At 52.0% G+C, this 57,671-nt stretch carries 45 protein-coding genes and 1 tRNA gene (2 of these 46 cut by a window edge); 20 read left to right on the top strand and 26 right to left on the bottom strand.

Annotation, left to right across the window (positions count from 1 at the left end; all coding sequences use genetic code 11):
• Both HND56_08005 and HND56_08010 read right to left on the bottom strand, forming a co-directional pair.
• Positions 1-47 (bottom strand) — tRNA-Leu (locus tag HND56_08005) (it extends 41 nt beyond the left edge of the window).
• A gap of 115 nt (positions 48-162) precedes the next feature.
• Positions 163-1,284: a glutamine synthetase gene (locus tag HND56_08010; protein ID QKK05633.1), complete on the bottom strand. Its 1,122-nt coding sequence runs from the start codon at positions 1,282-1,284 to the stop codon at positions 163-165.
• Positions 1,285-1,475: 191 nt separating this feature from the next.
• Between HND56_08010 and HND56_08015 the strand changes: the two genes are divergently transcribed.
• Positions 1,476-4,388, top strand: a complete 2,913-nt coding sequence (locus HND56_08015; GenBank protein ID QKK05634.1) for an ATP-dependent DNA helicase — start codon at positions 1,476-1,478, stop codon at positions 4,386-4,388.
• Complete coding sequence (locus HND56_08020) at positions 4,378-5,244, top strand: 4-(cytidine 5'-diphospho)-2-C-methyl-D-erythritol kinase (GenBank protein QKK05635.1); 867 nt, start codon at positions 4,378-4,380, stop codon at positions 5,242-5,244. Before HND56_08015 ends, HND56_08020 begins: the two co-directional genes overlap by 11 nt.
• Before the next feature lie 7 nt (positions 5,245-5,251).
• Here HND56_08020 and HND56_08025 read toward each other — a convergent pair whose 3' ends face one another.
• Positions 5,252-5,581 carry a septum formation initiator family protein gene (locus tag HND56_08025; protein ID QKK05636.1) on the bottom strand — a complete coding sequence of 110 codons (330 nt, stop codon included), beginning with the start codon at positions 5,579-5,581 and terminating at the stop codon, positions 5,252-5,254.
• A 156-nt stretch (positions 5,582-5,737) separates the two neighbouring features.
• Between HND56_08025 and HND56_08030 the strand changes: the two genes are divergently transcribed.
• Complete coding sequence (locus tag HND56_08030) at positions 5,738-6,538, top strand: hypothetical protein (GenBank protein QKK05637.1); 801 nt, start codon at positions 5,738-5,740, stop codon at positions 6,536-6,538.
• A gap of 113 nt (positions 6,539-6,651) precedes the next feature.
• Here HND56_08030 and dnaE read toward each other — a convergent pair whose 3' ends face one another.
• From dnaE to add, 3 genes are read right to left on the bottom strand one after another with little or no spacing between them, the layout of a single operon-like run.
• Complete coding sequence (dnaE, locus tag HND56_08035; protein ID QKK05638.1) at positions 6,652-10,125, bottom strand: DNA polymerase III subunit alpha; 3,474 nt, start codon at positions 10,123-10,125, stop codon at positions 6,652-6,654.
• 38 nt (positions 10,126-10,163) lie between these two features.
• Positions 10,164-10,655, bottom strand: coding sequence for a hypothetical protein (locus HND56_08040; GenBank protein QKK05639.1), 492 nt, complete (start codon positions 10,653-10,655; stop codon positions 10,164-10,166).
• Positions 10,652-11,740: an adenosine deaminase gene (add, locus tag HND56_08045; GenBank protein QKK05640.1), complete on the bottom strand. Its 1,089-nt coding sequence runs from the start codon at positions 11,738-11,740 to the stop codon at positions 10,652-10,654. Before add ends, HND56_08040 begins: the two co-directional genes overlap by 4 nt.
• A gap of 73 nt (positions 11,741-11,813) precedes the next feature.
• On the opposite strand from add, the gene HND56_08050 reads away from it, so the two are divergent.
• Positions 11,814-12,443: a TetR/AcrR family transcriptional regulator gene (locus HND56_08050; protein ID QKK05641.1), complete on the top strand. Its 630-nt coding sequence runs from the start codon at positions 11,814-11,816 to the stop codon at positions 12,441-12,443.
• A 104-nt stretch (positions 12,444-12,547) separates the two neighbouring features.
• Positions 12,548-12,706 carry a hypothetical protein gene (locus HND56_08055; GenBank protein ID QKK05642.1) on the top strand — a complete coding sequence of 53 codons (159 nt, stop codon included), beginning with the start codon at positions 12,548-12,550 and terminating at the stop codon, positions 12,704-12,706.
• 6 nt (positions 12,707-12,712) lie between these two features.
• On the opposite strand, the gene mgtE is transcribed toward HND56_08055, so the two are convergent.
• The gene (gene mgtE, locus HND56_08060; protein ID QKK06597.1) at positions 12,713-13,978 is read right to left on the bottom strand and encodes a magnesium transporter; all 1,266 of its coding nucleotides are present in this window, start codon (positions 13,976-13,978) and stop codon (positions 12,713-12,715) included.
• Positions 13,979-14,270: 292 nt separating this feature from the next.
• On the opposite strand from mgtE, the gene HND56_08065 reads away from it, so the two are divergent.
• Positions 14,271-15,605, top strand: a complete 1,335-nt coding sequence (locus HND56_08065; protein ID QKK05643.1) for an FAD-binding oxidoreductase — start codon at positions 14,271-14,273, stop codon at positions 15,603-15,605.
• Here the strand turns inward: HND56_08065 and HND56_08070 are convergent.
• Together HND56_08070 and HND56_08075 are read right to left on the bottom strand one after the other, a co-directional pair.
• Positions 15,586-17,325 (bottom strand): hypothetical protein, encoded by a 1,740-nt coding sequence (locus tag HND56_08070; protein QKK05644.1) that lies wholly within the window; start codon positions 17,323-17,325, stop codon positions 15,586-15,588. The genes HND56_08065 and HND56_08070 overlap by 20 nt on opposite strands.
• Positions 17,326-17,366: 41 nt before the next feature.
• Positions 17,367-18,425, bottom strand: coding sequence for an alkene reductase (locus HND56_08075; protein ID QKK05645.1), 1,059 nt, complete (start codon positions 18,423-18,425; stop codon positions 17,367-17,369).
• A 91-nt stretch (positions 18,426-18,516) separates the two neighbouring features.
• Here HND56_08075 and HND56_08080 point away from each other — a divergent pair, with 91 nt between their 5' ends.
• The 4 genes from HND56_08080 (at position 18,517) to HND56_08095 (ending at position 21,026) form a co-directional block, all read left to right on the top strand.
• Positions 18,517-18,969, top strand: a complete 453-nt coding sequence (locus tag HND56_08080) for a DUF4442 domain-containing protein (protein ID QKK05646.1) — start codon at positions 18,517-18,519, stop codon at positions 18,967-18,969.
• Positions 18,969-19,235 (top strand): GIY-YIG nuclease family protein, encoded by a 267-nt coding sequence (locus tag HND56_08085; protein ID QKK05647.1) that lies wholly within the window; start codon positions 18,969-18,971, stop codon positions 19,233-19,235. Before HND56_08080 ends, HND56_08085 begins: the two co-directional genes overlap by 1 nt.
• A 13-nt stretch (positions 19,236-19,248) precedes the next feature.
• Positions 19,249-20,430: an NAD(P)/FAD-dependent oxidoreductase gene (locus tag HND56_08090; protein QKK06598.1), complete on the top strand. Its 1,182-nt coding sequence runs from the start codon at positions 19,249-19,251 to the stop codon at positions 20,428-20,430.
• A 140-nt stretch (positions 20,431-20,570) separates the two neighbouring features.
• Positions 20,571-21,026 carry a helix-turn-helix transcriptional regulator gene (locus HND56_08095; GenBank protein QKK05648.1) on the top strand — a complete coding sequence of 152 codons (456 nt, stop codon included), beginning with the start codon at positions 20,571-20,573 and terminating at the stop codon, positions 21,024-21,026.
• Between the two features lie 94 nt (positions 21,027-21,120).
• On the opposite strand, the gene HND56_08100 is transcribed toward HND56_08095, so the two are convergent.
• Together HND56_08100 and HND56_08105 are read right to left on the bottom strand one after the other, a co-directional pair.
• The gene (locus HND56_08100) at positions 21,121-22,224 is read right to left on the bottom strand and encodes an App1 family protein (GenBank protein QKK05649.1); all 1,104 of its coding nucleotides are present in this window, start codon (positions 22,222-22,224) and stop codon (positions 21,121-21,123) included.
• On the bottom strand, positions 22,205-22,732 hold the full coding sequence (locus tag HND56_08105) for a rhodanese-like domain-containing protein (GenBank protein ID QKK05650.1): 528 nt from the start codon (positions 22,730-22,732) through the stop codon (positions 22,205-22,207). The genes HND56_08100 and HND56_08105 overlap by 20 nt, the downstream gene beginning before the upstream one ends.
• Before the next feature lie 136 nt (positions 22,733-22,868).
• Here HND56_08105 and HND56_08110 point away from each other — a divergent pair, with 136 nt between their 5' ends.
• From HND56_08110 to HND56_08125, 4 genes are all read left to right on the top strand, one after another.
• Positions 22,869-23,213, top strand: a complete 345-nt coding sequence (locus HND56_08110) for an alkylphosphonate utilization protein (protein ID QKK05651.1) — start codon at positions 22,869-22,871, stop codon at positions 23,211-23,213.
• A gap of 153 nt (positions 23,214-23,366) precedes the next feature.
• Positions 23,367-24,041 carry a hypothetical protein gene (locus tag HND56_08115; protein ID QKK05652.1) on the top strand — a complete coding sequence of 225 codons (675 nt, stop codon included), beginning with the start codon at positions 23,367-23,369 and terminating at the stop codon, positions 24,039-24,041.
• On the top strand, positions 24,016-24,531 hold the full coding sequence (locus tag HND56_08120; GenBank protein ID QKK05653.1) for a hypothetical protein: 516 nt from the start codon (positions 24,016-24,018) through the stop codon (positions 24,529-24,531). Before HND56_08115 ends, HND56_08120 begins: the two co-directional genes overlap by 26 nt.
• 87 nt (positions 24,532-24,618) lie before the next feature.
• Complete coding sequence (locus tag HND56_08125; GenBank protein ID QKK05654.1) at positions 24,619-25,740, top strand: beta-ketoacyl-ACP synthase III; 1,122 nt, start codon at positions 24,619-24,621, stop codon at positions 25,738-25,740.
• Positions 25,741-25,753: 13 nt separating this feature from the next.
• Here HND56_08125 and HND56_08130 read toward each other — a convergent pair whose 3' ends face one another.
• Both HND56_08130 and HND56_08135 read right to left on the bottom strand, forming a co-directional pair.
• Complete coding sequence (locus HND56_08130; GenBank protein ID QKK05655.1) at positions 25,754-25,948, bottom strand: Flp family type IVb pilin; 195 nt, start codon at positions 25,946-25,948, stop codon at positions 25,754-25,756.
• Positions 25,908-26,063: a hypothetical protein gene (locus tag HND56_08135; GenBank protein ID QKK05656.1), complete on the bottom strand. Its 156-nt coding sequence runs from the start codon at positions 26,061-26,063 to the stop codon at positions 25,908-25,910. The genes HND56_08130 and HND56_08135 overlap by 41 nt, the downstream gene beginning before the upstream one ends.
• 63 nt (positions 26,064-26,126) lie before the next feature.
• On the opposite strand from HND56_08135, the gene HND56_08140 reads away from it, so the two are divergent.
• Complete coding sequence (locus tag HND56_08140) at positions 26,127-26,453, top strand: hypothetical protein (protein ID QKK05657.1); 327 nt, start codon at positions 26,127-26,129, stop codon at positions 26,451-26,453.
• Positions 26,454-26,466: 13 nt separating this feature from the next.
• Here HND56_08140 and HND56_08145 read toward each other — a convergent pair whose 3' ends face one another.
• Entirely contained in the window at positions 26,467-26,991 is a 525-nt protein-coding gene (locus HND56_08145) for a hypothetical protein (protein QKK05658.1), read from the bottom strand.
• 182 nt (positions 26,992-27,173) lie between these two features.
• Between HND56_08145 and HND56_08150 the strand changes: the two genes are divergently transcribed.
• Complete coding sequence (locus HND56_08150) at positions 27,174-27,647, top strand: GNAT family N-acetyltransferase (GenBank protein ID QKK05659.1); 474 nt, start codon at positions 27,174-27,176, stop codon at positions 27,645-27,647.
• The gene (locus tag HND56_08155) at positions 27,644-29,131 is read left to right on the top strand and encodes a RimK family protein (GenBank protein ID QKK05660.1); all 1,488 of its coding nucleotides are present in this window, start codon (positions 27,644-27,646) and stop codon (positions 29,129-29,131) included. The genes HND56_08150 and HND56_08155 overlap by 4 nt, the downstream gene beginning before the upstream one ends.
• Before the next feature lie 8 nt (positions 29,132-29,139).
• Here the strand turns inward: HND56_08155 and HND56_08160 are convergent, their stop codons facing one another.
• Both HND56_08160 and HND56_08165 read right to left on the bottom strand, forming a co-directional pair.
• Positions 29,140-29,844 carry a hypothetical protein gene (locus tag HND56_08160; protein ID QKK05661.1) on the bottom strand — a complete coding sequence of 235 codons (705 nt, stop codon included), beginning with the start codon at positions 29,842-29,844 and terminating at the stop codon, positions 29,140-29,142.
• A 50-nt stretch (positions 29,845-29,894) separates the two neighbouring features.
• Positions 29,895-30,740: a LysR family transcriptional regulator gene (locus tag HND56_08165; protein ID QKK05662.1), complete on the bottom strand. Its 846-nt coding sequence runs from the start codon at positions 30,738-30,740 to the stop codon at positions 29,895-29,897.
• Positions 30,741-30,865: 125 nt separating this feature from the next.
• Between HND56_08165 and HND56_08170 the strand changes: the two genes are divergently transcribed.
• Both HND56_08170 and HND56_08175 read left to right on the top strand, forming a co-directional pair.
• A complete protein-coding gene (locus HND56_08170; GenBank protein ID QKK05663.1) occupies positions 30,866-31,297 on the top strand; it encodes a 4,5-dioxygenase in 432 nt (143 codons plus the stop codon).
• 122 nt (positions 31,298-31,419) lie between these two features.
• A complete protein-coding gene (locus HND56_08175) occupies positions 31,420-32,424 on the top strand; it encodes a TIGR00341 family protein (protein QKK05664.1) in 1,005 nt (334 codons plus the stop codon).
• A gap of 17 nt (positions 32,425-32,441) precedes the next feature.
• Here the strand turns inward: HND56_08175 and HND56_08180 are convergent, their stop codons facing one another.
• From HND56_08180 to HND56_08210, 7 genes are all read right to left on the bottom strand, one after another.
• A complete protein-coding gene (locus tag HND56_08180) occupies positions 32,442-35,912 on the bottom strand; it encodes a hypothetical protein (protein QKK05665.1) in 3,471 nt (1,156 codons plus the stop codon).
• 97 nt (positions 35,913-36,009) lie between these two features.
• Positions 36,010-38,136, bottom strand: a complete 2,127-nt coding sequence (locus HND56_08185) for a biotin/lipoyl-binding protein (protein QKK05666.1) — start codon at positions 38,134-38,136, stop codon at positions 36,010-36,012.
• A gap of 3 nt (positions 38,137-38,139) precedes the next feature.
• Positions 38,140-39,477 carry a biotin/lipoyl-binding protein gene (locus tag HND56_08190; protein ID QKK05667.1) on the bottom strand — a complete coding sequence of 446 codons (1,338 nt, stop codon included), beginning with the start codon at positions 39,475-39,477 and terminating at the stop codon, positions 38,140-38,142.
• Positions 39,470-40,900 (bottom strand): efflux RND transporter periplasmic adaptor subunit, encoded by a 1,431-nt coding sequence (locus HND56_08195; protein QKK05668.1) that lies wholly within the window; start codon positions 40,898-40,900, stop codon positions 39,470-39,472. Before HND56_08195 ends, HND56_08190 begins: the two co-directional genes overlap by 8 nt.
• A 38-nt stretch (positions 40,901-40,938) precedes the next feature.
• Positions 40,939-42,402, bottom strand: coding sequence for a TolC family protein (locus tag HND56_08200; protein ID QKK05669.1), 1,464 nt, complete (start codon positions 42,400-42,402; stop codon positions 40,939-40,941).
• A 274-nt stretch (positions 42,403-42,676) separates the two neighbouring features.
• Positions 42,677-42,925, bottom strand: a complete 249-nt coding sequence (locus tag HND56_08205) for a DUF465 domain-containing protein (GenBank protein ID QKK05670.1) — start codon at positions 42,923-42,925, stop codon at positions 42,677-42,679.
• Positions 42,926-43,005: 80 nt separating this feature from the next.
• Positions 43,006-44,262 (bottom strand): Hsp70 family protein, encoded by a 1,257-nt coding sequence (locus tag HND56_08210; GenBank protein QKK05671.1) that lies wholly within the window; start codon positions 44,260-44,262, stop codon positions 43,006-43,008.
• 173 nt (positions 44,263-44,435) lie between these two features.
• Here HND56_08210 and HND56_08215 point away from each other — a divergent pair, with 173 nt between their 5' ends.
• Positions 44,436-45,071: a thermonuclease family protein gene (locus HND56_08215; protein ID QKK05672.1), complete on the top strand. Its 636-nt coding sequence runs from the start codon at positions 44,436-44,438 to the stop codon at positions 45,069-45,071.
• Between the two features lie 9 nt (positions 45,072-45,080).
• Here the strand turns inward: HND56_08215 and HND56_08220 are convergent, their stop codons facing one another.
• The 3 genes from HND56_08220 to HND56_08230 form a co-directional block, all read right to left on the bottom strand.
• Positions 45,081-49,232, bottom strand: coding sequence for an OmpA family protein (locus tag HND56_08220; GenBank protein QKK05673.1), 4,152 nt, complete (start codon positions 49,230-49,232; stop codon positions 45,081-45,083).
• Entirely contained in the window at positions 49,229-56,992 is a 7,764-nt protein-coding gene (locus HND56_08225; protein QKK05674.1) for a DUF11 domain-containing protein, read from the bottom strand. The genes HND56_08220 and HND56_08225 overlap by 4 nt, the downstream gene beginning before the upstream one ends.
• Positions 56,993-57,126: 134 nt before the next feature.
• Positions 57,127-57,671 carry the final stretch of a phosphoenolpyruvate carboxylase gene (locus tag HND56_08230; GenBank protein QKK05675.1) on the bottom strand. It continues 2,368 nt past the right edge of the window, so only the last 545 of its 2,913 coding nucleotides appear in the window; its start codon lies beyond the right edge, outside the window; the stop codon is at positions 57,127-57,129.

The following is a 57,671-nucleotide window of genomic DNA, read 5'->3' on the forward strand; positions in this document are numbered from 1 at the left end:
CCGACGGATTTTAAGTCCGTTGCGTCTACCTATTCCGCCACGCTCGCTTGAAGACTTTTTTAATTTATTCCGCACAGCCGCCGCTGGCAAGTAAAAAGGAAACAGACCGCCTTCGAAAAAGCGGCCTGTCTCTGAAAAAATATAATACTGCAGGACAGCGGCTTAAACCGCAGCAACCGCAGCAGGTTTTTTCGCATCTTCGCGCGGCCATGCCGTAAACTGCATTACCGCTTCGTCAACACCGCAAACCGTTGTGCACAGACGTGCCGCAACCAGATACGGGTCAGCATTTGCACCCGGACGGCGGTCTTCAAAATAACCGTAGCCCTTATCGGCAACCTGACGCGGAATACGGATAGAGGCACCGCGGTCGGCATCACCTGCACGGAAAGTGTTGATGTCACAGGTTTCATGATGACCGGTCAGACGACGCTCCAGACCATGACCATAGAGCTTGATATGTTCTTTATGCTTTTTCTCAAGCGCTTTCACCGCTTTTTCAATTGCCGCTTTGCCTGTTTTTGTATCACGAATCTCCTTTGTCGAGAAGTTCGTGTGCATACCTGCCCCGTTCCAGTCGCCGGAGACCGGCTTGTTATGTGTGGAAACGACAATGCCGTATTGTTCGCCAACGCGGTACAACAAGTAACGTGCAAGCCAGAGGTGATCGGACACGGTCAGCACATCATTGGCTTCGCCGGCATCACCGCGGTAACCGATCTGGAATTCCCACTGGCCGGGCATGACTTCGGCATTAATGCCGTAGAACAGCAGACCGGCATCAAGACACATCGCCGCATGTTCTTCAACCATCTCGCGGCCATAAACTTCATCCGCGCCCACGCCGCAGTAATACGGCCCCTGCGGTCCGGGGAAGCCGCTTTCCGGCCAACCCAGCGGCGTACGGCCGTCAAACAGCGTATATTCCTGTTCAAAGCCTGCCCAGGGCTCATGTGCGGCGGCTCCGGCATCCAGAATGGCGCGCAACTGTGCGCGGGAGTTACTTTCATGCACATCGCCATTCGGCGCGTAAACTTCCGTCATCACCAGATAGCTGCCCGGACCGCGGAACGGATCGGGAACAAAAGCCACCGGCTTCAGGATACAATCGGAATCATGCCCTTCAGCCTGACGCGTTGAAGACCCGTCAAAGCTCCACTCGGGAAAATCTTCGAGTGACGGCTCAAGGCCGAGTTTGACAACACGCGTTTTCGAACGCAGATAGCGCGTCGGCAACGCACCGTCAATCCAGATATATTCAGCAAAACCAAATTCAGCAGACATGGTAAAAACCCTCTCTTTATTTAAATAGACACACAGTTACATGACGATATTCTGATATTCAATTCAAAGATAAAACCATCTGTAGAAAATCTCAACCGAAATTTTGCACCGCAACAAAGAAAAGAACACAGGGAAAGCATGGTATTTCGCAGGCGAATCCTGTATTCTAATTCTCCAGACAGAAAGAAAAAATGACAAGCGAAGCATTACCTCATACCCTATCTGCGGATTCAAACCCCGCCGAAGAGCTGACGGAACATATCCCCGCTCCGGTGCCTGCCCCTGTGCGGCGCGGCGATATTGTCATGACCGCGCCCGTACTGACCCTGCGCAAACGCAAGGCTCATTATCTAACAGCGGATGGGGAGGCGCTGACACCGAAACCTGCGGAACTCGGCCGCCTGCTTTCGGGGCAGATGCCGCTGGTCTGCCATGCCCCGTCCATTGCGCAGCAGCTGAATATCGCGCCCTTTGCCGCTTATGATGTGCTGGAGCTGTTTGCTTTTGTTTATCCCGCCCGTTTCTGTCTGCCGACAACTGCCGGACTTGTGGCAGAGCTCGGCCTGTCCGCACCTGTTACCACAGCAGAGGAGGAATGCGTCGCCCTGCTGGATATTGCCCAGCATCTGCTGGCAGCCCTGACCGAAACCGGACGCAACGAAACATCTGACCCCGCCGCCATGGCATGGATGATGGGGCCGGGATTATCGGCAAACGGTGACAGCGGCGCAGCAGGATGGCCATGGGCTGATCTTGTTTTAAAAACGCTCGGCAAAACAGAAGAATTCGCGGATGAACGCACATTGCGCAACGCCGTCAAAGTCTGGAACCGCCTGCAGGAATGGGCGGAAGAAGCCCCGCCCCCGCCGCCCGGACATCAGCCCGTTTCCACGGAAGAGGCCGAACAGGCTTTGGCGCGCCTGCTTGACGCACGCGGCGGCGACACACGCCCGCGCCCATCACAACAGCAATATGCCGCCGGGATCATTCCCGCCTTTAACCCGCGCAACCGTGAAAATCTTCCCAATACCGTCATTGCCGAAGCCGGTACGGGTACGGGAAAGACACTTGGTTACCTTGCCCCTGCGGGTGAATGGGCGGAAAAGAATGAAGGCTGTGTCTGGGTATCAACCTATACCAAAAACTTGCAAAGGCAGGTCGATGAAGAACTCTCGGCGCTTTATGCCGATGACAGTGAAAAAAGGCGCAAAGTCGTGATCCGCAAAGGCCGCGAAAACTACCTTTGCCTGCTCAATCTGGAAGAAGCCCTCGGCAGCCTTGCCGCCCGCAACAATCCGCGCTATGCCACCGCACTGGGGCTTGTCGCCCGCTGGACGGCGGCCTCCCGCGACGGCGATCTGCATGGCGGCGATATGCCGGGCTGGCTGCCCGGTCTGGTCGGCTGGAAAGCAACACACGGGCTGGCAGACCGCCGCGGCGAATGTATTTTCAGCGCCTGTCAGCATTACCACCGCTGTTTTGTCGAAAAAAGCCAGCGCCTGTCACAGCGCGCCCGTATTGTCGTTGCCAATCACGCGCTTGTCATGCACCGCACCGCTCTCTCACATCCGCATGATGTTTTACCAAACCGCTATGTTTTCGATGAGGGCCATCACCTTTTTGACGCCGCTGACAGCGCCTTTGCCCTGCATCTGTCAGGACGTGAAGCGGCCGAATTACGGCGCTGGCTGCTGGGTACCGAAACGGAGAACGGCGGTCAATCGCCCGGCCGCAGTCGCAGCCGCGGCCTGCAGCGCCGCGTGGAAGAACTGGTTGCCGGCGATGAAAAAGCCCGGCATGCGCTGGATGATGTGCTGGAAGCCGCCCGCACGCTGCCGGGTTACGGCTGGGCGCGCCGCGTACAATCCGGCCAACCGAAAGGGCTTAGCGAAAACTTCCTGCATCTGGTGCGGGAACAGGTCTATGCCCGCAATACCGGCGGGCAGGACATGCTTTACTCTCTGGAAGCCGATGCATTGCCGCCGATTGACGGCTTGTTTGAAGCCGCCTACGCTCTGTCCTGCCGTCTGCGCGATTTGAACCGCCCGCTGCAAACGCTGATCAATCTGCTGCAAAAACAGCTGGAAGAAGGCGCGGACACACTGACATCGGACACCAAACGCCGCATTGAATCCGTCTGCCACAGCCTACATTTCCGCGCCAATCTGGTTATCGCCGGCTGGGTGGATATGCTGGGCTGCCTGCAAAGCCAGACGAGTCACGATGCCTTTGTCGACTGGTTTCAAGTTGAGCGTATCGAAGGCCGCGAATATGATATCGGCATGTATCGTCACTGGGTTGACCCGACGCGCCCCTTTGCCGCCAATCTGAAGCCGCATGCGCATGGCGTGGTTGTCACATCGGCCAGCCTGCTGGATACGGTCACCGAAAGTGATGACGGCTGGAATCATGTTGCACAACAGACAGGGGTTGTACACCTGACCGAAGATGCGGGTGCCTCGGCAGCCCGTGTAGAGCTACCCTCCCCTTACGACTATGCTGCGCAGTCACGTATTCTGGTTGTGACGGATGTGCCGCGTGAGAAAAATACACAGATCGCCATGGCCTATGCCGCACTGTTCAAAGCTGCGGGCGGCGGTGCACTCGGATTATTCACCGCCATTCAGCGGCTGAAAAATATTCATGCGCGGCTGTTGCCCGAACTTGAGGAAAGCGATTTGAAGCTTTACGCCCAGCATCTGGACGGGCTGGATCCGACAACGCTGACAGCCATGTTCCGCATGGAAGAAAATTCCTGCATGCTGGGAACAGATGCCACCCGTGACGGCATGGATGTACCGGGACGCTCCCTGCGGCTGATCGTGTTTGACCGCGTGCCCTGGCCGCGCCCGACGATTTTGCACAAGGCAAGACGCAAATATTTCGGGCAGGGTTATGATGACCGCGTCACCCGTTTTCGCCTGAAACAGGCTTATGGCCGCCTGATCCGGCATGAACAGGATCAAGGTATTTTCGTGATGCTGGACAGCCGCTTGCCGACGCGTCTGACTGCCGCCTTCCCGAAAGATGTGCCGATTGAGCGCGTTGGTCTTGCCGAAGCCGTCGATATCATCAAAAACTTTTTGCCCGCAGATGACATTTGAGCCTTTTTCCATCACCGCCCCCGCCAAGATCAATCTGTTCCTGCATATCACAGGGCGGCGTGCGGACGGATATCATCTGCTCAACACTCTGATTGACTTCGCCGATAGCGGCAGCCTCGCCTGCGACCGTCTGGATTTTGCTCCGGCAGAAGAATTCTCCCTGCATATCACAGGTGATTTTGCTGCAGCATTACGAGAAGAAGACCCGCAGCAAAATCTGATCACCCGCGCGGCAAAGACGCTCTGCGGCAGCCTGCCGCCCGTTGCGGTTAGGCTTGTCAAAAACCTGCCCGTCGCAGCAGGTATCGGCGGCGGCAGCGCCGATGCCGCCGCCTGTTTGAAAGGATTGTCCCGACTGTTGGAAAAACACCTTCCGCTTGATGATGCCGCAACACTCGGCGCTGATATTCCCGCCTGCCTTGCGGGCAAGCCTGTCCTCGCCCGCGGCATCGGTGAAGAGCTGCATCCCGTTGCCTTACCCCGTTACGCCTTATTGCTGGTTAATCCGAGAAAAACGCTTTCAACACCGGATGTCTTCCGCCGCTATGCCGCCTCTGATCCTGCTTTTCACACCGGCGACAGCTTGGCGGACGCCTTCTCTTTGGAAGAACTCATTGCCTGCGTCACCAACAGCCGCAATGACCTGCAAAGTGCTGCTGCGGCCTTAATGCCGGAGATTGGTGATGTTCTGCATGAGCTTGAAGATCAACATACCTGCCTTGCCGCCCGCATGTCCGGCAGCGGCGCAACCTGCTTTGGTATATTCGCCGATGATAAGGCGGCGCAAAGCGCGGAACAGGCGATCAAAACAGCGCATCCGGACTGGTGGTGCGCTATTGCAAAAACATTCTCTTAGAAAAAAATCAGTACAGGCTGCCGGAAAGCGGCAGAACATGCTCATCAGGATGCAGATAGCCGAGTTTTGTGCGCACCTGTTCATCCAGCATATCTTCATCAATTGCAGGCGGGCGCAGTAATTCGACGCGGTGCTGCAATTGCTGTTTTTCAGCATCCAGCGCCGCATATGCGGCAGCGGCGGCGCTTTTCTCCGCACGCAGATTTTTCAGCGCCGTATAGCCGCGCTCCCCCTGCACCAGATGCAGCGTGAAATAGGAAAACAGTAGAAAACCGAGGAACGACCAGAAGGATCGTTTAAAAGCTTTGCCGGTTGGAAAGAAACTATTGGGGGGCATATTTAAAAACTCCGCTCTTATTACAGAATCATATGCGCCGCCCTGCGTCAATCATTTATCGAAAAACCCGCCCGTTTTTATTGACATAATCATATACTCATGTTATAAAATACCAGCAAAACACTTTAAATAAACGATCATTCAAAGGGAATAGTCATGGCCAGCGCAGGCGAATGGATCAAATACCATGTGATGAACACATTGGAGCACAGCTTTGATAAAGACGGCAAACTGGTTGCCGCGATTGTCGTTGCCGCCGCCGCCAGCGGCGGGTTCTTTATTTCCGATGCCGTGCAGGATTATAACACGGCCATGGATAATCAGGGTATTGAAGCGGTCGAAACCGCCTCCTATGAAGCACTTTCCTCCCAAATTGTCGATTTTCAGCGCAATGCGCAAGCCCTTGATGTCATGCAGCAAAAACTGGATTATTACGATGATTTAAGCCGCGACGAAAAAACGCCGCAGACGATTGATGAGGAAGCCGCCCTGCAAACGCAATTTGCCGATCTTCAGCGTGATCTGAATACGCAGGTGAAAGAGATTTCCGTCGCCGCCTTTACCAGCGGCAATACAACAGACGGTGTTGCCATCGGCGAAGAATCCCTCAGCAGTTTGTGGAAACAGCTGGATCATACATCACCTAACCTGCAAACCTTGAACACGACCTATGACATCACAAAGTTTCCGGCCCCTTCCTTCGCTTATCTGGATGAGGCCCGCGCGGAAACGGAAGTCAATAAGAATGCCCCGCTTGATGTTCAATTCAATGCCGCCACGGAAATCGCCAATGACTCCAGCGGTAGCGCATTGGGCAACGGCTTTGGCGCCTTTTTCATGATCTTACTGGCAACCGCCGGCGTCGGTCTTGGCGGCGGGCTGGTAAACAGTAACCGCAAGCGGCAATTCGGTCGTAACGGACATCGGCCAAAGCCGAAAAAACCGGGCGCACATTAAAACATCATATTAAAACGCATAGCGTGCCGTATGGGTTAGGCACAAGGAGCGAGGTGTACGGGAAAGTACATGAGCGACGATGTAACGCAGCCTATACGGCACGATAGATGTTTTTACATTTCAAGAACATCGGCAACACCGTTGATCTGCCGCAAGCGATGGCGCATTTGTTGCGAGACAGCCCATTTCTCGGGCAGCAATATCAGCGCCTCCTGATGAGAATCATACAGCTTGGCCAGTATTTCGACACTTTTATGACCGTCTTCTTCCGCATCGGCATTATCCAGAATGTTATGTATTTCAGCCGCCGCCCCCTCTTTATCAATGACAATGCGCACGGTCTGCGTTGCCTCTTCGACATGCGGCGTCAAAAGCTCGACCTTCTGCGCCAGAAAACGCACTTCGTCTTCACTCTGTTTATCAACATCGACCGACATGAGAAGCGACTCCCCGGCGACAAGAATATCGCGGGAGGATGCCAGCACATCCGAAAACATCATCACTTCATAAACGCCGCCGCCGTCAGAAACTTGCATAAAGGCAAAACGGTTGCCCTTTGCAGAGACGCGTTCGCGCTTTTTCAAAACAATCCCCGCCATTTTAAAGCGCGTTGTCGGTGATTCTTCAATCTTCTGCAAAACTTCACCTGATGAAACCACCCGCAACCGCCTCAATTGCTGTTCCATTGTATCCAGCGGGTGTGCCGACAGATAAAAACCGACGGCACCGAATTCTTTCTGTAAGGATTCCAGCGGGTCCCATTGTTCAACATCGGGCAGCGGCGGCAGCGCCAATGAACTTTCTTCCGCGCTGCCGAACAGGCTTTCCTGTCCGCTTTCTTTTTCTTCGGCAACGCTGGTCGCGTAACGCAGCAACATTTCCGCCGCCGCATGCGCTTGCGCCCGGTTCGCGACAAGACTGTCAAAAGCCCCCGCAGCAGCCAGTGCCTCCATCTGGCGGCGGTTCATATTGCGATAGCCCGCACGGCGCATCAGATCATAAATATCCTTGAATGCGCCATTGGCACGGCGTTCCTCGACCAGCTGCTGCATCGCCTGTTCGCCAACACCTTTCAGCGCCGCCAGCGCATAACGAATAACTTTCTCGCCCGTTTCCTCCACGGTTTCGACACAGAAATTGACCTCGGATTTATTGATGTCCGGCGGCAGCAGCGTGATCTTCATATCCCGCAGCACCTGACGAAATTCACCGAGTTTATCAGTGTTACCGCGATCAAAGCACAGTGTCGCCGCCATAAATTCAACGGGGTAATTCGCTTTCAGATAGGCGGTCTGATAAGCGATAAAGGCATAGGCAGCCGAGTGCGCACGGTTAAAACCATAACCCGCAAATTTTGCGACCTGATCAAAAATCACGCCGGCATTGTCACCATCCACATCATTTTTGACCGCACCTTCAACAAAAATTTCGCGCTGACGATCCATCTCCTCCTTAATCTTTTTACCCATCGCCTTACGGAGAAGGTCAGCTGCGCCAAGACTGTAACCCGACAAAGTCTGCGCCACCTGCATAACCTGTTCCTGATAGATCATCACGCCATAGGTCTCGGCCAAAATCGGCTCCAGCGACGGGTGCATGAAATCCTGCTCCTCCTGCCCGTGCAGACAGGCAAGATAACGCGGTATATTTTCCATCGGACCCGGACGGTACAGTGCCACGGCAGCAGCAATCTGCATGAATTTGCTCATCCGCATCTGGCGGCATAGATCACGGAAGCCCTGACTCTCCAGCTGGAAGACGGCACTGGTATCGCCTTTGGCCAGCATCGCAAAAGTTTTCTCGTCATCCAGCGGGAACTCCAGCGGATCAAGCTTCTCGCCTGTCTCTTCCTCAATAATATCAATCGCCCGCTTCACAACCGAGATGGTTTTCAATCCCAGAAAATCGAATTTAACCAACCCCGCCTGCTCGACATATTTCATGTTGAACTGCGTCACCGGCATATCAGAGCGCGGATCGCGGTAAAGCGGCACAAGCTCGTCCAGCGGACGGTCACCGATCACCACGCCCGCTGCATGGGTGGAGGCATGGCGGTACAGCCCTTCCAGATCAAGGGCAATTTCAATCAGCCGGGCGACATTTTCATCACTGTCACGCGCAGCGCTTAAATCAGGCTCACTATCCAGTGCCTCCTGCAATGTTACCGGATTGGCGGGATTGCTGGGAATCAGCTTGGCAATTCTATCGACCTGACCATAAGGCATTTGCAGCACGCGTCCGACATCACGCACCACAGCCCGCGCCTGCAATTTACCGAAGGTGATAATCTGCGCCACGCGGTCACGCCCGTAACGTTCCTGCACATAATGGATGACCTCGTCACGGCGCTCCTGACAGAAATCGATATCAAAATCCGGCATGGAGATACGTTCAGGATTCAGGAACCGCTCGAACAGCAGATTCATATCAATCGGGTCAAGGTCAGTGATTTTCATTGCCCAGGCAACAACCGACCCCGCTCCCGAACCACGACCCGGTCCGACAGGAATGTCGTGGTCTTTCGCCCATTGGATAAAATCGGCAACGATCAGAAAATATCCGGCAAAGCCCATCTTGCACAAAATATCCAATTCGAAATCGCGGCGGTCATAATAGATTTTGCGCTGCGCGTCTTTGTCCGCTTCGCTCATATCATCGGTAAAGACATATTTTTCAAGACGCCAGTCCAGCCCTTCGGCGGTTTCACGGCGCAGGGTTTCTTCCTCTGACGTATCTTCAGCATCCGTAAAACGCGGCAGGATCGGATCAATCGGTTTCAGCAAAAAACTGCAGCGCTGCGCGATCCGCACGGTATTTTCCACCGCTTCGGGAAGGTCGGAGAATAGCTCGACCATTTCCGTTTGCGATTTAAAATAATGCTCTTCCGTGACGCGGCGGCGGCTTTCCTGCGAGACATAAGCGCCCTGCGCAATACACAGCAATGCATCATGCGACAGATGCATGCGGCGTTCGGGGAAATAGCAGTCATTGCTCGCCACCAGCGGAATATTGTGCTTATAGGCCAGATCAAGAAAACCCTCTTCCGTGGCCGCTTCATCCGCTGTGCCGTGACGCATTAATTCGATATACAGCCTATCCTGAAAAGCGGCTTTCAGCATCAGCAGGAATTCTTCAGCCTCTTCCAGTTGCCGTTTTTGCAGGAACTGCCCGACGGGACCGCCCGACCCGCCTGTCAGACAAATCAGCCCTTCGTGATGTTCCACAAGCGTTTCCGGCAGAATATGTGACGGTTCAGCTTCATCCGTTTCAAGGAACGCCTTACTGCTAAGCTTCAACAGATTGCGGTATCCGGCATCATTCTGCACCAGCAGAACAACCGGTACCGGCATATCGCTCGCTTCACATTTAACGGCCAGCTGGCAACCTATGATCGGCTGCACACCTTTCCCTGCCGCCGCAATGGAAAATTCCAGCGCCCCGAACAAATTATTCGTATCGGTTACCGCCACAGCGGGCATATCGTCATGGATACATTGTTTGACCAGTTCGGGAATACGGTTTGCCCCTTCCGCCAATGAATAGGCGGAATGCACGCGCAAGTGAATGAATCGGGGCTTTTCGGACATTATTTTTTATAGCCCAAAAGACCTGACTGTTCCACAGCTCATTTGGAAAGAAGCGGTTTGATATGGCCGAAAGGGTCATCCGCCGCCGCAAGGCCGGTAATTTTTATCTGCTGCAGCTTCAGTCCGCCGATTTGCAGCGGCGTGTCAAAGATAATAATAACATTCACAAAGCCTGCGGCGCGGTCTTTCTCCGAAATTTTCTCATCCGCAATAAAATCCCGGATATTGTCGTAGGAAACGGACCAGATTTCCCGCGCGCCTCTGGAAAGCGCCAGAGAGGACTTATAAGCTTTTAGAGATGCCCCTGTCTGCTTGGCCAACAAAGGCGGCAGCACAATCGACCAGAATACATCTAAAGCCGCCACCCCCAGCACAAGGTAGAAAATCAACGGCTCCACATCCATCAGCAGTTTGATGACCAGTGCCGCAATCCCCAGAAACAAAGCCCCCAGATAAAGGAATATGCGGATCAGCGTAATTTGGGATTTCAATATGGATGTCGTGAAAATATAAAGCGGTTCTTCCGTCACCGTCTGTTCTCCCTATTCCCCGGCTGTGCGGCGTTTCCCGCAGAGGGGACGGCTTTCATATCTGCGGCATAATCATCAATTTTTTTCAGCAACTTTTCGCGGGTCGCCTCGTCAACGAAAGCCGCCTCAACCGCATTCCGCGTCACTTGCAACAGCTCTTCCGCCGTAAAGCCGAATTCCTCTGCCGCTATTTTGTATTCCTGACCGATCGTGGTTTTAAAGAAAGGCGGGTCATCGCTGCCGAGCGTCACCTTAAAGCCTTCATCAAATAATTTGCGCAAAGGGTGCGACGCATAATCCTGAAACACATTCATAACCAGATTGCTGGAAACGCAAACTTCCGGCACTGCACCGAATTTTTGCATCTCTTTCATCAAATCCTCATCTTCGATAATGCGCACCATATGCCCGTAACGGATACAGCCAAGCTGTTCCTTTACATCGCGAATACTCTCCGGTCCGGCTGCCTCCCCCGCATGGGCGCTCGTCGCCAGCCCCGCATCCGATGCGATTTTAAAAGCAGGCGCAAAATCCGTGACCGTATGCGCGTTTTCATCTCCTGCCATATGAAAGGCCGTCACCAATTCATGCGGGTAATCAACGGTTTGCTGCGCCACTTTCACGGCATTGTCAGGCCCGTAATGGCGGACACAGGCAGACAGCAATCGCGCCTCTATTCCCGTTTCCTCCCGTGCCTGGTAAACGCCTGCGGCAATCGCATCCACCATCTCCTGATAACTCAGCCCGACGGATGCGCCGTGATCGGCGGAGATAATCAGCTCTTCATAAATCGCCCCCTCCGCCGCGCAGCGTTTCAGATAGTCACAGGTAATGTCACGGTAATCATCTGCGGTTTTAATCAGCGCTGCGACCTTATCATAAGCTTTCAGAAAACCGACCAGATCTCCCGCCGCCGTACCGTCACTGTCCCAGCGGTATCCTGTACCGTCATCAGTGAACAGATCATCGGGTAGATCAATGCCGTTTTTTTTGGCCAGTTTCTTTGCCATCGCGGGCGCAATCGTGCCTTCCAGATGTGCGTGCAGTTCCGCTTTCGGCAGTTTTGCGATTTCCGGTTTTGCCATGTCGAATTAATCCTTTCGCCTGAATCCCGTATCCGATAGAATATACAGTAAATCATCATGGAAGGGGAGAGCCATGTCAAACACCATCGTACTCAAAAGACACAAGCATCATAAACAGCAGGATCAATACCATCACGGCGATTTGCGCCGTGCGCTGATCGAAGCAGGACTGCAAATGCTGGATTTCTACGGCACGGAAGGGTTAAGCCTGCGCCGCATTGCCAAATCGCTCAATGTCAGCCAGACCGCGATTTACAGCCATTTCAAAGACAAAACGGATTTGCTGGCCGCTTTGGCAGAGGTCGGTTTTCAGCAACTGGCACTGACCATGCTGCATAATGTGAAAGACCCCGCCAATGCGAAAAGACGCATTTTCGATCTGGCCGAAGGTTATATCGGCTTCGCACTGAAAAACAAGGCGGTGTTCAGCCTGATGTTCGGACGTGAACTGGCGGAGATCAAAAACTATCCGACGCTTGCCCTGACCGCAGGCAAAAGCTACGCATTGCTTTCCGCCGCCGTTGCCGACGGGCTGAAAAACAATCCGGCGGCCCCCAAACCTGTCGCGACAAACGCTTTGTGGAGTCTTGTCCACGGCACGGCTGTTCTGCTGGTGGATGGAAAACTGAAACTCGCGGAAACGGGGGATCTGTCCGGTTTCGTTGCAGACCAGCTGTCACCCATGATGGATATTTTTTCTTAGACCGCCCCTTCTTTTCAGTGCGGTGCTTTCCCATCCTTGAAAATTTACATATTTTACTGTAGATTGTCTTCTCTTACAATCAACTTGATGATGGAGACAGGATAATGGCAAAACAACCTTCCCTGATGGAGCGCTTTTTTGAACAGGCGCGCTATGCCCTCAAAAAAATGGGGGACGGCTTTGAGGCCGCGAATAAAGCGGAACACCCCTATACAAGACAGCTTCCCGCGCCCACACCGCCCAAGCGAAAATACCCGCATTAAAGACAATCAAACCGGAAAATTTAAAACAGCACTGGCAATTCCCAGATAGACGATGACACCTGTCACATCGGCAATGGATGTCACAAGCGGTGTGCTTGCCGTTGCCGGGTCAATTTCCAGCTTTGCCAGCAGGAAAGGCAGTGACAGACCGATCAAACTGCCGATCACGACAATCATGCACATGCTTAAGGCCACGACCAGCGCAATTTCCCAACCGCCTTTATAGTAACCGATCATCGCAACCGTTGCCGCCATTGTCAGGCCGATTGCCAGCGAAACCAGCACTTCGCGCAGGACAAGCATACCCCAGTCTTTCATTTCAACATCACCTGTTGCCATCGCACGGATCATCAATGTCGCAGACTGCGCCCCGGCATTCCCCGCGCTGCCGATCAGCATCGGCAGGAAGAAGACCAAAGGCAAATAGGCGGCAATCACATCTTCAAAATAATCAATCCCCGCACCCGTGAAAATATTGACGAAAATCAGCAATAACAGCCATGTAACACGCTGGCGGTACAGTACGCTGATGGCGGCATCCCGCACTCCCGTGGCAAGCTTACCGATATGGGCCATTTTGTGAAAGTCTTCGGTTGCCTCTTCCTCGACAACATCCATCGCGTCATCATAGGTAACAATCCCGACCAGACGGTCGTTTTCATCCAGAACAGGCAAAGCCAGCGTATCATATTTCGCCACCTGCCGCGCCGCATCCTCCTGCGTGTCAAGAATACTCAGAGACGGGCTGCTGGTATCCATGATCTCTTCGATTTTTTCATCGGGATCAGCAATAATCAGGCTTTTCAGGCTGACGGCTCCCAGCAGTTTACGCTGCTTATCCACGACATAGGAACGGTAAATCGTTTCTTTATCAGGTGCCTCCAGACGCAGCTTATTCAACGCTTCTTCGGCGGTCCAGTCCGGGGACAGCACCGCATAATCCGATGTCATGATCGCCCCTGCCGTGCCTTCGGGATAGGAAGAAAGGCGGCGGATATCTTCACGCTCGGCCTGACTCAAAGCCGGCATCAATGTGCGTTGCTCTTCCGGTGACAGCTTGTTAAACAAATCCGCACGGTCATCGCCTGACATTTCCGTGATAATCCGTGCCAGTTCGCTGCGTTTCAGATAACGCGCCAGCGTCACCTGCGCACTGATATCCAGATGTTCGAAAACCGTCGCCTGACGGTCAATGGGCAACAGCGACAAAATACGCCAGGCATCGCGGACGGGAACATCGCGCAAAATATCGACCAAATCGGCGGCGTGCATATCCTCAACATGATCGCGCAACCTCTCCCTCCCCGCGCATCGCGAGGATATTGAAAGGCTCTTTTTTTAAATTTTTTCGCGCCATAGTAACCTCAACACCTTTTTGAAGGTTTCTCTCTTTCCTTCTGTTTTTATTTGATTTTTGCCCCGATGAAGCGCGCCCAGACTACCTTATTTTCGCCGTCAACTCAACAAAAAAACCCGCGATGAATTTTGCACAAGCTTGTCCATACAAAGCAAAAGGACGTATAATAAAATGCCTTTCGCAAATCTCCGACCCCGGTAAAAACTTATGCGCCCTTATTTTATTCATCAAAGCGTTTATGACGATGTTTTTACCTCGGACAAAAACTATTACCGCAAAACCACGAAACGTCTGCAATTTCCGAAACTGACCGGTGAAAAGGATTACGACGTCATCATCGTCGGCGGCGGGTTGTCAGGTCTGGCCACAGCCTATTACCTTACGCAGAAACATGACCTAAAGACCGCCCTGTTTGAGCGCCATTTTATCGGATGGGGGGCATCAGGGCGGAATGGCGGACAAATCCTGCCCGGCTATATGGCGCCTGCGACGCGTATGGTCCGGCGTTTCGGTTTTGAGAAAACAAGAAAGCTCTGGGAGATTTCCGTCACCGGCGTCAACAATATCCTGCGCCTGATCGACAGGCACAAAATTGACTGCGATCTCGCCCCCGGTGCCGTAACGCCGATCCGCCCTGTTCATTACCATCTTCCTTCCATCGAAAAAGAAATGAAGCTGATGGAACGTCTTGGCAAACCGCTGGAGCTTTATGATGCCGTCCGCACACAAGAGGCGCTGTCGAATACGGAGGATTACTACAGCGCAGCACTGGTCGATAAACACAACGCATGGCATTTCCATCCGCTGAAATATGCCAACGGGCTGGCAAAAATTATCGCGGAAAATGCCGATATTTATGAAGATACCTCTGTCATCGGTATTGATAATTCCAGCGGCAAAGTCACTGTTTTTACGCCGGAAGGGCGTGCAACGGCAAGCAATGTCGTGTTATGCGGCGATTCATATCTGGGGCAATTGGTGCCAAAACTGCGGCGCAAATATGTGCTGATCCGCAACGCCATGATCGCCACTGATAAGCTGCCTGCCAAGACAAATTTCATGCCTGAAAATCTGTGCGCCAGCGAATATGGCGGTGACCTTCTCTTCTACCGGAAAACCGCAGATAACCGCTTGATGATCGGTGGCGGCGATGCCGTACAGCCGAATGCGCATATGATTACTTCGGAACAGAAAATCATTGATGTCCTCAAAGACAGCATGAAAACCATTTTCCCGCAGATTGGTGATATCGGCATTCCCTATGTCTGGGGCGGTTATATCGGCGTCACGACAAGCTATTTACCCTATACCGGCTGCATTGACGGCAATATCTATTATATGGGCGGTTATTCGGGGCATGGTGTGAATTTAACCCATGCTTTCGGACGCATTTTTGCTGAAGCCATTGTCGAAAACCGCGACACCACCGATACGGCGCTGGATCTGATCCGCAACATGTCTCTGCCCGGCAAGGGAGATTTTGATGTTTACCTTGCCCGTCTCGGCATGTTTCTGGAATCCGTCAAGCAGCGTTTTGATTAACCGCTTCATCTTCGTTGCGGAAATCCTCAATGATTTTATAAACCGCATCCGGCGGCATATTCAGACAATCCAGCAAGCGCCCTCCCATTTGTAGCGAGGCTTCCGTCACTTCCGGATAAACCGCCGTCGCCCCCGCCTGCGTCAATTGCTTTGCATGGGCGGCATTATGTGCCCGCGCAATAATCGGCACAGCAGGAAGGCATTTATGGATGGACTGCACAATTTTTAAACAGGCTTTTTTGTCATGCACCGTTACCACAGCGGCCCGCGCACGCTCGATGCCGATCAAGTCCAGCACCTGCTTTCTCTGCGCATCGCCAAAGAAGACCGGATGCCCCTTTCTATAAGCATCCCGCGCCACCGCACTATCGGAATCAACGGCAATATAAGGGATTTTCGCCTTATCCAGCATTTCTCCGAGGGTGCTGCCGACGCGGCCGTAACCGGCCAGCAACACATGGCCGCCGAATTCGCGCGTAATCTGGTCAGGAGACGGGGCATCTGTTTTATCTTTGTCCCGCAAATAGGCACCGGCCTTATAAGCCAGGCCATGCATCAACGGCGTGACCAAAATCGAAAATCCTGCAACAATCATCATAAATTGCGCAACGCCTGCTTCCAGCAAAGACAGCTGCTCCGCCAGCCCCAAGGTGATGAAGGCAAACTCCCCTGCCTGCCCCAGCATCAGACCGGCGGTGACGGCAGCGTAAAGCGGCAATCTGAAAATTTTACACAAGACGGTAATAATAACAGCCTTGATCGTGAACAGCCCCGCAACACTGACAAGCAGCCAGAAAAACGTGTCCTGCACTGCTGCGAAATTCAGCCCCATACCGACAGACATAAAGAACAGCCCCATCAAAAGCCCTTTGAACGGTTCGATATCCGCCTCTATCTGGTGACGGAATTCGGTTTCCGTCAAGGACAAGCCGGCCAAAAAGGCGCCGAGAGACAAAGTCAGCCCAGCAGCATGGGTCACATAAGAAGCGCCCAGCACGACAAGCAGAACAAGAGCGATAAACAACTCGGAAGATTTCGTCTTGCTCACAAATCCGAATAACGGCTGCAATGCGTATTTTCCGGCTATAAATATCGCGACAATAACCAGCCCGGCCTTTCCAAGGGAGAAAAACAGCGTTTCCCCCAGCGCTGCGCCATCGCCGGTCTGCGCCAGAAAACTGACCATCAAAATCAGCGGCACAACAGCCAGATCCTGCATCAGCAAGATCATAAAACCCGTTTGCCCGGGCAGTCCGGTAAATTGCTGCCTATCCGTCAAAAGCTTCATCACAACCGCAGTAGAAGATAAAGCCAGCGATGCCCCGATAATCAAGGAAACTGCCGGGCTATTCCCCCACAACAGCGCTACGCCCGTAATGGCGACAGCCGTTATAATAATCTGCAATGTGCCCAGACCAAACATCAACCGCCGCATCGACCAAAGCCGTTCCACAGAAAATTCAAGTCCGATAGAGAACAGCAGAAAGACGATGCCGAACTCGGCAAGCCCGTGGACGATGGCAGGGTTATCAATGGTGAAGGCTGATAAAAGCGGATATCCTTCCGCAAAAGCGCCGATACCGTAAGGGCCGATCAATGCGCCGATAATGAGGTACCCGAGTACCGGATCAAGGCGGATTCTACCGAATGCGGGAATCAATAAAGCCGACGCCCCCAGAAAAACCAGCACTTCGCGTAAAAAAGGAATATGAGCTTCCATGACGGTCATTCTGTACGCGAAACCACCGCGCGGTCAAGTCTTTACGCCGCGATTGCAGGATAATCCGTATAGCCTTCCGCACCGCTGGCGTAGAACGTCTCCGGATTGGGTGCATTCAATGGCGTCTCCGCCGCGAAACGCTCCGCCAGATCGGGATTGGCGATATAGAGTTTGCCAAAAGCAATCGCATCCGCATCACCCTTTGCCAACAATGCCTCCGCGCTGTCCTTTGTGAAGCCCTCATTGGAAATGAAGACGCCGCCGAATTCTTTTTTCAGCACAGGTGAGATACTGTCCTCTGCCGCATATTCGCGGGTACAGATAAAAGCGATGTTCCGTTTTCCCAATGCGCGTGCAACATAAGAGAATGTTTCCAGTCTTGTGCTGTCGCCCATATCATGTGCATCCATACGCGGTGCAAGATGCATGCCGACGCGGTTTTTATCCCAAACTTCCAATACGGCATCCGTCACCTCCAGCATCAGGCGGGCACGGTTTTCAATGCTGCCGCCATAGCGGTCTTCCCGTTTATTGGTACTGTCCTGCAAAAACTGATCCAGCAGATAGCCGTTGGCACCGTGAATTTCCACACCGTCAAAACCGGCCGCTTTGGCATTTTCCGCCCCTTTTTTATAGGCGGCGACAATCGCCGGAATTTCATCAAGCTCCAATGCCCGCGGCGTTTCAAATTCCGTTTTCGGTCGTATCAGACTGACATGCCCTGCGGGTTTGACGGCACTGGGTGCAACGGGCAAAGCGCCATCCAGATAAGAGGAATGCGACACCCGTCCGACATGCCAAAGCTGCAGAAAAATACGCCCGCCTTTCGCATGCACGGCTGATGTGATCTTTTTCCAGCCTTCCACCTGTGCCTCTGACCATATTCCCGGCGTATCGGGATAACCGACGCCCATCGGGTCAACCGATGTTGCTTCACTGATAATCAGCCCCGCCCCTGCGCGCTGCGCATAATATTCCGCCATCAAATCATTCGGCACACGGCTGCCGTGATCGGCGCGGCAACGCGTCAAAGGCGACATGATAACGCGGTTCGGCAATTGCAAGTCACCCAATAGCAGCGGCTCCAGTAATTTTGACATTCCCCCTCCTCCTTCTATAAATTTTATTGCATCATAACCGGCTGGCAGTATATGGTATGTCACCTCATAAATATAACCTGCCGGACGGATAATGAAACCGAATATGTTTCGCAAATTGATGAATCTGTGGCCGCCCTTTCTGGGAGCGGGCATCAAAGTCAAAAATATTGACCCTGATTTCACAACCATTGATGTCGAGTTGAAACAGCGTTTTTACAATAAAAACTATGTCGGCACACATTACGGCGGCAGTCTGTTCTCGATGACCGACCCGTTTTACATGCTGATTTTGATGAAACAGCTGGGCAAAGATTATATTGTCTGGGACAAAAGCGCCAAAATTGATTTTAAAAAGCCCGGCAAGGGTAAACTGACCGCGCATTTCAATATCACGCAGAAGCAAGTTAAAGATATTAAAGATCAGGCCGACAAACAGAAAAAAGTCGAACCGAAATTCACCGTACAGGTTCTGGATGAAAAAGGTGATGTCGTTGCCGAAATCGAGAAAACCCTCCATGTCCGCAGAAAAAGCCCGAAACCGTGATGAGCTGGACGGTCTATATTCTTCAATGCGCGGATAACAGCCTCTACACCGGTATCACGAATGATCTGGATAGCCGCATTGCCGCCCATGAAGACGGCAGCGGTGCAAAATATACCAGAGGGCGCGGTCCCTTCCGCCTTGTTTACAGGGAAGATTGCGCCGACCGTAGCCACGCCTCGAAACGCGAGCGAGACATCAAAAGCCTCAGCCGCGATGAAAAACTGCAATTGCTGCACAGCATGGATGGCAAATCAATCCGGCTGTGATATAAGCATGGCTATGAATTCCGATTATGATGTCATTATTATCGGCGCAGGTGCGGCAGGCATGATGTGCGCGATTGAAGCAGGCAAACGCGGACGGCGCGTCTGGCTGATCGACCATGCCAAAAAAATCGGCGAAAAAATCCGTATTTCCGGCGGCGGGCGCTGTAACTTTACCAATATCCATACCCGTCCTGACAATTTTTTGTCTGACAATCCGCATTTTTGCAAATCCGCCCTGACACAATATACCCAAAATGATTTTCTTCGCCTTGTGCAAAAACACGGCATTGCCTTCCATGAAAAAAAACTGGGGCAGTTGTTCTGCGATGACCGTGCACAGCAAATCATTGATATGCTGCTGACGGAATGTCGCGATGCCGGTGTAACCGTTGAAAAATCGACAAATGTGGAGAAAATTGAAAAAACCGAGACCGGATATCTTCTGGCAACCGATCACGGCAAAAAATCCTGCACATCGCTTGTGATTGCAACGGGCGGGTTGTCGATTCCCAAAATAGGCGCTACGAAATTCGGCTATGATGTCGCAAAGCAATTCGGGCTGAATGTTATCCCGACGCGTGCCGCGCTGGTTCCGCTGACCTTTCAGGCCGATTTGCTGGAAAAATGCAAATCCTTAAGCGGCCTCTCCGTTGATGCCACTGTCACCTGCGGTAAAATCTCGTTTTCCGAAGGGTTGTTATTTACCCATCGCGGCTTAAGCGGCCCATCCATCCTGCAAATTTCCTCCTATTGGCGGGAAGGCGAAGACATCACCATCAATCTCGCCCCGGCTGCGGATAGTTACAAATTGCTAAAAGACGCAAAGCAAAACCAGCCGCGTCAGGATGTACAGACAATCCTGTCAGGTATTGTACCCGCCCGTCTGGCCGCTGCCATTTGCACGGAAAACAACATCACCGGGCGCATTGCCGAGCTATCAGACAAAAAACTGGAACAGCTAAGTGCCGCCATACATGACTGGCGCATCAAACCAAGCGGCACGGAAGGCTACCGCACTGCCGAGGTCACGGCAGGCGGTGTGGATACAAATGAATTATCATCCAAAACCATGGAGGCAAAAAAGCAGCCGGGACTGTTTTTTATCGGTGAGGTTATTGATGTCATCGGCCATCTGGGCGGCTTTAATTTTCAATGGGCCTGGTCTTCAGGCTATGTTGCCGGACAGTATGTCTAAGTGACATGCCGCCATAGCTTATCTTTTGCATTCTCTCTGATATCCGCGTAAGATGGCTGCAGGAAAAAACATAAATGATTGCATAACGCAATTAATGATGCTTTCAAAGAAAAACAATTCCAATAAGCAAGTATCATTCCATGGTCAAAAGAAATGAACATTCGAATCTGTCGCAGTGCCCTTTGGCCTGCGCGCTGGACATCCTTGGCGATCATTGGACATTGCTGATTATCAGGAATCTGATGCTGTTCGGCTGCCATGAATATAAAGACATGCTCGCCATGCCAGAATCGATTTCCTCCAACATTCTGTCAAACCGCCTTAAAAAGCTGGAAAGTGTCGCCATTATTGCGTCGGCGCCGCATCCGGACAGCAAACGCCGGAAATTATATTACCTGACGGACAAAGGCAAAGATCTTGTTCACGCCATTCTGGAGCTTGCCCGCTGGGCCAATCAACATATCGGTGACCGTACCTGCATTCCCGCAGCAGCACTACCGATCTTCGCGGCCTCCCGTGACGACGCCGCCCGCATGGTGCTGGAGAATCTCGCCGCCTGGGAGAGACAGAATCTTCCGCAAACAGAGAAGATCTAAATTACAATATCTGCCGCGAATGTAATGAAGATGCCGCCAAAACAGCGCAGGCAATCAGTATGCGTACAGCACGAGACTTCTTGTTTTCTGTATGTCATTTTTCCGTAGCTGCATTCATATTCTGAAACGCAATCATCTTCGGATCAGTGAAGTACTGCCAATGGCATTGCTTTGCACATTCTTTAAACAAATCCGCCATACGCGCATCAATCGCCGTTTTATCCGCCCTGACATCACGGATATATATTGCCAGAATTCTGTCAGGGTATTTCTTTAAAACAGCCGCATAGACCTCCGGATCTTTTTCCCCCGAATCCCCGACAAGGATAAATTTTTTCGCAGGTGCCTGTGCGATAATCGCTTCAATCGCGCCCATTTTATAGGCCAGAGGATCGGAAAACAAATTCAGAAAACTGCGATCTTTCATGCGGAAGTTTTTTAAATAAAACGCCCCTTTGGGAAACCCCGCATCAGACATGAATTTTTCCAGCTCCGGATACAGCTGCCACGGGCTGGAAGACACATAATAAAAATTTACATTCCCGGATGTTTCACGCCATTTTTTATAGAGTGCGGACATCTCGGGAACGACCTGAAATTCTCTCTGAAACGTGTTTTTTAAAAGCGCGGATTTATCCAGAACATTGCTGATTTTTATCGTGTCATCAATATCCGAAATCACGCCCAGCCCGTCTGAAAAAATTCTGATGACGTCACCGGAAAACCGCCGCGGATCCTCAGGTGGCAAAACGGCATGGATTTGCGTCAAACCTTCCGATATCTGATCTTCGCCCAAAGCAACAAATGTTTGAAAATGGCCGTTCTTTTTTGTTTTCGGCATTTGATAATTCTGCCCTCCGACACGGATATAAATATCCTTGCCGCGCTCATTATCCGTCAGGAACCATCCCGCACGCCGTTTCAGAACCGTTGAATCCTCTTCCTCTTCCAGCGCCATCGTTTTCTTGAACAGCTCTAAATTCACCCCTGCAATCTCGGGTTCAAAAACCCATCCGTGAATTTTCAACCGGTACTGCCCCGTTACGGGATCACGGGTCAGTTCCGAAGGGAAGAAGATAATCTGCTCATCCGCTGCAAGCCCTCTCGCCATTGCGGATGAAAAAAATAAAGCCGTACAGAATAGGGCCAGCGTTACCGCAGCGGGAAGATATTTCATGTTACTCCGCATTTTGCGCATCAACGGATGTTCCTTCAAATATCAGCCGCTTTTCCTGTTCCTCATCCGAGATCATTTTTCCATTGGAATCGCTCCACAGATTCAGGCGGTAGATTCTTGTATAGCCGTTCGCTTTCAAAACCGGATAGGCCTGCATGGTCATGGCAATCATACGTGTCGGGAAAAAGCTGTAATCACAGGCCAACACAACCGGCGTGTCTCTATCCGGCACAGCCTCCGGCAAGACTTTCTCCGTCAGATCGGTCAGCGGTATATTCAAAGAACCCGCCAGATGGCGATGGGCATAAGATTCTTTGGAGCGGAGATCCAGCACAACGACCTTCGTCTCCCGTTCCTTCAGCTCCAGAAACTCTTGCAAATGCAGTTCTTCCGCATGCGCGGGCAGCGCTTCTTTGAACTCATCCGGCGTTAAAGCCTGAATGGGTTTCTGTTGCGCAGAAGAAACAGCCGGATACAAACACAAGCTCAACGTCAGCAGCACGGCGCATACATAGTTTACTTTCGCCATCATCATCACCTTTAATTATATTTCGCTTTTGAAAATATATGATATTGCTCTACGGAACCGGTAAACAAGATTGCTAGGCAAGCAAGGTTCCTTTATATACAATATAAGATAGTACGATAACAGAAAGATAAATCCTATGAGCGAATTACCCCCCTGCCCGAAATGCGAGTCCGTCTATGTTTACGAAGACCGCGGTATCTATCATTGCCCCGAATGCGGACATGAATGGTCAAGCACCGAAAGCGGCGGAGACAGCGATGGCAAAACCGTCCGTGATGCCAACGGTACGGAATTAAAAGACGGCGATACCGTAACAGTTATCAAGGATCTGAAAGTCAAAGGCTCATCCTCTGTCGTCAAAGTCGGCACAAAAGTCAAAAATATCCGCCTGGTCGAGGGCGATCACGATATTGATTGCAAAATCCCCGGCATTGGCGCAATGGGACTGAAATCCGAATTCGTCAAAAAAGTCTCCGATTAAATGCAGCTGACATGCAACGGGCAGCCGCCTACATATGGTATCCGGCTATGCTTACGGATTGCCTTTTTCGGCCTTAGAACATAGACTATATGCTGGGTAAAAATGATAACCAGCAACATATCTTAAAGGTCGGATTATGAAAGGCACTGTTTCGTGACCACATCCCCGATATCAAAACCATTGCCGAAAATCGAAGCAATTGCAGGATTTAAGACTCTGGCCTGCATACTGATTTTACTGCACCATATTTCCTATTCCTACGCACATGCCGATTATTCCCGCACATTTCTGACCGTTTACAATATTGATTTCTACCCGTTACTGGTCAATGGCTGGATTGGCATCTATATGTATTTCGGGCTGTGCGGCTATTTTGTCATGCGGTCATGGTGGAATATGCCGCGCCGCGACTATAAAGAATACGCGATTTCCCGTGCCCGGCGCTTTTTACCGCTTTATTATTTCGTGCTGCTCATCGTTTTGCTGAAAATCTTTCCTGATTACAAAATGATGAATCCGCCGCATCTATCCTCCATCCTTTATCACGTTTTTCTTGTATCCGACTTTTTTCTTCCCGATGTCATGGTGTTATTTGCAACCGCATCCGGCGAGTTTAAAGTCGCTCTTTTACTGCCTTTCATTCTTTTGTTTTGCCTGCGCCATAAAAACCCGGACCGTTCCCTGTTTATTATGATGGCAGTACTGGTACTCGCCGGGCTTGGGCTACGCCTTTTCGGATACAGCCAATATGATGTAATATATGTCTATGCCTTTAATTATTTTATGTTTTTTTACGCATTGCATGATGGCATTCGTGCATGCGCTTGATCCCGTTGTTTGCGGCGTGCTGGTCGCCTATCTGGAATTCCTTTCGCAAAAACGCGGCAAGCCTGTCATCTCTCCCCGGCAAGCAAAATTTCTTTTCTGGTCTACGATTGTCGCCCTTCTGGTCTGGCTGTTCTGCGGCGAAAAACTGCTGCATGTCACCCTTTACGATGCGACCCTGCAGCCCATTCTTGTCGGCATTTTTACAGGATGCCTTCTTGCCGGCGTGGTCTTTGGCGGAGCCCCCCGTTTTTTTGAAGGCGGTTTTTCAAAAAACGTCGCCCGCCTGTCCTATGCCGCCTATCTTGTACATATCCCTTTAATTGCAACATCATACCGCATTTTAATGTTTGTCCCTCACGCAGGAAAATCCCATCTAGTCAATTTCCTTTACGTCCTCCCCGCGTATTTTATTATCGTCTGGATTGCCTCCGAGCTTTTACAACGCTTTGTCGAAGAGCCGTTTGTGCGTAACCTAAAACGCTATAGATAACCCGCTCTTCGGCTTGCCGCCAAGCTTGAAAGCCTGCCGCTTTTCTGCTATCTGTTTCTTTTACAACAGGACAAGGGATTAGATAGCGTGAGAAAAACAGTTATCAGCGGCACAGGCCTTTACACGCCGCCGCACGCCATTTCCAATGAAGAACTGGTCATTGCCTTCAATCAATTTGTTGATGATTTCAATGCCAAAAACGCCGATGCGATTGCTGCGGGTGACATTGAACCCCTGCAACATTCCAGCGCGGAATTCATCGAGAAAGCCTCCGGTATCAAAAGCCGTTACGTGATGGAGAAAGATGGCATCCTCGACCCGCAACGCATGTGCCCGGTCATTCCCGAACGCAGTAATGATGAAATTTCCGTCCTTGCGGAAATCGGTCTGCAGGCTGCGCGTGAAGCGATCAAAAATGCCGGACTGACGCCCGAAGATATTGACGGCGTTGTCGTTGCCGCCTCCAATATGCAACGCCCCTATCCCGCTATGGCCATCGAGATTCAAAATGCGTTGGGTATCACCGGCTTTGGTTTCGATATGAATGTCGCCTGTTCCTCTGCAACTTTCGGCATGCAGGTTGCCAATGATATGGTGTCTGCCGGTTCCGCGGACCGTATTCTGATGGTCAATCCGGAAATCTGCTCGGGTCATCTGAATTTCCGTGACCGCGATTCTCATTTCATTTTTGGCGATGTCGCCACTGCGATGGTCATCGAGGCTGAGGAAAAAGCAAGCGCGCCCGTACAATGGAATATTCTGAGTACGCGTTTAAAAACATCCTATTCCAACAATATCCGCAATAATTTCGGATTTCTGAACCGCTGCGACGAAACCGGCATCGGTCAAAAAGATAAACTCTTCGTACAGGAAGGGCGCAAAGTCTTTAAAGAAGTCGTGCCGATGGTGGCGGAAATGATTACTACCCATCTTGGCGATTTGGGGCTTTCCCCCGACGGCGTACGCCGTATCTGGCTCCATCAGGCCAATCTGGGCATGAACCAGCTGATTGCCAAAAGAGTCTTTAACCGCGAAATTGACCCCGATGCGACGCCGACGATTCTGGACAGCTATGCCAATACCAGTTCTGCCGGATCGGTCATTGCCTTCCACAAACATTCAAAAGATTTGGCATCGGGAGATATCGGGCTGCTGTGCTCATTCGGTGCAGGGTATTCGGCAGGATCGATCATCGTGCAGCGGCGTTAGAAAAGCGGAGCCGTCAGCCCGGTCCCATAACTGCTTCATACAGCCCGTCATAGAAGGCCGCAATCGTGTCGCCAAAGGCATAGACAACACCAAAAATTGCCACAGCAATCGCGGCAATCATCATAGAGTATTCAATCGCTGTTGCCCCGCTTGTATCCGAGCGGAATTTACTGAAATAAAAAGCCACCCGTTTTTTGTTCCAAAACATATAAATAACAACCCGCTGTGGTTAAAACTGCACCTTCTTTTATTTTATCCCATTCCTGTGGATTTTTCCAACAGGAAACACGCTTTACACAGGAATGACCGCCGTCTTCATACATATAACTCCTTGCAATATGGGTGAAAATGAAGAGAATGATGGTTCTTAACAGAGGAGTTTTTCAATGCAGCACCGTCACCGCTTTTTGGTCTTGTTACTGGTTTTGACTGTTTTCCTGTCCATGCCCGCCATGGCGGAAAGCCCCGTATCCTGCAAAGGTGAAGCTGCCGCATGGCGCAACTGTAAGGATGAGAAAGATTGCGTCACGATCTCCAATCCCTGCGGTTGGCCCTCGGATGCCGCCAATAAAGTTTTTGCGGAACAAGCACAGCAATGCAACATCATACGCGGTGCCGCTATGGGCTGCCCTGCATATGACGCAGAGCGCGATGGCGGTTATACCGCCCGATGTATTGTCGGAAAATGCGTTGCCGTCAAAGATATTCCGTAGATTACGGAGAATATTATAATCCGCGCTTTCTGTCTTTGCTTTTACGCGGCGCCGCTTTCGGCTGTTTTTCAGGCTGGACGGCTTTGGGCGCGGATTTTTTAAAATCCGGTTGTGCGGATTTTTCAGTCAAATCCGTTTCCTCTGCCTGTACGGCAGCATGACGCGTTGCGGTATCAACGGTCTTACCGGCTTTTTTGCCGTGTCCGAATAATTTCTCTTTCGCGGCCTTCAAACCGCGTCCTGCCAGCGCGAAAGGTGCATAAAGGATAAGTGCCGTGCCTGCGATGATGTATTCTTTATTATCATAGACTGCATTCGCCGCAAAAAATGCCGCCGCTCCGACCGCAACACCTGCGACGGCACCGATTGCTGCTCCGGCCACGCCTACGGCAATTGTTGCCCCCAGCGACGAGCCTAAAATACCCGCCGTCGCACCAAGAAACCCGCCCCCGGCAATGCCTAGCAACGGTACGGCTGCCGCCGCATACATAGACAGTGTTTGAAACCGGTCTCTGTTATCGCGCCATTTTTTTGCCATTATATCCTCGTATCAATCGTATAAATAATTTCCGCGCATAACATTACATAATATTGACAGCAAATCAAGAATTATCTTTCCGGCAACAACCTGCCGCAAGAAGACATATATGCGACTTGTTCTCTTTCCGAATCAATGATTTTGGCGTAGTGTTTGAGAGCAAAATATTATACAGGGCAAAAATGCACCCGACCAAGCGCCACGTTTCCTACCGCATCGCCCCCGCTCTTCCGGCTGATGTCGGTCGCCTTCAGGAGCTTGAAACGGATTCCTTTTCCAGTGACCGCCTCTCCCGCCGCCAGATGCTGTATCATCTGCATAATCCGCGCGCCGTTTTTCTAACGGTCAGGGAAGATAACGGCAATCATTCTGTTTTAGGCTATGCCCTCATCCTGCGTGCAAAGAATCGTTCTGCACGGCTGTATTCTATTGCGGTGGCCAAGGAATTTCGCGGACACGGACTCGGAAAAATACTGTGCCGTGCCGGGCTGGATGTCTTGCGTGATGCGGGAGAGAAAAAACTGCTGCTGGAAGTTGATGCCAATGACCGCGCAACGATCGGCTTTTATGAAAGACTCGGATTTGAAACAACCGGCCTCCTGCCCGCCTATTACGAAGACGGACGTGATGCCCTTAAAATGCAGGTATTACTATGAAAGAAAATAACCCCGTCAAACATATTATCGTGTCCGACAAGCCGCTGGATTTTCTGCCTACGGACCCTTCCGTTCTAACTATGAGCGCCACGGATTTTATTGCCAATAAAGTCGAGATTGACCTGCGTAAGCATCCGCTACTGAAAGTCATTAATTTGTGCAGCAATTTCGATTATCTGTCGAAAGGTTATTATTGTTCTTTATTGGCGGAGGCACGCGGTATGCGTTGCGTCCCCCCTGTCGCCAACATTGTCACGCTGAACTGGAAACGCAATTATCAGTCGGAACTGCCTGAATTAAATGCGCTTTTGGAAAAGCATTTCAAGGAGGAGCCTGACGAACCCCTCGCCCGCACCTATACCGCTTATTTCGGACGCTGCAAAATTGATCAACTGGAACCGCTGGCGCGGCGGTTGTTCGATATGTTCCGCTTTCCGCTGATGCAGGTGGAAATCAAGGCCGACCAGAAGGGAAAATGGGTTATCAATGATATCGCGCCGCTGTCACTGGCGGAGCTACCGGTGATGAAGCAGGATTATTTCATTTCGTCCCTACAAAAATTTACCGGATCAGCCTGGCGCAGCCCGCAAAAGAAAAAAGAGAAATACTGGATTGCCATCCTGCATGATCCGGAAGAACATCATGCGCCATCAAACAAAGCCGCACTGCAAAAATTCATTAAGGCGGGGAAAGAGCTGAATGTTTCGGTGGAACTTATTACCAAGAATGATTTTTCTTCCCTGCTGGAATATGACGGATTGCTAATCCGCGAGACAACGGCGATCAACCACCATACTTACCGCTTTGCCCTGAAAGCGGAGAGTGAGGACATACCCTCCATCGATGACACGCACTCCATCATCCGCTGCTGCAACAAAGTTTTTCAATATGAAATTCTGCACGCGCACCGGATACCGCTGCCGAAAACATGGATTTTGGACAGGAAATCAGCAAAAACCAGCGCCGGCTCGTTCTCTTTTCCGCTGGTCGTGAAAATTCCGGACGGTGCCTTTTCAGTGGGTGTTATCAAGGTCGAAAAAGAAGAAAAATTTCAGGCCGCCGTCAGCGATCTTTTGAAAAAATCGGAAATTATTCTGGTGCAGGAATTTGTACAGTCGGAATTTGACTGGCGTGTCGGTGTGCTGGACGGGCAACCGCTTTTTGCCTGCAAATATTTCATGGCCGACGGGCATTGGCAAATTTACAACCATGATTCCAAAACCAAAAAAGGTCAGGAAGGCGATCATGTCACCATGGCCGTCGAAGATGTGCCTGCGGCCGTCATGGATGTGGCCATCAAAGCCGCCAAACTGATCGGTGACGGGCTGTATGGCGTGGATTTAAAACAATTCGGTGATGACATCGTGGTCATGGAGGTGAATGACAACCCCAATCTGGATGCCGGCATTGAAGATCAGCATCTGGGCGACAGGCTTTACCGCATTGTACTGGAGAGCCTTATCGCACGTATCGAGAACCGTTAAGCGCAGCATTATTGGCAGAGATTATCCTGACAGACCGGCAAAGATTGCGGGCAATCCATTTCACAAAACGCGTATTCCGTATGCGATGCCGCACAAAAATCTTTATGTGTCTGCGCATACTCTTCCGCAAAGGCTTTTGCAACAGGCGTTCCGCAATCGCAGCCGCCGCAATGTGTTCCCATCGCGGTACAGTCATCCGCCGTTTCACAGAGCCGTGCCGATGCGGGAATTTTGGTGTGATGCCCGATACCGACAAATTTTTCCAGCGTTGCAATATCTCCCTGTGACTTGGCGTATTCAAGCGGCAGAGTATTTCCACAGAGCGGCACCCAGAACAAATCGCCAAGCTTTCTTGTACCGATGACCAAAAAGCTTTCCTGCGGAGGAAACGCATCACCCCAATAAGTATTATAGAGAATCGCGACTGTCTGCCCCTGCGTGACACCCTTCCACGGTTTGCTGACGGTAAAGTCGAACACCCGTAAGTTTGATGCATCTCCGCCTTTCATTGATAAACCATGCAGCTTAAAGACGGCTTTTTCCTTACGCGTCAATTCGCGGGAACTTGCCGCCGCGCCTTCAAAAATCACCGGAACGGAGGCGATATTTTTTTCATTTAGGCGGGATGATGCACAGCTGAGCGCATGCGCATGAGTCGCCCCTGCAAAAACAATTATCAGCGCCACAATCATGCCAAGAATTTTTTGATACATAAGAAAGCCTTTCAGAAATAACGGTTCTTTTATTTTAGACGCAAAGCATTTTAAAACAAAGCGCGAATAGCCGCGGCAATTGCCTGAACGGTTTTGACTTTTTTATTTTCCACGCGGAAAATAAGGCAATGTTCATCATAAAAAACCGGTGCCTTAGGCACGCGCACAAGCTTCTTTCGTGCCATAGCCGCAACACGCGCAGGCAAAATTCCTATGCCGCAGCCATTCGCTGTTAAATCGGCGATCACTTCCAGACTGCCGGAAAAAACCATACGTTCAAAAGAGATTCCGCGTTTTTTTAAATCTTTCAGCAAGGATTGTGATTGCAGCAGATCAGGATCACAAATCAGCAGTTTCGGATTTTTTACCGCCTTTTTTTCCGGCAGCCATAAGGTGACTTCGTCTTTGCACAGCTGATGAATAATTAAATCCGGATGTTGAGCAGGATTTACGACAACACCGATATCCGTCTTCATACTGACAACATCTTCTGCGACCTTGCGTGACAAATCATGGTGGAGCGTAATATTCAGATGCGGGTGTTTCGCCATCATCTCCGGCAAAAACCCCGATAGCAATGCCAGCGCAACGGAGGGGTGACTGCCGATGGAATAACTGCCGCGCATTTCATTTATTGAAGCCTGTGCTTCTGCGCGGATATCCTCCCATGATTGCAACAGCATTTTCGCATGACTTAATAATTGTTTTCCCGCCTGCGTCAAAGTTACGCCGCGCTTACTGCGTATTAATAATGTCGCTCCTGTTGCATGTTCCAGCCTCTGCATCGCCAGTGACAGTGACGGCTGGCTGATACCCAGCCTTTCTGCGGCGCGGGAGACATTCCGGGTATTGGCAACCTCGACAAAATAGGTCAAATCGGCCGGAGAAGGAATCATAGTTTTTACCTATTACAATTATATTAAATTGATATTATATCTATAAAATAAACCGCGCTAGTCTTTTCTTAAGGCGGATGTGCAGTTTCATCCCGCCAACCCACAAAGGAAAAAGGAGAAAAACAATGTGTGGAGATTACTTTAACCTGAAGGCAGGCCGTGATTGTAACGAACCCGAACAGATGGTTTCGGCCTACCATCTGCATATCTACTTTGAACCGGGCACAGATGCGGAACAAAATGCGCTGGACATTGCGCAGGAGCTGGAAAACCGCTTCCCGCAGGCCATCACAGATTCACATCCTGTCGGTAAAGTCGGGCCGCACAGTCAGGCCAATATCGGCGTGACGATTACGCCGGACAGCTTTGGCGAGATCGTGTCCTTTTTACAACTGAACAGAAAAGATTTGTCCATTCTGGTGCATCCGCGCACGGGCGATGAATGGGTCGACCATCAGGACGCCGCCATGTGGATCGGTCCGCCGGTAGATTTCAATGACAAATTTTTCGAACCTCTCCGTCCGCAGAATAAAAAAACGCGTCCGGGACTGAAGTAAAAAAATATGCGCCAAGCGGCCAAGAAAATGCTGCGGAAATGATGGGCCCATCATTCATATTTTATCACCTTCCGTTATGTGCTAGCGTAAAGCAGTCATAAAACGGCCTCAGGCACGGATCAATGTCTCTTAGAACAATTACTTTACTGACAGAGGGAGGCGCAAAAGCGCCATCCAAAAAACTGACACAGCATCAGGACGTTATCCAGTCATGGTCTTCCCAAAAAATGAAGAACAGCCCGCGTGAAACCCGCTTCCTGATGGATGCGGAACATATGCAGGATTTCGTTGACCTGATACAGCAGCAATATGGCAGAAAAAAAGATTGGCGTATCATCATAGCACCCGTTGAAACAACCGTGCCGCTGCTTGAAGAGAAACCGGAACCGGAATATAAAAATGCGAAGAAAAGCTATGGCAGCATTACGCGGGAAGTACTTTATGACAAGATTTTCACAGGCGCCGCAACCGATATGGATTTTCTGGCGCTGGTTATTCTTTCAACCATTGTCACCGCCATCGGTCTGATCACAGATAATGTTGCCGTTCTTATCGGCGCGATGGTCATTGCCCCGCTATTGGGACCAAACCTGGCCTTAAGTTTTGCGGTCACGCTTGGGGATAAGGATATGATCACGCGCGCTTTAAAGGCGAATGCCGCGGGTTTTTCATTAACAATGCTGCTGAGCATCCTTCTCGGCTTTTTTATACCTGAAGCACTCTTTATAGAAAGCAGCGAATTTATCGCCCGCACGGATGTCGGTTATGGCGGTATCATTCTGGCACTTTCCTCCGGCGCTGCCGCGGTCCTGTCTCTGACAAGCGGCGTTTCCACGACAATGGTCGGCGTCATGGTCGCCGTTGCATTGATGCCGCCGGCTGTTGCATTAGGACTTTCCTTTGGTTCCGGCCTTTTCACCGCAGCTTATGGTGCCGGTTTACTGCTTGCAATCAACATCATCTGCGTTAATCTTGCTGCAAAAGCCGTCTTTACATTGAAAGGCATTCGCCCGCGCACATGGTATCAGCGCAAAAAGTCAAAACAGTCCCTGAGGGTCAGCCTGTTTTTCTGGTTTAGCTTATTATGTGTTCTGATTGTTTTGATTTATCTATGGCATAATTTATGACGTTATTGATGACAGGCTTAACCGCCCTCCGCCTCCTGCAATAGCGCATCTTTCAACACATCGCTCTGCTTTTTATAGTAATCGGCAATATCGGAGAGCTGCTGCGTCGTGTTGCGCATATAAGCAATCTGCTCCTGCAGCTGCCCTGCCGCGGAGATTTCCTGAACAGGCTCTTGCTGCGGCTGGCTGCCATAAAGCGCCTGAAACAGCCTGTTATTCATCAGATTATCCGGAAACGGATTACGCGGTGCGTTATCATGCTCCGCCTGCACAGCCACATCACCGGTTTCTCTTCGTTGCAAAGGACTATCCTGAGCCGTTGCTTGATCCGGTAAGACATTTTGCGAATCCGGCGGCGCATCCGGCCCGTTAATATTGTCACGGATTTGCTGTGACAAACCATCTGCACCGTAAAATGCCTGCAAGAAGCCGTCACGAGAAGAATCCGTTGCCTGCCGGATCAGTTCATTCTCACCGCCAAAGATATCGGGGCGCAGATTGTTCTGCAAGTAGTCCAGAATACCGAAATAGCGCCCGCTTGCTCCGCCTGCAGCCGTGTCAAAACCGCGACGACTGCCCGGCGTGCCGTCCGCCGCTCCCTCATCCGGTGGAATAAAGCCGTTGAACTCGATTTCATCAAGCACATTCATAACAAAAGCCTGATCGAAAAATCCGCCATTGCCGTCACTGACCCGAATTGTCACATTGTGATTATCCTTTGTTTCAAAATCGACCGCATCCATCAGACGCAGCATATTGCCCGCAATAGTGAATTTACCGTCCGGATCATTTTGAATGCTGTAGGTAAAGCTGTCGCCCGGCAGATCGGCATCCGTTGCCGACAATGTTGCAATATCCCCGCCGATCGCCGTCAGCTCAGGCACATCGGTGCCGGACAACATCACCGCCGTCGGAAAATCATTGACCGGATTAATCACCAGCGGCTTGGTATTGACGATACTGGTATAGCCGCTTGTATCAGACACGGTAAAGGCGAAACTGTCCGATGTTACTTCGCTGCCGTCATGCGCATAAAGCAAGCGCCCCGCATCAATATCTGTTTGCGTAAACATCCCGCCAAGTCCGCGTGCCTCTCCCGCGTCCAATGTGCTGTTGCTATTGGCATCAACGAACAATGTTCCGGTATCCGGCGCATCCGTCACAGTATAAATGATATGCCCGCCGTAAACGATCTGCGTTTCCGTCTGATAGAATGTATTCGGACTGAAATGATTGCGGTATTCGGCCGCCACCCATGCGCCGCTGGTTGTGCCTTCATAAACGCGCAAATTATCATACAGCCCGTCGTAATAAAGATTGTTGCGTCCGCCATCAAAACTCGTCGCCTCCGATCCGTCACCGATAAAGGCATAACGCGTCCCGTTTCCCAGACCTGTGCCGCCATGCGAATTGATATCGCGCGCCACTTCCACCCCGTCGACATAGAGGATTTTATCCGTGCCGTCATAAACAGCGGCAATATGGTGCCAATTGCCGTCATTGACTTTTACACCGGTGGAATAAAAATCATCAACACCCAAGCCATTCCCCGAAGTGGAGAATGCGACACGCCCGTCCCCGTGAATATAGACATTAAAAAATTCACTGCGGTCAAAATCAATCAACGACCAGTTATCGTTATAATTTGATACATTCACCGTCGTATTCACCCAGGCACTGACGGAGATTTGCTGCAGCGAATTATTACCCGATAAACCGTAATCCAGCGCAATATATTCGGAATTGTTAAATTCCGCCCCGCTGCCGAAAGCGCCAGCAATCTGATTATCGCTGTCAAAACCGTTGCGGCCAAAGCCGTTATGCGCCGCTTGTGAACTGTCGCTGACCTGCACATCGAAATCGCTCTCAAAATGCCAAACACCACCATATTCGCCGCGCCATGTTGTTGTCTGGTTGGTTTCGGCGGCGCCCGCATTGCCGTAATAAATATAAAAAACCGTATCCGTTCCGGCTTTCAGATCTCCGCGCGTATAAAGCTGCATGCTTTGCGTCGCTGTATTGAATGCCACCAGCTCACGGTCAAGTTTGGTCAAACCATCCGCACCGGTCACGACAATATCGGAGCCGTCCACCTTCACATTGCCCCAGAAATCCGCACCGAAGCCTGATTCCGTCAAGAACAGGGCAAAATCATCCAAATCAGCATCGACCAGATCATGGTCAACCACGATTTTCTGACGATAAGTCCAGCTGTTATCATACCATGCCGCATCATAGGATAGTTCCGTATTGGTAATCGCCGTCACAGCCGCTTCATCTGCCGATGTTGTCGTCAACACATCCAATGCAGGTGTGATTTCCAAATTGACCGTATGCGGTCCTGTCACATTTTCCGCATCGCTGACGGTAAAGGAAAAGCTGTCCGTGCTATTGGCACCCGCACCATGCGTATAGCTGATTTTGCCATCCAGCACATCCTGCTGTGTAAAACTATCGCCCACAGACAACGCAGCGCCGCTTAAAAACAACGTGCCGTTGGAGGTCAGAGCCGTCAGCTCGTATAACAATCCGCTATCAGGATCATTGATATCCGTTGCCGTCAACACATCCGTTGTTAAAACAAGACTGCCGCCCTGCCCCAGAACGCCGATCCCTGTTTCCACTTGCGGCGGGCCTTTAAGCCATTTATCGACGATATAATCATTAATGTCGCTAACTTCCTGCGCCGTCAGCGCATGATTCCACGACCAGAATTCGCCGATATTTCCCTGAAAATGAGACCCTGAGCCAAGATTGGCATCGCCAACCGGTGTCTGGCTGTCATTGGAATGCCCGATCGTGACATTACCGCTATGTGAGCCAAGCGTATCCACCCGCGTCAAAACCTGCGCAGGGCCGCCATTCAAGCTGACGGAGAAAGTGCGGTTGTTGATATCGGCATCCGTTGCATCATGCACCGCCGTCACATAATAAACCGTATTTGCCGTGACGGCGCCAAGATTAACGGATTTATAGCGATCCGCCGCCGACCAATAGCTTTCCCCCCATGTATAAACATACAAATCGCCGCCGACCATAATGATATTATAACCGTTGGAGCCGCCGCCCTGTTCATACAGCATTTGCGTACCGCTAATATCCGCACCGGTTTCAAACACCATCGCGAATGATTTTTCACTGTAACTGCCGGTATTGATTTCCGTTGCATTGGCAATATCAAGATAATCGGAGGTGCCGTCAAAATTGATAGCGCCTCTGCCTTCAAAGCCTGCCGCATCAAATCTCGGGCGGTTGCCGCCGCTGCTTGCCGCGTCATAATTATTGCCGCTATCATCATCCCAACGGTCGATCAACGCCCCGTCCGCCGGTTGATCATTCGTCAAACCGTCACCATCAACATCCAGCGCATCAAAATGAAAAATCGTATTGGCAATCACGGGGAAAGAGGCATCAAGCAACACACGCTGTTCCAGCGCCATCAGCGTCATTTTTGACGTTTTCGCCTTTTTCTCCTTCTCCAAAAACACGCACTCCTTTTGGGATGGACGACCCTTTGTCTATTTTAACATGAACAATGTTAACGCAGACTTAATTTACCTTTTTTTATAAACAGTTAAGCGGGTATCATAGAGCAGATTCCCGCCCCCAGAATGCCGCCAGTTTCTGCCAGAATATCCAAAGCACGCTTTCGGCAGAGCTTTCAAGGCGTACCATCCCCCGCACAACGCGCGGGTTTGGTGCAAAATCTTTGATATCCGCCTCTACGGAGAACTGTGCGGCATAAAGCCCGTAACGCGCTGTCAGACCTGTTTTTCCGGGAGTTTCATCTGTCGGAATAGCACCGCCGAATCTCGCCGAAAGCTCCGGCCAATGCAGGGTATCACTGCTGTTCTCTGCCAGTTTATCCAAGCGCACGGGAAAATTTTCCGCAAAATCCGTATCGGGATAAAACAATCCCGCACGACCGAGAGTAATTTTTTCTCTTTTGTTTTCATGTATATATCCGCTAATTGTTAATATATCAGGCTGCACCAGAATACCCAACCGCTGCGCAGGATTGATCCAGCGTCCTTGATGCATATCCCCCGCCACATCGGTTAATATGCCGGATAAATCCGCCTTGATAACCAGCCTCTGCTGCTGTTCGCGCAAGCCGGACAATTTTTGCGCCGCCGCCGCCAATTTTTCTGTCAACGGCTCTTGTTCGGGATGGTCGCGGGCAAGAATTTGCTGCTGGTTCCGCAATTTTTGCAGCGATTGATAGTCCAGCTCCGCCAATGCGATCTGCTGTTGCAATTGCGGCGATTCAATGACGGCCAGAACATCCCCTTTTTTCACCTGTTGCCCCGCCGTCATATTGACCTCAATCAGCTTTCCGGCAACCGGTGTGTAAAGATGCGTATATGCGGCGCTATGCAGTACTGCGGGAATAGTGATCTTATGCGCACGCGGCATAGTGACCGCCACAAATACGCCAATGATAACGCACAAACTGATCAGGCTGTGGAGAGAATGGTATGATTTTTGCCGTTGCCGCCACCAGACGGTCACTTCCCGCCAGATTGGCAGAGCAATAAACCATGCGATTTCCACAACCATCAGAAAGATATTCAAAGGCGGAAAAAACAGCGCAAAAACCACCCAGGCAATCCCCAAAAACAGGAACAAACGGTATATCCAGAGCGCAAAACCGAAAGACTGAAAAAAGCGCCGCTGCCGCAAAGGAATATCTTCCGGAACATCATCTTTCCAGCCCCATAACATGCGGCGCAAACGCCATTTTGCCCAAAGACAGGCACGGTCCTGAAGATTTTCAATACCCAATACATCGGAAAGCAGATAATACCCGTCAAATTTCATCAACGGATTGAGATTGACCAGCAAGCTTCCGGTAAGAGAAACCAGCGCCACAAAGAAAGCAGTGCTTTTTCCAAGACCTACGGGAAGAAAACGCCACAGTAGCAGCGCAATAGCGGCCAGACTGATTTCAGTCAACACGCCTGCCGCCGCAATCGCCACACGCTTGCGCCTGTCGGTCAAAGACCATACACCCGTTGTTTCCGTGTATAACACAGGATAGAGAACAATAAAGGCCACACCGATGACCGGAACTTTGACCCCGTATTTTGTCGCCGTATAGGCATGCCCCAATTCGTGCAGCGTTTTCACGAAAACTGTTGTCAGCGCAATCAGCGTAGCGCCTTCCCAATTCAGAATATTCTGAAAGCTGTGCAGAAATTCATCCATACGCTGAAATGTCATCAACAGCCCCGCCGCCAGCAGACAAAGCATCATCAGCATAAAGCGCTGCGATAATAACGGACGCAGCAATGGCAGGCTGCGTTCCAGAAAATTTTGCGGCTTAAAAAGCGGGAGCGTTACAAAAAGATAGCCGTGCAACGCCCTCTTCCAAAAAGGTTTTTCCGCGCGCTTAGTGCGCCTCTCATGTTGCGCAGATGACTGCGCTGTATTGCCTTGCACAAGCTGATTTCTCACCAGAAATACCGATAAATCTTCTACCGTTTCCGTATCGATTGTCAGCGTTGTTTCCGCATTAACAGCCCGGACAAGGTCATCCGGCCGGCGGCAATCCGCCAAACGGCGCAGACATTCAAAAGCCGTCCAGCCGATTTTATAAAAGCGGTGTGCCAGCGGATCATAAATAACCCAATGCGGGGCACCATCCGCACCGGAGGCGGTTTTATCGATTTTTAAATCTTCCCGCAATAACGGCAGATCACCTTTTGCCATCCCCTATACTCCCAGAAAGCGGCGCAGGGAAATCAAGGGTCGCCTGAACAGGCTGTAAGCCAGCAGGCTACGCCCGCCATAAATTTTTGCCGTCCCTGTCAGACCGATACGCGCCGCCTCACCTCCGTCAAAAGCGGCACGGATTTTATAAGTCAGCAAACCGTCAGCATCCATTGATGACTGATAACTAACGGTTTTCAGATATGCCTGATGTTTTTTCAATGGGGCAGTATTCAGGAAAAACGCCACCGGTTCCGCCTCGTCAATCGTCAGCATCGCATCTACGGGAACACGGATCAGCAGTTCCGTGTCATGCGGTGCTGCCAGCATCATAATCTTATCTCCCGTCCGCACAGGGCGGCCGCGCAAATCATTTTTATCGGAAAAAACCGCCACACCGTCACGTGGCGCCGTCATTACAGATTGCGCAAGAAGCTGCCGCGCATAGCTTAATTCCTGCTGCCGCAAGGCGATTTCCGCCCGCAGCGCCGCCAGTGCCTGTTTTTTCTCCGGTGCCGTGATGGATTCCCGCTCCGCTTTCGCCAGCACAGCCTGCGCCATAATCTGCCGGTGTTCCGCCTCCGCCACCTGACTGCGCAAAGCCGTATCGTCAATTTTTGCCAAGACCTCGCCCTGCTTGACCAGCGTATTGGGCTCAACCGGTATATCTGCCAATGTACCGTCAAAGGGGATGCTGATGACATAAGGGTCTTTTGCCACAATTTCCGCCGGTGCCGTCACCGCCAATCTGACCGGCCAGCACAGCACCGCCAATACGGACAGTGCCAGAATTTTTCCTTTCCAACCGCGCAACTTCTTGCTGCCGCCCTGCGTCAAAGCCTGCATGCCGTAACCGTAAGCATCTGCCAATTCATCCAGCAAGACTTTATCCAAAGCTGCAAAAGCCTCTTCCCGGTCTATCCATAAAGCGCCTGTTACATTGCCATTCCGGTCATATAATGCCATCAATGCCGCATTGGCAGAGCACCATGTTTGCCAGTTTTTCTTATCCGCCCCTTCCGCATCTTTTGCATCTTTTGCAGTCAGAATGCGTACAGCATCCTCCTCCTGTTGCGGCACATGCCGCGCAATAAAATCCGATAACCACAACAGATAAGGACTGTTTTTTTCCGTCTCTGTCAGGCCGGAAACCGTTTCAATACCGTTATCCCGCGTCCAGAGTAACGCTTGACGGTAGGGAACAAGACGGTAAGTTTCATTCACCATCATAAATGCCAGCTCTGCCGCCGTCTTTTGACTGCGGGACTGCCGTTGCAACGAAAGCAGCAGAAGCAGCTTTTCAGCCTGCGCATCTATTTTTTTCGGATTTTTTTTACTCATCACCCAAATCCTGCGGTACGTCTTCAGGATTTGCCGCCACTTTCAAGCCGATAAAGCCGAGCGGAGTTTTCTTGCGTGCGGCCCCGACATCAAAAATTGCCTTACCGCCCATACCGGGAAGCAGCTCCTCCTGATAAGATGACATCTCCGCAACGATTTCCGCCGTCTGACTGACCGGATCAACTTTACCATGGACACGAATGACATGCGCCGGATATGTTTTACCGCTTTCCTCCACATAAACATCAAACGGCGTGCCGACATTCAGCCAGCGCAGCCAAACAGACGGCACCAGAAATTGCAACAGCAGCGGTTCATTTGAAGAAATTTCCATCAACACACGCCCGCGTTCCGCGTATTCATAGGGGCTGGCCAACCTGTTTGTCACGCGCCCGTCAAACGGCGCCTTGATCGTGCAAAGAGAAATACGTTCTTCAACCTGCGCCAGGCGCGCCTGTTCTTGTGCCACGCTTTCCTGTGCCGCAATATATTCAATTTCGGATAATGTCCCTAATTTGCGCAATTGCTTTTTGGCTTTCAGTTCGGCATCAGCCAGACGCAGCGCCGCGTTTTTCTCATTGTAAAGCGCCTCTTCCATCGCACAGTCGAAACGCGCCAAAATATCTGCGGCAGAGAAAACATCACCGTTCTGGAAGGGAAAATCGAGAATTTTACCGCTCATCAGGCTTGAAATAACGGCCTGTCTGCGCGCGATCAGAACAGATTGCACTTCATGTGTCTCAACAGGTGCGTCGGACAAAGCCGGCAAGGCTTCCGCCGTTGCCGTTTCTACCGGATTATCCCCTGCTGCAGGCGCAATTTGCGCAAAAGTTTCAATATCATCCAGAACTTTTTGCATCGGGCTGAACTCTGGTGTGTTCTGCGCTTGCGCCGCACCCATTGCAATAACGGATACGGGTTGTGCAACTATTGTCTCGCGCGGCGAGACAGAGAAGAAAAATTTGCGCGATGATGCAAACTCAACGGCTTTTTCCCCAAAGTTGTTAACCTTTTGCACAGCCGTTAGAACCGTATGGGAAGCCCCCAGCGTGAGAGGTGCATAAGCGTCAGCCACCTGTTGTTTGACCGCTGTCAGATCAGGCGCTTCCAGTTCCGTCACTTTCTGAACAAGCTGTTCCTGCAGAAGCGCCGTTTTCTCAAGTGCTTTCTGTCCCGCATCCCGCGCAAAAACGCCAAATGCCTGTAGTTTTTGTCCTGCAACGGCAGGCACGCGCCGCCAATCATCCTTATTGAACAAAAGCGGGTCGGACAATACCAGCATTAACCCCAGAACTGCGCCAAACAACACACAGGCAACAAACAGCGCACGGGTTTTACCCGTCGCCGTTTTGCGCTGCGCCTGTCCTGCGGATTTTCGTCCGAAGGGGGCGGCCTTGTTTTTTCCTCCCGATGCATCGAGCATAATGTCTCTTCGCAACCTTTCATTTACCGATGCGGTGTTTACAACACCGTATCAAGCTGTGTCAGGTGATATTTTTCGTCTTCTTTTTTTTGTTCTTCTCCGTCTTGGCTTCCGGCATTCTGCCAAATATCCACGCCCAAGCTGTTCAACATGCGTGCATAAGCATGTTGTGCTGCCTGATAGGCAAAACTTCTGTCCCATTGCAGCAGAGCATAATCGAGCTCCGTGTTGAGAACACTTAAATCACTGCCTAGACCCGCCTCGCGCTTGCGCGTCGCGCTACGCAAAATCTTCCGGTAATTATCCGCCTGTTCATCCATTTTTAAAAACTGGCTGCGGCTTTCTTCCAGCTGCTGTTTTGCGACATGAACCTGCGCAATCACCGCAACCAACAAGGCATAACGCTGCTTATCAGACAGCGCTTTTTTGTTCTTGGCCTGTTCATAACGCTGCGGCAGTGTAAACAAATCCATCAGCATTGCGGAAAGCGATACCGAGAAATTCGCCCAGTCCTGATCGGATAGAAAGGAATTCGTATCTTTGTTCAGCCCCAGAAAGAAGCGCGCACCCGGCAAAACCTCCAGCACAGTGGTTTTGATATCACGCAGGGCGATACGTTCTTTCAAAAAAGCCTCTTTGATTTCAGGGCGGTTCATCAGCGCTGTTTCCTGCAGCTTTTCGCTGTCCTGCTCCAGCTTGGGAAACTCTGCGGATGTCAGCCAATTTTCCCGCGGCAAATGCAACGTCACTTTATCTTCGGGTGACAACCCGACCAGTGTCTTCAGCTCCAGCATCGCTTGCGCAACATCGCGGCGCTTTTCCGCCAGCGCGTTGCGCTTGCGAAGCAATTCCTCTTTTTTCTGCAAACCGCTTTCATACGGGATGACGCCTTTTTGTATGGCCTGTTCCAAATCCGCCAACCGCCCGTCAGATTCTTTCAGCAACGCGGCATGTTTCTCTGCTGTTTCCTGTTCCGCCGCAGCGCGCCAGAAGGCAACATAGACATCCTGTGCCAGATTTTGCAGCACTTTGCGGCGGCGTTCATGTGCAATCAGCACGCGATCAGATGCCGTACGTGCATGGGCAACTGTGACGGCGGCATCCAGAATATTCCAGCTCGCTTCCAATTGCGCCGTGCGGCGGTGCCTGTCTGTGGAAATGGATGGTTCCAGTGATTGCATTCCCGTTAAAGCCGAACGGCTAGATGACGCACCTGTATTACTGCGTCCCTGATAGGATGCGCCGGCTTCGATCTGCGGCAACAGGCTCAATTTTTCGATATTGTATTCACCGCTGCGAAGCAGCTCTTCCATCAGCGCGACCTGCACATCCAGATTGCGTTTCACAGCCAGATCAAGCGCCTGATCCAGCGTCATCTGCAAGATGCCGTCATTTTTCTGTGCGATGACTTCCAAATCGCTGCGCAGTTTTTCCGTGTATTCCCGATCCCCCATCGGCGCAGTCGCCGTCGAACAGGCCGTCAAAAACAACAGCTCGGACATCAGTAAAAAAAAACTGCCAAGACGAAAAAAATTTATGCTGGAATAAAGACCCATAGAGACCAAATTTTCTAACAATTAGGGGCGGCAGAGAAGCCGAGCGAAAGCCTAGAGAATGCATAATTATGCACTCTTTCATTTTACGCTCTTCTCCATACAGGTCAATATGTTAGTAATTTTTTAACAATTTATGTGATAAAGGCGACTTAAAAAAAGCCGCCTTTCACGCCCCTGTCCGGCAGAGGCATCGTTAATACGCTGAAAAACCTTCTTCGCCTTAGGCGGCTTCGGTTTTTACGATAATTTCCAGCATTTCGTCTTTCAGCGACAGACGTGTCTTTTTCAGATCTTCCAGACGCTCGTCACTGGCGGCTTCAATTTCTTTTTCGATGCGTAAAATTTCTTTCGTCACATCTTCATATTCATCGAAAAGCTTTTTAAAATGGGCATCCGCCGTTTTCAGCGTGTGGATTGCTTCTTTATGTTCCGGCAGTTCATGTACCAAATCGTGATGTTCTTCCAACATAGTGTTTTCCTTTCATTTGCGGTGATTCCAAGGGAGTTTAAAGCCTGCGGCCTCAAAAATAAAGCATTATGACAGAAAAATCACGCCATCATCCCAAAACGGCGGATAGCTTCATAACCCAGCCCCAGACCGACACTAGACAGCTTATTCTCCTCAGATATCTCCGCCTGTGGAAATTTGGCTGCGATTGTTTCTTTCAACAATGGTACCTCTGTCGTACCGCCCGTCAAAATAATCAATTCCACCGCCTCTTCTGCGATTTGCGCCTGCCGCAAACAATCATCAATATCGGCAATAATCGCACGCACATGTTTCTCCACCGCATCATTAAAAACGCTGCGCGCCACAGTAACGGAAAACGCCTCCTCTACAAAATCAAGCGATGCCGTCACTTGCAAATGCTCCGTCAGTCCGATTTTACAATCTTCAACCGCCGCCAAGAGCTGATGGCCTTTTTCCTCCTCCAGCAATTTGATATAGCGTGAAAACTTTTCCGGCGCATGTGACTGCGGCAAAATATCCCGCATCTGCTTGTGCATTTTCGGCGTGTATAAAAAGTTGATTTTCGACCATTCGGACATGTCATGGAACGGCACAGCCGGAAGCGGTAGGTTTTTCTCGCCGTAATCCGTGCCGTATCCGAAATCGGGCATGAAGGCACGCAGACTTAAATCCTTGTCAAAATCATTTCCGCCAATACGGATACCGGAATTGCCGAGAATGTCATCCGTGCGGTCAGCTTTATCCATCACATCCTGCGCCAGACGAATGACGGTAAAATCCGATGTACCGCCTCCGATATCGGCAACAAGTGCCAGTTTTTCAGATGGAAGATTTCTTTCATGCGCAAAAGCGGCCGCGATCGGTTCATACTGAAAAGCGACATGTTTAAACCCGACGGCTTGCGCGATATTCTGCAATTCGTCCTGCGCACGACTATCGGTTTTGCTGTCATTATCGGCGAAATGCACGGGTCTGCCCATAACGACATTTATCATTTCAACGCCGCTGTGCTGCTCTGCCACAGCTTTCATATGGCCGATAAAATCACCCAGAACATCTTCAAATTTCTTCAGCTTTCCATTTACCACCGTGCCGTCATTCATCAGGCTGGTACCCAGAATACGTTTCAGACTGCGCATGAAACGCCCCTCTTCCCCCTCCATAAAAAGCTGCATCGCCTGTTTGCCGAAACAGGGCTGCGGCGCAACGGCAGAATAGAAAACGGCACTCGGAATCGTTATGCCGTCCTCTTCCAGAGGCACAAGCGTCACGGCGCGTTCCCTGCAAAGGGCAAGCGTTGAATTCGAGGTTCCAAAATCAAGACCGCAATTCATTGAAATAACTGTTCTGTTTGATGGCAGCGCAAATGCCTTTCATAGATAGGAAGGATGGCCGCATTTGTCAAGCAGGGGTACGGAGGAGGCTGCATATAGGGCTGGCGCAACCTGAAATATCTCATCTATAATCACAGACAGTATAATGACAATCTTGTAGCATGGTTTCAAATATGCCGGATTTTACAGTTTTCGACAAAACAATACTGGTCACAATTGCCAGCGCAGCGGCAGCATTCCTTATTGTTCTGGGTGTCGGGCTGACGCTTGTCAAAAACAAAAGCCGGACAGAACTGAAGCGCCAAAAAACACGCGGCGGCAAGGAATGGCAAAATGCCCGCCAAAAAATACGCTTTTTCCGTTTCAAAAATGCGCGTGAAATACTGATTATTTTTTCACTGCTGGCACTGATCGCTCTGGGGAAATTTCTGGAACCGTCCCCGCCTGCCGCAGATACACACAGCGCCAAAGACGGCAAAAGCAGCAGCACAATTTTCTGCCATTCCCCCTACATTATTGACGGCGATACTTTCGACTGTATCGGCACGCGCATACGTCTGACGGGGATTGATGCGCCGGAAATGCCCGACCATTGCAGAGCCGGGCGACGCTGTACCAAAGGCGATCCCTTTGCCGCAAAAGATCATCTGAAGACTTTAACAACGGGCTGGGTAAAATGCCACGCCATCGAAATTGACCATTACGGGCGCACCATTGCCCGTTGCACTGTAAAGGATATCGATCTTTCCTGCGCGATGATCGCCTCCGGCCATGCCGTCCGGCGTTACAGCCGTATTTCCTGCCCTTAAGTCCGGCAATCAGAAACTGCCGACAATATTGAAGAAAACACCGCGGCTTTGATAATCAAGATTGGTCAGATCATCCGAGAAATCCGTGAAGTTATAACCGACGCCCAGTTTGACATTCTCGTTAAAATGCCGGTACACGCCGATCAAGCCGCCGGCTTTTGCGTCACCGGCATCTTTGGCATCAAGATAGCGCAGCTCACCCGTCACATCCCATTCATGCACCACATGCCAGTCAGCACGTGCCACGCCCAGCCATGCCGTGCTACTGAACCACGGCGTACCTGCCGCCGTCGTATCACGCAATTCGCCGACACGGTATCCCAACTTGCCGCCCACCGATAGTTTAGGAAACAGATCATAAATAAAATCGCCCGAGAAGACATGACTGCGCTGTTCATAGCCGTTTGCAGCACCTGTGCCAGAGACTTGCCCCGGGCTACCCTCATCAGACAAATAAGTGTAACGCACCAGCGCATTCAATTTGTCGTTCAAAACGGGGCGGTAGCCAAAGCCCATATTCAGCTCGGTAAAATTCGCATCCGTCGTGCTACCTGTACCCGCATCGCTGAGAGCAACATCCAGTCCGCCCGAGAAACGCCAATCTTCCGAAACCTGATAGGCCAGCGTATTTTTCATCAGCCATGATGTTCTGTCACCTGTCGTATTGCCGCTTTCTTCGCGCCATTCCAGCGTACCGCCATAGCGGACTTTATCGCGGGTATAACCTGCGGAGACGGAGGCCGCAATCCGGTCAAGATCACCGGTTGCCGGGTCAGAGGTTTTTCCGGTTTCAAATTTACCGCCCCATGTCCAGCGGTCGCTGGCAGCAAGGTCCAGCCCCATCGCATGCATAATGCCGGACTGCCCCTGCTGCGCATGCAGATAACGCTGCTCGGAAAATACCGACAAATTATCAGTATAGCGGGAGCGCGTTCCCGCCACGAGCGTATTGCTGCGCCCGTTATTGCCCGTATCAGTGCGCCCTGTGTCAGACAGATAATTGATATAATGGCTGGTACGGTCGTCCACACGGTAATCCAGCCCCGCCTTGCCGCCGAGACCGTCATCGCCGCCTGTCAGTTCGCCGCTGATTTCCAGCCGGTCATTCAGGCGGAATAAACCGCCGCCGCCGTAACGGTCATTGCCCAGCCGCGTCGTATCACGGTGCAGCGTTGTTTGCGCAAGGCCGTAAATTTCGTAACGCCCCGGCGTGCCCTCTTCCGTCAACGGCGCATAACCAAGTTTTACAAGCGCGTCCGTCCGCTGCCCTGTTTGCGCCAGCACCGTACTACCGCCTGCCGCCAGCGCCGTATCACGGTCATCATGCCGCGCGCCGAATGTCAGCGTTGTTTCCTGTGACAATGCGTAATCCACACCCGCCTCGACCGCTTTATAACTGCCGGTCGTTTTGCCTTCCTTGAAATCGGCCTTCGCTGTGAAATCCAGCCTGTCCGACACCGGCAGACGGAGCATACCGCCTGATTGTTCTACGCCTTCATTTGTCAGCTGCCCCGGCGCGGAAAAGCCGTTTTGCCTGTTCAGCCAATATCCCGATAATGTCCCGTTTTGTCTGCCATCCGTCAGTTCGGCAAAATCAGCGGCAATCTCTATACGGTGCGCATCCGCATCAATACCCGCCGTTCCCGTTTGCGGGATAGCGCCAAAATTGAAACCGCCATTCTGTGAGGACATGCCGCCTGTTCCCGGACCGTCAGAACGTGCGGTTTCCAGTTTTAGATATGTGCCGGGTTTGTAACGCAGCGTCATATCCGCCCCCAAAAGGCTTTGCTGCCTGCCTGTACCTTTTTGTTCATAACCTGATGCGCCAACCCGCAGATGATCATTCACCCAATGGCTGACGCGCCCGCCTTTTGTCATGTTATCAACGGAAGAAACGCCGGGGGTAAATTCATAGCCCGCGACAAGATAAACCGGATTGCCGCCTTGTGTGCCGTTCAGGATGAAGGCGGAAATACCCGCCGTTGATTCCAGCGGCGTGCTTAAAATAACGCGCCCTTGAATATAATTGATGTCGTAATCCTGTCCGTAAATCAGTGTTTTGGATTCCAGTACGATACCTGAATCCTGATCGCGCACCTCAACACGCAGCCTTTCCGAGCCGATGACCAAATCCTGATTGCGCAAATAGTAAAGTGACCCGCCCGTGCCGCGGAATTCTTCAATCGCATCTAATGTGCCGGGATCGGCCGCGAACAGATCAAGCTCCGTACGTTTTTCACCGAAAGCCGTTGTTGTCATACTGCCGTGATGCGCTTCGGCACCGTAAAGCGTACGGCTGAAATTCATCAGATCGGTTCCCGTCAATCGGGTCTGAAAACTGCCCCATAGAACTTTCGTATCGTTTTTTTCAACCTTCACATAGAATTTTCCCAAAGTCGGCGCATCTTCGATCAGCGTGGAATCATCGCCGTAAACCGGATAATAAGCACTAGGGTCAAGGCGGCGCAGCAGGCTGCGGGCATCTTTTTCATCGAATTGCGAAAAAATATCCTCAAGCGGTTTTTCCTGTGTATCGGCGCTGGAAGTCACTTGCCAGCCATTCTTCAATTTGCCTTTGGTGTAATAGGCCAAACGCCCTTCGGCATATAGTTTTTCATTATAGCGATCGCTGTTTTTTCCGGTCACCAGCGCCGCCGGGCCTTTCACATCATTCAGCCCCATCGTCAGATCCGCAATCCCGACAGTGAACCATTCCTGCGACGGAATATTGATATGACGATTGAATTCCGCACGGCCGCCATCCGTTTTTTCAAGCACCACATCAACATCGTGATCGCCTGCGGGCAGTATCTGCTCCACGGCAAATTTACCCTGCGTATCCACCGGAACCGGCTGCCCCATTACCAGAACCGTTTCCCCTGCGGCGATACCATCACCATTCACCGTCACCGTGCCGCCATGAACCGGAATATTGCGCAAACCGATATGGTTCTCCCCATATCCCGTCAACATCTCGCGTGTTTTGCCTTCATCGGGCTGTGCGCCACGCCGCGCATCCAGAATATCCATCACTTTCGGCGTCGTTTCGTCGAAACGACCTTTCCCGTCATAGACGCGCAGCAAATATTTTACCGCCGTCAGAGTATTATCCTGCGGCACTGCCCATGTAATTTCGCCAAAAGAACCATCAAAAGGCAGAACAGCCAGCGGCGGTTTATCTGTTGAGACACCTTCCTTGAAAATCCGCAATTCCGCTTTTTTGATAAAGGCGCGGTAATTTGTATAGGGAAGGAAAGAAACCGTCTCCCCTCTGACCGCGCCCTCCGGCCAGACCGTCACATTCAGAACAGGCTCAATCTCCAGCCCGTCAAAACGCAGCTGAATATCCGCTTTTTCAAGTGCGATATCCGTGCAACGCGTTACATCCGCGCTATTGGGAACATCTTCTCCCGGAGCCGTTTCGCCATCAATGGAAATACGGAACGGCAAATCACTATCCTGCGCAGGCGCATCTTTGCACACCCCCGCCTGCGGCACAGCATAAGCGGCTGTTTTATACCAGACGCGTAGCTCCGCGCGACGATCATCAGCCATGCAATCCTGATAATCCAGCTGCGCCTGTTCCGGCGTTTCCGCACCAGCCATATCCAGCTGACATTCCGTCGCCGCCGCACTGTCTCCCATCCCTGTGATGCGCACAGGCACATTCTGCCATGCCTCCAATTCACGCAGATAGGCGGCAACTTCTTTCGCACGGGCAACGGAGAGAGCATGGTTATCAGCATAATATTTGCGCGACTCTTTTGATAAAGGCTGTTTATCGGTATAGCCGACAATCTCGGCGCGCTCGATCTCTCGTCCCTGCAGCTCTGTAGCAAGATGTGTCAGCGAGGCTTTTCCCGCATCCGATAATTGATGCCGCCCCGATGCGAAATACGGCACATCAGCATTCCCCAATTTGGAAATCTCAGCCTTTTTGCGCCACAATACCAACACTTCATCCGCAGGACGGCGGTATTCCGTATCTGGTGGCACAGCGCGTTTCACAACCCGCGAGACCATCGCCGTTTTTCCCGGCTGATCCAGCGGCGGGCAAGTGTCGCAATCCTCCCCGATCGCCGGCGAATTCCCTGCCAGAAATGCGACGGCAACACCGGTCAGTAAAAGATATTTCGATGCGGCGCGGGAGAATATCATCATTTCTCTCCCGCCGAGGAGGTCACAAATTCCTCCTCCACTTGCAATTCATGGCAACAGCTGTGTTTCTTCCACAGTTTTTTCACCACGTCCGTCACGGCTTGCAAACGCTTGCGCGCCAGCTTTTCATCTTCCTGTTTTACGGTATAGGCCAGACGCAAGACAATCGGGCGGTCACGCATTTGTTCCAGAACTTGTTCCAACTGGCTGTGGAAATCCGGCTTTAAGTCGGTTTCGCCTGACAGGAAGGCATCATCGCGCATATCGACCCGCACGACCTTATGAATGGCGGCACCGAAATTGATCTTTGCCATCTTTCCGCGCGTCGCGCGGATAATGCGCGGGTTTTCCGTCGTGACGCGATAGCCTGTCGGCAGCGTGCGTTCATCCAGCTTCATAATGAAATTACTGCCGCGCTCTTCATCAGGAATAGCAGCACAGGCAACATGGAAACGCCCTTGCGCATCCGTTGTCACCAACAAACCGTTCACAGTTGCCAGACGCACGGCGGGAATGCCCGGCTCACCCTCATCCTGATAGCCGTTGGTGTTTTTATCATCAAAGACCTTTCCGATCAGATCGGCGCAATCAAAAACCGGATCAGGGACAACACGCACCGTTGCTGTTGCCACATTGGAAGCCGCATTGGCAAAACCCGGCGGCACCAGATTATTGATCGCCTCGACACGGTTCACATACTCACCCGGCTGCACACCCGCGCCGACGACAAGGATCATTTTAAATGTCCGCGTCGCCCCCGCCGCAATGGTCAAATTCGGCCAGGTCAGCGTTCTGTTCACAACGGTCGGCTCAGTCGCCACCCCATCCAGTGTCGCGCTTCCGGCTTTGTATTTAAAGCCCGGCGGAATGGTGTCGATAATGTTGATATTGGTCAAATTCGCCGCCAGAGTATTGCGCGCCGTAATCGTATAAGGCACAAGCTGGCCGATGCTGACATTGGTCATCGGCGTCGTTTTGGTCAAAACGATGGCACTGTCCAGCACCGGATCCAGCGGAATATGGTTGTTGACCAGATTGGCCGATGTCGCCGGATCAATGACAAAACTGAAATAATGCTGGGTCGTCGCCTGATCGGCAGGCGTAAAGGCAGCGGTTGTCGCCGGACAGGCCGCAGGGTTATGCGCGGGTGCAGCAAGCACCGGTGCCAGGGCACTCGTCTGCACTTGCGCAGGATCGGGCGGCGGCGGCGAGACTGTCAGCGTATTCGCACACACCGGAATAATCGCCGATGGCACCGGAATGTAAGCGCCGGGATAGCTTGAAATCGAAAGTGTATAGGTTCCCGCAGGCGCGGCAGGCGTTAACAGGAACTGGTACAAACCATCTGCGGCGGTCGTTACTGTTGCCGTGCCGCCGACAAGATGCACTGCCGGATTAAATCCGACAGGCCCCGCGATTGTCACATCTGCCCCCGCAACCGGTAAACGGGTAATGGAATCATAGACCACACCCGCCGGATCCAGCGGCAGACTTTGCTCGATAATATTATCACCTGCCAGCAATGACAGATTGCTTAATGTACCATCGCCACTGGACAGATCCGCACCCGCCGGATTTCCGGCATTGGTGCCGCCATTGCTGGTTGATGCCCCGGTATCACGCGTTCCGTTCGCGGGCACAATCCCCTGCTCATTCGGCAGGGCGCGTCCGTAAATCAAGCCTGTTGTCGGTTCACGGAACTGGATTTTATATCCTGCCCCCGGTGCGATACCGTTAAAGGCATAAGTGCCATCCGCCGCCGTTGTCGCTGTACTGACGATAATATTGTTGAACAGCAATTCAACCGTCCATCCCTGCACAAGCGGCTCACCTCCGTCAATCTGGCGGTCATGGTCATAATCGCGCCAAATCGTGCCGCTGATATCGGCCACATTGGCAATCGCCACCGTATCGGTATCGGTATTATTGCCGTCAAAACCGGGGGGCTCACCGCCGCCGGAGACAACTGCCGTATTTACCAGCAACTGCCCCGCCGTACCGCCCGCCACAGCAACACGCAAAGAAATCGGGTTACCGTTACCGCCTGCCGCAATCACGTCTGTGCTGGTACAAGTGACGGTCGTATCGCCGATTGCTCCGACACAAGCCCAGCCTGTTCCCGTCGCCGGTGCAGCAACTGTCATACCGACCGGCAGCGTATCAACAACAGTGACCGTACCGGAGGTTGCCACCGTTCCGACATTCGACGGTGTGATCGTAAATACACCGGTCGTCGACCCCTCACCAAAACTGGACGGCGCATGGGTTTTCAGAATTGTCAGATCAGGCGCCGCTCCCGGCACTTCGGCAAAATTATTACCGCCCGATACCGTATTCGCACCTGTTAAATCAAAACCCGCAATACGGCTGGTTGTTGCCGTCGGGTTGCTGGCAACGCCGCCGGTGCTGCCGGCCGTCACAATCCCGTTGGTTGTGCCTGTTGCCTGTGCAGGCTGATCCAGCGTATAGGTTCCCGGCGGCAATCCGGTAAAACCGTAATCCCCGTTTGCATCCGTCAGTGTCGTTGCGCTGACGGGATTGGTGTTGATATCCGTTCCTGTCAGATTGATCGTCTGGTTTGACAACCCATATTCCGTCCCATTCAAAACACCGTCATTATTGTAATCAAGAAAGACATTCCCCAGCGCGCTGCGTCCATTGATGATCTCCGCAAAATTATTATCGGCGGCTGTCGTGTTCGGCGGCAGGATAATCGTGGCAATCACGCTCGGCACCGTTGCGGGATTTGTCGGCGTCCCCGCCGTACCGCCATTGGGAACCGCACCTGCTGTCGTAATACCGTTTGATGTCCCCGCAGGCTGGTTCGGCTGGCGCACCGAATAAGTCGCGGGCTGCAGCCCCGTAAAGTTGTAAGCCCCTGTGGCGTCTGTCGTATCGGTTGTGATGACGGCATTGCCCGCATCCAGTAGCTCGATCAACTGTCCGGCAATCCCCGTATCACCACCATTCTGGATGCCGTTGTTATTGGCATCCTGAAAGACCGTTCCCGAAATAGCTGAGAGAACGATTTCCGCAAAATTATTTCCGGTCGAGCCGCTGACCTCGCCGCCCGCACCGTCATTATTCAGAATGATATTGATGATCTGACTGCTTGTTGCTGTCGGGTTCGAAGCCGTCCCTGCCGTTCCGGTACTGCCATTGACACTGCCGATCGCCCCTGCCGTTGTCGTGCCGTTACTGGTTCCCGCAGGCTGGGCATTTTGGCAGACGGAATAAGTGCCGCCCGCAAGGCCGGAGAACAGATAATTCCCCGCCGCATCCGTCAGTTGCGTATCCAGCAATGCGCCGCCGCAGGTTGCGCCGCTGCGTAGCTCCACCGCTTCGCCGGAAATCACCGCATCAGTGCCTGACTGGAACACACCATCGGGCGCGACATTATTGTCGCGGAACATTTTACCGGAAATAAAGCCCAGCGTACTGACTGATAAAACCGCATTCGCAGGCTGCTGGTTATTGCCCAGATTGGTCTGCAGACGCCCTGCCGGAATGTTGTTTGTATGATCGCCCGGCGTGTTTGCCGTGACATCAACGCTGATCGTACAGCCGCCTGCCGGAATAGATGCGCCATTCGCATAGCTGATTGTTGCCGCCCCTGCCGCTGCCGTGACAGCCCCCGGACAGGTTTTCACAACATTCGGCACAGGTGCGACCAACACCGCTCCCGGAGCCGTTGGCAAATTATCAGTAAAGATTGAGGTCAGAGTCAGCGGTACCGTATTATCATTACCAAGGAAGATCGTCATGGTCGAGACGCTGCCTTGCGGAATAACTGCCGGATCAAACTGTTTACTGACTGTCGGCGGCGTTGAAACCAGAAGCTGTGCACTGGTTGGTTCCTGATTACTGACGCCTTCAAAAGTCGTAACAGCACCTGCCGCCAGTGTATTGGTATAGCTGCCGGAAATATTGCTGAGGACATTCACGCTCACGGTACAGGAGCCGCTACCCGGAATTGTCGCTCCGCTCAAGCTGATGCTTGTTGCAGAGGCCGGTGCCGTGACCGTGCCGCCCGCACAGGTGGTCGAAGCTCCCGGTGTTGGCGCAACAACAAGACCTGCCGGGAGGTTATCCGTGAAGGATGCCGCCGTCAGCGCCGCCGCATTCGCATTCGCCAGATTGATCGTCAGCACTGCAGAAGCACCCGGCGCCCGCGATGCCGTGCCTGTCGTAAATCCGGCAGGATTGCCCGCATCCAGTGTAAAATTGGCAATCGCTTTATGGATGACCACCGGCGATTTGGCCCGCAGCGTATCATCGGTCGGGTCGGAGTTTGTTGCGGAGGCACCGCCAACCGTTGCCGAAACAGCCCCCGCCGGAATGGTGTTGAGAAAGTCGCCTTCCGTCGAGGCAACCACGTCAATTTCCCCGTAACAGGAGGCCGCCGTACCGCCGGACGCCGCCCCCAGATTTGCACCCGAGATTTGCACCTGCCCCGCCGCCGGAGACGATATCGTGCCGCCCGCACAAGTGGTAACGGGGTTCGGGCTGCTGGGTACCGTCACATTCGCAGGCAGATTATCCGTAACGGAAATTCCCGAAGCCGGTTGCGCCGTCGCATTGTATAATGTAATCCGCAGGCGCGACCGCTGCCCGACCGAGACCACATTCGGCGTAAATTGTTTGGTAATGCCGACATTGCTTTGAATCGTCAGACTGGTGGTCGCCTGCCCGCTATTGGTCAACCCTTGATCGGTCTGAATCGCATTGGCGGGAATAAAGTTTGTAATCCCGCCGACTGTGGTCGAGCTGACATTGACCGCAATCGTACAAGACGCATTTGCCAGCATGCTTGCCCCCGCAAGCGAAAGCGATGTCGCACCCGGTATTGCCGTCACCGTACCGCCGGTACAGGTTGTTGCTGCGGCAGGCGTCGGCGCGATAATCATGCCATTCGCCGCCGCGCCCATTGTACCGTCTGCGGTAAAGTAATCCGCTAGCGACAGCCCCGTCACATCCAGCGAGCCGTTCGTCACCGTAATCGTCAGACGGCTTATCTGCCCCGGGAAAGTCAAGGTACTGGGATTGGTCGTTTTCGCAACCGTCAGATTCGTCGGCGGATCAAAGACCAGCGTTCCCGTCACAGCCGTCTGGTTACTCACGCCGCCCGTTGCCGTCAGATTGCCGATGGGGATCGTGTTGATCCAGTTCGCCGCTCCGGTTGCCACAACATCAAACAGCAGATCACAACTGCCGCCGCCCGCCAAATTCGCCCCCGTCATCGTCAGGCTGCCGTCACCGGGATTACCCGTAATGACCGGACTGCCCGCACAGGTCGCATAAGCATTGGTCGGATTGGCTAGCACCATTCCCGCAGGCAGCGGATCCGTGACACTGACATTCGCCAAGGCGACCGCGCCGCTATTCGTCATACGCACCGTGACTGTCGATTTACCGCCGGAGGAAACGCTGGAAGGGCTGAATGTTTTGACTGCGCCAAGCGCCGAGGTGAAAGTAATATTCGCCGTATTCGAATTCAGCGGCCCGACCCCCGCAGTCGTTCCATCTGCATAAGTCTGCGTTCCCGCAAGCGTTGCCGTATTGCTGTAAATTCCGGCAGGCGCAATCACATCGACCTGCACCACGCAAGTTCCAGATGCGCCCGTACCGCCGCTTGCCCGCGCAGGAACCGTTGCACCGTTCATAGAAAATGACGTCGCATTCGGCGTTGCCGTCACCGTACCGCCAGCGCAGGTTGTTGCCGCATTCGCCGGTGTCGCCACACGCATCTGTCCGCCGCTGCCCGCCAATGGCAGGTTATCACTCAGCGAGACATTATTCATCGGATTTGCCGACAGATTCGACAGGGTGACCGTCAAGCGCGTAATGGCACCCTCCGAAAGCGGGCCGGCGGGCGAGAAAGCTTTCACGGCAGACAAGACCGCCGTATTGATTGTTCCTGATACGCTATTGGAGGAACCGCCGTTACAGGTCGCCCCCGCATTGTAACAGACTGACCCCGCCGCCAAGGTGTTGGAATAGGATGATCCGTTTGCCGCGCCGGAATCCGTCATTGCCCAGAAGGTAACCGTACAGCTGCCCGGCGTATTCACATCCGCCCGCGCCGGAACCGTGCCGATGGTAAAGACCGGTGTTGTCGTTCCGGTCGCCCCCGTGACCGTCAACCCCACACAACCTGTACCGCCCAATACCGGCGTAAAATTCAAACTGCCGATTGTTCCCGTCAGAAACGTCTGCCCGTTTGTCAGCGTTTCATTAATATCCAGATTATTCAGCGCCGATGCCAGCCAGTTCTGTACCGTCACCGTATAGCTGACAGGGCTGCCCGGCGCCGCGCTTGACGGTGTGCGGGATTTCAGGACACGCAGATCATCCACAACCAGAATGGAGGAAGAAGTATTCTGGCTGACCACACCGGCCGTTGCCGTTGTTACCGCGCCTTGCGCAATACTGTTCGTATAGGTAATGGGCGTATTCGGATTTTGTACCGTCGCGGTAAAAGGCGCAGTGATGGTACAGCTGCCGCCTGCGGCAATCGTGGTATTTCCCGTTTGCGTAATACCGGTATTCCCTGCTGTGGCCGCATAAGTTCCGGCAGTCCCCGTCCCCGTACAGGCGACCCCGACCGCGCCGCTGATTTTTAAGCCGAAACCGGCATTACCGATCCCGTCAATCGGATCATCGGTAAAACCCGTCACCGTCAATGGCGCGGTTCCCGTATTGGACATGACAATCGAAAAACTGTCATCCTGCCCGCTGGAAACGGCGCTATGCGCAAAACTTTTACTGACATTCAGCGGCGAACGCGTACGGACGGAAGCGCTGGCATTATTCGGCACGATGCCGACATCACTGCTGAAATCCGTTGCGCCAACAATCGTATTGCTCTGAAAGCCTGTATCATAAACACCGTTGGTATGACTGGCCACGACCGCAACAGTGATCGAACAGCTGGAATTGGCGGCAATGGTACCGCCCGTCGCCGTTACCGATGTCGCCCCTGCCACAGGCGTGAATGTTGCAGGTGTTCCGCCGCCCGTACAGCTGGAATTACTGACAACGGGGCTGGCCACTTCGATAATCGGCGTCCCCAAAGACGGGAAATTATCCGTAACGCTGAAATTTGCCAGCGCAACGGGATTGCTGTTGCTGACCGTGATTGTCAGCGTGGCGGAACCGCCGCCGAGAACCAGCGTGTTATTACTGAAAGATTTACTTATGACCGGACGCGCAAAGGCCCGCACATTCACGCTTTGACTGACATTACCGGAATTCGCGACAGCTGCGCCGTCATCTCCCGTGACCGCACCATCGGCAATCGTATAGCTGTAGGTTGCCGCATTCCCTGTCGAGGTCCCCGCCGTGACGGGAACAATAATCGTACAAGTTCCATCCGTATTATTTGCCCGCGCCGGAATTGTACCGCCACTGAGCGAAATGGCCTGCGTGCCGTTGACAGCCGTCAATGTCCCCGCCCCCGGATTGACGACAGGAACGGAAGGATCGGTACATGTATAGGTCGCGGCACCGGCAATGCTGAGGCCGTTCGGCAATGTGCCGGGCAAGCTGTTACTGAAAGCGACAGCCGTCACCGGCGCAACCGTATTATTATTGGACAGGGTGATTTCAAGTTGTGTGATTTCGCCGGGATAAATATCTGTCGGCTGCCCTGTGACCAGCGTCACGGAAGCCCCCAATGCTGCATAGGCGGTTCCCGACCACAAAATCCCGCATAACAGAATGATGCAGGCAAGAAACTTTTTCAATCTACGCTGGACGATCATACAAAATCCCGTGTCATTTTTCCGCCCTTAGATAGGCAGAAAAAAAGTCAAAGACACCCCTCCAACAGAGTAGAATATTATTCCATGACTGTAAACGGATAGACAGAAAACATATGGCCTGCATTCACCGTATTTTAGCCGAAGAATCCGGTATAATGGGCGATGGCTGTTGAAATGCGGCGCGTCACCAGATGCATTTGCTGCATCGGCGCAATGATGCCGGTCTGCAGATTGACGTAACCGTCTTTATCTTTGGCCCGCTTGCGGTATTCGGAGGTCTCCCCGAAATCATAATCGCTGCTTTTCATGATTTGCGCGGGAAAGATTTTCTTTAAAACCGCAACGGCGCGATCAATATCCATATGGAAGATCATTTTCAAAAGCTGCTCACGTGAAATCGCATGATGAGGACCGTAACGCGGAATATGCGTTGCCAACAGAGAGCAATAGGCAATCATCGCAATCCGCATGGCGTGCAGACAGGCAATTTCATCCGCACAGGGATGCGGGTCCGTTTGCAAAAAGCGCTCCAGCAATGTGTAATCCCAATACAGCTTGCGGAAAACCTCCATCATATTGTCGTGATGATCATGTTTTTCCAACTGCGTGGCAACCGCCGCCATGCGGTTGGAAATATCCGCATCCTGCCTGCTTCCGGCACGGGTAATCCACAATGTCG

The organism is Pseudomonadota bacterium (genome assembly GCA_013285465.1).
Classification (GTDB): domain Bacteria; phylum Pseudomonadota; class Alphaproteobacteria; order Micavibrionales; family CSBR16-224; genus CSBR16-224.

Coding starts and splice junctions, on each gene's coding strand:
- HND56_08010 (QKK05633.1), bottom strand. CDS start 1,284: ATGTCTGCTGAATTTGGTTTTGCTGAATATATCTGGATTGACGGTGCG.
- HND56_08015 (QKK05634.1), top strand. CDS start 1,476: ATGACAAGCGAAGCATTACCTCATACCCTATCTGCGGATTCAAACCCC.
- HND56_08020 (QKK05635.1), top strand. CDS start 4,378: ATGACATTTGAGCCTTTTTCCATCACCGCCCCCGCCAAGATCAATCTG.
- HND56_08025 (QKK05636.1), bottom strand. CDS start 5,581: ATGCCCCCCAATAGTTTCTTTCCAACCGGCAAAGCTTTTAAACGATCC.
- HND56_08030 (QKK05637.1), top strand. CDS start 5,738: ATGGCCAGCGCAGGCGAATGGATCAAATACCATGTGATGAACACATTG.
- dnaE (QKK05638.1), bottom strand. CDS start 10,125: ATGTCCGAAAAGCCCCGATTCATTCACTTGCGCGTGCATTCCGCCTAT.
- add (QKK05640.1), bottom strand. CDS start 11,740: ATGGCAAAACCGGAAATCGCAAAACTGCCGAAAGCGGAACTGCACGCA.
- HND56_08050 (QKK05641.1), top strand. CDS start 11,814: ATGTCAAACACCATCGTACTCAAAAGACACAAGCATCATAAACAGCAG.
- HND56_08055 (QKK05642.1), top strand. CDS start 12,548: ATGGCAAAACAACCTTCCCTGATGGAGCGCTTTTTTGAACAGGCGCGC.
- mgtE (QKK06597.1), bottom strand. CDS start 13,978: ATGCACGCCGCCGATTTGGTCGATATTTTGCGCGATGTTCCCGTCCGC.
- HND56_08065 (QKK05643.1), top strand. CDS start 14,271: ATGCGCCCTTATTTTATTCATCAAAGCGTTTATGACGATGTTTTTACC.
- HND56_08070 (QKK05644.1), bottom strand. CDS start 17,325: ATGGAAGCTCATATTCCTTTTTTACGCGAAGTGCTGGTTTTTCTGGGG.
- HND56_08075 (QKK05645.1), bottom strand. CDS start 18,425: ATGTCAAAATTACTGGAGCCGCTGCTATTGGGTGACTTGCAATTGCCG.
- HND56_08080 (QKK05646.1), top strand. CDS start 18,517: ATGAAACCGAATATGTTTCGCAAATTGATGAATCTGTGGCCGCCCTTT.
- HND56_08085 (QKK05647.1), top strand. CDS start 18,969: ATGAGCTGGACGGTCTATATTCTTCAATGCGCGGATAACAGCCTCTAC.
- HND56_08090 (QKK06598.1), top strand. CDS start 19,249: ATGAATTCCGATTATGATGTCATTATTATCGGCGCAGGTGCGGCAGGC.
- HND56_08095 (QKK05648.1), top strand. CDS start 20,571: ATGGTCAAAAGAAATGAACATTCGAATCTGTCGCAGTGCCCTTTGGCC.
- HND56_08100 (QKK05649.1), bottom strand. CDS start 22,224: ATGCGCAAAATGCGGAGTAACATGAAATATCTTCCCGCTGCGGTAACG.
- HND56_08105 (QKK05650.1), bottom strand. CDS start 22,732: ATGGCGAAAGTAAACTATGTATGCGCCGTGCTGCTGACGTTGAGCTTG.
- HND56_08110 (QKK05651.1), top strand. CDS start 22,869: ATGAGCGAATTACCCCCCTGCCCGAAATGCGAGTCCGTCTATGTTTAC.
- HND56_08120 (QKK05653.1), top strand. CDS start 24,016: ATGATGGCATTCGTGCATGCGCTTGATCCCGTTGTTTGCGGCGTGCTG.
- HND56_08130 (QKK05655.1), bottom strand. CDS start 25,948: ATGTTTTGGAACAAAAAACGGGTGGCTTTTTATTTCAGTAAATTCCGC.
- HND56_08135 (QKK05656.1), bottom strand. CDS start 26,063: ATGTATGAAGACGGCGGTCATTCCTGTGTAAAGCGTGTTTCCTGTTGG.
- HND56_08140 (QKK05657.1), top strand. CDS start 26,127: ATGCAGCACCGTCACCGCTTTTTGGTCTTGTTACTGGTTTTGACTGTT.
- HND56_08145 (QKK05658.1), bottom strand. CDS start 26,991: ATGGCAAAAAAATGGCGCGATAACAGAGACCGGTTTCAAACACTGTCT.
- HND56_08150 (QKK05659.1), top strand. CDS start 27,174: ATGCACCCGACCAAGCGCCACGTTTCCTACCGCATCGCCCCCGCTCTT.
- HND56_08155 (QKK05660.1), top strand. CDS start 27,644: ATGAAAGAAAATAACCCCGTCAAACATATTATCGTGTCCGACAAGCCG.
- HND56_08160 (QKK05661.1), bottom strand. CDS start 29,844: ATGTATCAAAAAATTCTTGGCATGATTGTGGCGCTGATAATTGTTTTT.
- HND56_08165 (QKK05662.1), bottom strand. CDS start 30,740: ATGATTCCTTCTCCGGCCGATTTGACCTATTTTGTCGAGGTTGCCAAT.
- HND56_08170 (QKK05663.1), top strand. CDS start 30,866: ATGTGTGGAGATTACTTTAACCTGAAGGCAGGCCGTGATTGTAACGAA.
- HND56_08175 (QKK05664.1), top strand. CDS start 31,420: ATGTCTCTTAGAACAATTACTTTACTGACAGAGGGAGGCGCAAAAGCG.
- HND56_08185 (QKK05666.1), bottom strand. CDS start 38,136: ATGGCAAAAGGTGATCTGCCGTTATTGCGGGAAGATTTAAAAATCGAT.
- HND56_08190 (QKK05667.1), bottom strand. CDS start 39,477: ATGAGTAAAAAAAATCCGAAAAAAATAGATGCGCAGGCTGAAAAGCTG.
- HND56_08195 (QKK05668.1), bottom strand. CDS start 40,900: ATGCTCGATGCATCGGGAGGAAAAAACAAGGCCGCCCCCTTCGGACGA.
- HND56_08200 (QKK05669.1), bottom strand. CDS start 42,402: ATGTCCGAGCTGTTGTTTTTGACGGCCTGTTCGACGGCGACTGCGCCG.
- HND56_08205 (QKK05670.1), bottom strand. CDS start 42,925: ATGTTGGAAGAACATCACGATTTGGTACATGAACTGCCGGAACATAAA.
- HND56_08210 (QKK05671.1), bottom strand. CDS start 44,262: ATGAATTGCGGTCTTGATTTTGGAACCTCGAATTCAACGCTTGCCCTT.
- HND56_08215 (QKK05672.1), top strand. CDS start 44,436: ATGCCGGATTTTACAGTTTTCGACAAAACAATACTGGTCACAATTGCC.
- HND56_08220 (QKK05673.1), bottom strand. CDS start 49,232: ATGATGATATTCTCCCGCGCCGCATCGAAATATCTTTTACTGACCGGT.
- HND56_08225 (QKK05674.1), bottom strand. CDS start 56,992: ATGATCGTCCAGCGTAGATTGAAAAAGTTTCTTGCCTGCATCATTCTG.